39 protein-coding genes are annotated in these 43,936 nt (G+C 34.7%); 15 read left to right on the top strand and 24 right to left on the bottom strand.

Going from position 1 to position 43,936, the window contains the following annotated elements; translation table 11 throughout:
- The first annotated feature begins 290 nt into the window (after positions 1–290).
- From JO950_RS10560 to JO950_RS10510, 11 genes are all read left to right on the top strand, one after another.
- Positions 291–602, top strand: a complete 312-nt coding sequence (locus tag JO950_RS10560) for a rhodanese-like domain-containing protein (RefSeq protein WP_202702604.1) — start codon at positions 291–293, stop codon at positions 600–602.
- Positions 603–679: 77 nt separating this feature from the next.
- Positions 680–2,260 (top strand): NADP-dependent glyceraldehyde-3-phosphate dehydrogenase, encoded by a 1,581-nt coding sequence (locus tag JO950_RS10555; protein WP_202702603.1) that lies wholly within the window; start codon positions 680–682, stop codon positions 2,258–2,260.
- A gap of 214 nt (positions 2,261–2,474) precedes the next feature.
- Complete coding sequence (locus JO950_RS10550) at positions 2,475–4,346, top strand: M1 family metallopeptidase (protein ID WP_202702602.1); 1,872 nt, start codon at positions 2,475–2,477, stop codon at positions 4,344–4,346.
- A gap of 113 nt (positions 4,347–4,459) precedes the next feature.
- Positions 4,460–5,716: an alpha/beta hydrolase-fold protein gene (locus tag JO950_RS10545; protein ID WP_202702601.1), complete on the top strand. Its 1,257-nt coding sequence runs from the start codon at positions 4,460–4,462 to the stop codon at positions 5,714–5,716.
- A gap of 21 nt (positions 5,717–5,737) precedes the next feature.
- On the top strand, positions 5,738–6,130 hold the full coding sequence (locus JO950_RS10540; RefSeq protein WP_202702600.1) for an ACT domain-containing protein: 393 nt from the start codon (positions 5,738–5,740) through the stop codon (positions 6,128–6,130).
- A gap of 177 nt (positions 6,131–6,307) precedes the next feature.
- On the top strand, positions 6,308–6,919 hold the full coding sequence (locus JO950_RS10535) for a hypothetical protein (protein WP_202702599.1): 612 nt from the start codon (positions 6,308–6,310) through the stop codon (positions 6,917–6,919).
- Positions 6,920–7,012: 93 nt separating this feature from the next.
- Entirely contained in the window at positions 7,013–7,417 is a 405-nt protein-coding gene (locus JO950_RS10530; protein WP_202702598.1) for a GNAT family N-acetyltransferase, read from the top strand.
- A 260-nt stretch (positions 7,418–7,677) separates the two neighbouring features.
- A complete protein-coding gene (locus JO950_RS10525; RefSeq protein WP_237732335.1) occupies positions 7,678–8,064 on the top strand; it encodes a hypothetical protein in 387 nt (128 codons plus the stop codon).
- A gap of 176 nt (positions 8,065–8,240) precedes the next feature.
- Positions 8,241–9,323, top strand: a complete 1,083-nt coding sequence (locus JO950_RS10520; RefSeq protein WP_202702597.1) for an efflux RND transporter periplasmic adaptor subunit — start codon at positions 8,241–8,243, stop codon at positions 9,321–9,323.
- 24 nt (positions 9,324–9,347) lie between these two features.
- Complete coding sequence (locus JO950_RS10515; protein ID WP_202702596.1) at positions 9,348–12,515, top strand: efflux RND transporter permease subunit; 3,168 nt, start codon at positions 9,348–9,350, stop codon at positions 12,513–12,515.
- Complete coding sequence (locus tag JO950_RS10510; RefSeq protein ID WP_202702595.1) at positions 12,508–13,956, top strand: TolC family protein; 1,449 nt, start codon at positions 12,508–12,510, stop codon at positions 13,954–13,956. Before JO950_RS10515 ends, JO950_RS10510 begins: the two co-directional genes overlap by 8 nt.
- A 98-nt stretch (positions 13,957–14,054) precedes the next feature.
- Here the strand turns inward: JO950_RS10510 and JO950_RS10505 are convergent, their stop codons facing one another.
- From JO950_RS10505 to JO950_RS10495, 3 genes are all read right to left on the bottom strand, one after another.
- Complete coding sequence (locus JO950_RS10505) at positions 14,055–14,612, bottom strand: DUF4440 domain-containing protein (RefSeq protein WP_202702594.1); 558 nt, start codon at positions 14,610–14,612, stop codon at positions 14,055–14,057.
- Between the two features lie 148 nt (positions 14,613–14,760).
- Complete coding sequence (locus JO950_RS10500; RefSeq protein ID WP_202702593.1) at positions 14,761–15,570, bottom strand: helix-turn-helix domain-containing protein; 810 nt, start codon at positions 15,568–15,570, stop codon at positions 14,761–14,763.
- Between the two features lie 172 nt (positions 15,571–15,742).
- Positions 15,743–16,492, bottom strand: coding sequence for a DeoR/GlpR family DNA-binding transcription regulator (locus JO950_RS10495; protein WP_070907378.1), 750 nt, complete (start codon positions 16,490–16,492; stop codon positions 15,743–15,745).
- A gap of 84 nt (positions 16,493–16,576) precedes the next feature.
- On the opposite strand from JO950_RS10495, the gene JO950_RS10490 reads away from it, so the two are divergent.
- Positions 16,577–17,125: a 5'(3')-deoxyribonucleotidase gene (locus JO950_RS10490; RefSeq protein ID WP_202702592.1), complete on the top strand. Its 549-nt coding sequence runs from the start codon at positions 16,577–16,579 to the stop codon at positions 17,123–17,125.
- 148 nt (positions 17,126–17,273) lie between these two features.
- Here the strand turns inward: JO950_RS10490 and JO950_RS10485 are convergent, their stop codons facing one another.
- A complete protein-coding gene (locus JO950_RS10485) occupies positions 17,274–18,998 on the bottom strand; it encodes a tetratricopeptide repeat-containing sensor histidine kinase (RefSeq protein ID WP_202702591.1) in 1,725 nt (574 codons plus the stop codon).
- A gap of 54 nt (positions 18,999–19,052) precedes the next feature.
- A complete protein-coding gene (locus JO950_RS10480; RefSeq protein WP_202702607.1) occupies positions 19,053–19,235 on the bottom strand; it encodes a hypothetical protein in 183 nt (60 codons plus the stop codon).
- 331 nt (positions 19,236–19,566) lie between these two features.
- On the opposite strand from JO950_RS10480, the gene JO950_RS10475 reads away from it, so the two are divergent.
- Positions 19,567–20,184: a hypothetical protein gene (locus tag JO950_RS10475; protein ID WP_202702590.1), complete on the top strand. Its 618-nt coding sequence runs from the start codon at positions 19,567–19,569 to the stop codon at positions 20,182–20,184.
- 313 nt (positions 20,185–20,497) lie between these two features.
- On the opposite strand, the gene JO950_RS10470 is transcribed toward JO950_RS10475, so the two are convergent.
- The 12 genes from JO950_RS10470 to JO950_RS10415 form a co-directional block, all read right to left on the bottom strand.
- Positions 20,498–21,850 carry a GH1 family beta-glucosidase gene (locus JO950_RS10470; RefSeq protein WP_202702589.1) on the bottom strand — a complete coding sequence of 451 codons (1,353 nt, stop codon included), beginning with the start codon at positions 21,848–21,850 and terminating at the stop codon, positions 20,498–20,500.
- 215 nt (positions 21,851–22,065) lie between these two features.
- Positions 22,066–22,275: a hypothetical protein gene (locus JO950_RS10465; protein WP_202702588.1), complete on the bottom strand. Its 210-nt coding sequence runs from the start codon at positions 22,273–22,275 to the stop codon at positions 22,066–22,068.
- 11 nt (positions 22,276–22,286) lie between these two features.
- Positions 22,287–23,342, bottom strand: a complete 1,056-nt coding sequence (locus JO950_RS10460) for a type I restriction endonuclease (RefSeq protein WP_202702587.1) — start codon at positions 23,340–23,342, stop codon at positions 22,287–22,289.
- A 164-nt stretch (positions 23,343–23,506) separates the two neighbouring features.
- The gene (locus JO950_RS10455; RefSeq protein WP_202702586.1) at positions 23,507–24,406 is read right to left on the bottom strand and encodes a hypothetical protein; all 900 of its coding nucleotides are present in this window, start codon (positions 24,404–24,406) and stop codon (positions 23,507–23,509) included.
- A 5-nt stretch (positions 24,407–24,411) separates the two neighbouring features.
- Complete coding sequence (locus JO950_RS10450) at positions 24,412–25,680, bottom strand: ABC transporter permease (protein ID WP_202702585.1); 1,269 nt, start codon at positions 25,678–25,680, stop codon at positions 24,412–24,414.
- Between the two features lie 3 nt (positions 25,681–25,683).
- Complete coding sequence (locus tag JO950_RS10445) at positions 25,684–26,079, bottom strand: hypothetical protein (RefSeq protein WP_202702584.1); 396 nt, start codon at positions 26,077–26,079, stop codon at positions 25,684–25,686.
- A 13-nt stretch (positions 26,080–26,092) separates the two neighbouring features.
- Positions 26,093–26,398, bottom strand: a complete 306-nt coding sequence (locus JO950_RS10440) for an excalibur calcium-binding domain-containing protein (protein WP_237732334.1) — start codon at positions 26,396–26,398, stop codon at positions 26,093–26,095.
- 2 nt (positions 26,399–26,400) lie between these two features.
- The gene (locus JO950_RS22465) at positions 26,401–26,631 is read right to left on the bottom strand and encodes a DUF4236 domain-containing protein (RefSeq protein WP_370528118.1); all 231 of its coding nucleotides are present in this window, start codon (positions 26,629–26,631) and stop codon (positions 26,401–26,403) included.
- Between the two features lie 8 nt (positions 26,632–26,639).
- Positions 26,640–26,846: a hypothetical protein gene (locus tag JO950_RS10430; RefSeq protein ID WP_202702582.1), complete on the bottom strand. Its 207-nt coding sequence runs from the start codon at positions 26,844–26,846 to the stop codon at positions 26,640–26,642.
- Between the two features lie 149 nt (positions 26,847–26,995).
- Positions 26,996–27,664 (bottom strand): response regulator, encoded by a 669-nt coding sequence (locus JO950_RS10425; protein WP_202702581.1) that lies wholly within the window; start codon positions 27,662–27,664, stop codon positions 26,996–26,998.
- A gap of 7 nt (positions 27,665–27,671) precedes the next feature.
- Positions 27,672–29,375, bottom strand: a complete 1,704-nt coding sequence (locus tag JO950_RS10420; protein ID WP_202702580.1) for a tetratricopeptide repeat-containing sensor histidine kinase — start codon at positions 29,373–29,375, stop codon at positions 27,672–27,674.
- Between the two features lie 59 nt (positions 29,376–29,434).
- The gene (locus JO950_RS10415; RefSeq protein WP_202702579.1) at positions 29,435–29,611 is read right to left on the bottom strand and encodes a hypothetical protein; all 177 of its coding nucleotides are present in this window, start codon (positions 29,609–29,611) and stop codon (positions 29,435–29,437) included.
- A gap of 342 nt (positions 29,612–29,953) precedes the next feature.
- On the opposite strand from JO950_RS10415, the gene JO950_RS10410 reads away from it, so the two are divergent.
- Positions 29,954–30,946 carry a hypothetical protein gene (locus JO950_RS10410; protein ID WP_202702578.1) on the top strand — a complete coding sequence of 331 codons (993 nt, stop codon included), beginning with the start codon at positions 29,954–29,956 and terminating at the stop codon, positions 30,944–30,946.
- A gap of 131 nt (positions 30,947–31,077) precedes the next feature.
- Here the strand turns inward: JO950_RS10410 and JO950_RS10405 are convergent, their stop codons facing one another.
- The gene (locus tag JO950_RS10405; RefSeq protein ID WP_202702577.1) at positions 31,078–33,426 is read right to left on the bottom strand and encodes a mechanosensitive ion channel family protein; all 2,349 of its coding nucleotides are present in this window, start codon (positions 33,424–33,426) and stop codon (positions 31,078–31,080) included.
- A gap of 389 nt (positions 33,427–33,815) precedes the next feature.
- On the opposite strand from JO950_RS10405, the gene JO950_RS10400 reads away from it, so the two are divergent.
- On the top strand, positions 33,816–35,417 hold the full coding sequence (locus JO950_RS10400; protein ID WP_202702576.1) for a Na+/H+ antiporter: 1,602 nt from the start codon (positions 33,816–33,818) through the stop codon (positions 35,415–35,417).
- 3 nt (positions 35,418–35,420) lie between these two features.
- On the opposite strand, the gene JO950_RS10395 is transcribed toward JO950_RS10400, so the two are convergent.
- The 6 genes from JO950_RS10395 to JO950_RS10370 form a co-directional block, all read right to left on the bottom strand.
- A complete protein-coding gene (locus tag JO950_RS10395; protein WP_202702575.1) occupies positions 35,421–36,269 on the bottom strand; it encodes a thiopeptide-type bacteriocin biosynthesis protein in 849 nt (282 codons plus the stop codon).
- Positions 36,270–36,271: 2 nt separating this feature from the next.
- Complete coding sequence (locus tag JO950_RS10390; RefSeq protein ID WP_202702574.1) at positions 36,272–38,470, bottom strand: lantibiotic dehydratase family protein; 2,199 nt, start codon at positions 38,468–38,470, stop codon at positions 36,272–36,274.
- The gene (locus JO950_RS10385; protein ID WP_202702573.1) at positions 38,467–40,200 is read right to left on the bottom strand and encodes a S8 family serine peptidase; all 1,734 of its coding nucleotides are present in this window, start codon (positions 40,198–40,200) and stop codon (positions 38,467–38,469) included. The genes JO950_RS10390 and JO950_RS10385 overlap by 4 nt, the downstream gene beginning before the upstream one ends.
- Positions 40,197–41,873: a S8 family serine peptidase gene (locus tag JO950_RS10380; protein ID WP_202702572.1), complete on the bottom strand. Its 1,677-nt coding sequence runs from the start codon at positions 41,871–41,873 to the stop codon at positions 40,197–40,199. The genes JO950_RS10385 and JO950_RS10380 overlap by 4 nt, the downstream gene beginning before the upstream one ends.
- An 11-nt stretch (positions 41,874–41,884) precedes the next feature.
- Complete coding sequence (locus JO950_RS10375) at positions 41,885–42,046, bottom strand: hypothetical protein (RefSeq protein ID WP_202702571.1); 162 nt, start codon at positions 42,044–42,046, stop codon at positions 41,885–41,887.
- Positions 42,047–42,168: 122 nt separating this feature from the next.
- A partial coding sequence (locus tag JO950_RS10370; RefSeq protein ID WP_237732333.1) for a helix-turn-helix domain-containing protein occupies positions 42,169–43,936 on the bottom strand: 1,768 nt, incomplete at its 5' end.

The raw sequence follows: 43,936 nt of genomic DNA, 5'->3' as shown, positions 1-43,936 counted from the left end.
AAAGAACATTTTTATTAAATTAAAATTAAAATCTATAATTTATTACAAAGATAAGGGATTGCAATGGTATAAATTATCAGAAAATTATATTTAAGAGGTGTTTTGTGTAAATGAAAAAATCCTATTTTCTATCGAATTTATAGACTATATTTTTAAAAATAGTAAGTAAATTTGCTTTTCACTGATTATAGTACTTTCTCTAAAACGTTTTCTGAGAATAATAATCGAAATCGCATTTGGCACGTTTTTAATCAATAGAAACGTCGTAATTTTACAAAAACACATTTACTATGAATTTATCACAAGAAGATTGGGTTAATCAGCTGACTGCTGACGAGAATGCAGTTATACTGGACGTAAGAACTGAAGACGAATTTAATGACGGCTATATTGAAAATGCCGTAAACATCGACATTAATAAAGGACAAGGGTTTATTTATGAAATCGAAGAGCTTGATAAAAACAAAAATTATTATGTGTATTGCCGTTCTGGTGCCAGAAGTGCCAAAGCATGTCAGATTATGAATGAGTTAGGGATTAGTAATGCCTACAATTTGCTTGGTGGAATTCTGGATTGGGAAGGTGAAACCGTAAACCCATAAGAGAGAAGAAGAGGCCTATAAAGCCTCTTTTTTCTTTTTCAAATGCTATTAATAACCAAACTATAACAGACCAAATTATGAGTTTAATACCCGAAGAATTTCAAATTAAAAATTTGATCAATCAAGATACTTATCTTGTAAATGGAGAATTAAAACCATGGACGGGACAGACAACCCCGGTTTTTTCGACCATTTCCTCAACCGAAAAATACACACCAACTTTATTAGGATCGATTCCGTTTATGGAAGAGAAAGAGGCTGCTGAAGTAGTGGAAGCTGCCAATACCGCTTACAACAAAGGTCAGGGTTTATGGCCAACGATGAAGGTGGTTGACCGTATTAAATGCATGGAAAATTTCGTAAAACAGATGAAGGAAACCCGCGAAGAGGTGGTGAAACTTTTAATGTGGGAAATTGGAAAGAATCTGGGCGATTCGCAAAAAGAATTTGACAGAACCGTTGAATATATTCAGGATACCATTGATAGTTATAAAGAACTGAACGGACGTAGTTCTCATTTTGAAAAAGTACAGGGTGTAAATGCGATGATTCGTCGTGGGCCACTTGGGGTAGTTTTGTGCCTTGGACCTTATAACTATCCTTTGAATGAGACTTTTTCATTGTTGATTCCTGCTTTAATTATGGGAAACACTGTGATTTTTAAACCTGCAAAACATGGTGTTTTATGTATTTCGCCTTTGCTGGAAGCGTTCAGAAGCAGTTTTCCGAAAGGAGTCATTAATATTGTTTACGGCCGCGGCCGAGAAGTAGCTTCGCCTATTATGAAGTCGGGAAAAATTGACGTTTTGGCACTAATTGGAAACAGTAAATCGGCCATAGCATTACAGGATCAGCATCCAAATAAAAACAGACTGCGTTTGATTTTAGGTCTGGAAGCGAAGAATCCTGCTATTATTTTACCCGATGCCGATTTAGATCTGGCGATTCAGGAATGTATTGCAGGAACTTTATCTTTTAACGGACAACGTTGCACGGCATTAAAAGTTCTGTACGTACATGAATCTATTGCGGAAGAATTCAATAAACGTTTTGCTGAAAAGGTAGACGGTCTGGCATTTGGAAATCCTTGGGAAAAAGGAGTTTCTTTAACACCGCTTCCGGAAACGGACAAGCCAAAATACATTCAGGGCTTAATTGATGATGCCCTACATAAGGGCGCAAAAGTATTGAATGAAAAAGGTGGGAAGCATAGTGAAAATTATATTTTTCCGGCAGTTTTGTATCCCGTAAACAAAGAAATGCGCGTGTATCATGAAGAGCAGTTTGGACCGGTGGTTCCCATTATTTCTTTCAAAGATATCAACGAGCCGCTTGAAGATATGGCCGAATCGAATTACGGACAACAGGTGAGTCTTTTTGGAAAAGATATTAAAACTTTGGCACCGCTTATTGATGCCTTAGTAAATTTAGTATGCAGAGTAAACCTCAACAGTTCTTGTCAGCGTGGCCCTGATGCCTTCCCGTTTACGGGGCGTAAAGATTCTGCTGTAGGAACTTTAAGTATTCCGGATGCCTTGCGTTCTTTCTCTATTCGTACGTTTGTGGCTTCAAAAGATATCGCTTATAACAATGAAATTTTGCAGGAATTGCTAAACAGCAGGGAATCGAATTTTATTAATACCGATTATATTTTGTAGTTTCCAAGGTTATATATTAATTGTAGAGGCCGTCTTTTTCTTTTTGAATTGGACGGTTTTTATTTTCTTTTTAAGTCTTTGATTTTCTGCGTGATTGAGGTTTTAACTTTATTGTTTATTTTTAGAAATAAATTTTTTGAATAATGTAACTTAAAGCTAAAAATGTCATCTAACTACTATAATCAATCAAACCACCAAAATCTTAAAACAAGTTATGGAAAAAAAATCACTTCAATTGCTATTTATAGCGTTTTTGTTTTTAGCACAAAATAGTTTTGCACAGGAACTTTACATGCCAAGAAATATTAAAGAATCTTATACGAACGGTGTTCGTTCTATGGATGGAAAACCCGGGAAAAATTATTGGCAAAATCATGGTAAATATGACATGGCTTTGACTGTAGATGCCAATACAAAAGTAGTTAGCGGGACCGAAACGATCGTGTATGAAAACAACAGTAATGATACGTTAAGAAATTTGCGAATTAGATTTGTGAATAATATTCATAAAAAAACTTCGCCACGAGCGGTATTAAATAGCGAAGGTTTTTTTACAGAAGGATTGACAATTACAAATTTGAAAATCGAAGGCGAAGTTTACAAAGAAGATGCAAAAAGCTGGGGTACAGTTGGGAGCGTAAAAATGAAGAAACCTTTGCCGCCTCATAGTAAAATTACAATTGATATCGATTGGAATTATCCGCTATCAGAAGTGAGCGGGAGAGAGGGGCAAATCGACAACACGACTTTTTTTGTAGCCTATAGTTATCCTCGTGTTTCTGTTTTTGATGATTACAACAAATGGGATAACCTGCCTCATACTTCAGGTCAGGAGTTTTATAATGATTTTAATGATTATACGTATTCTGTAAAAGCACCTAAAAATTATGTGGTTTACGGAACAGGAGATTTATTGAATCCGGATGAGGTCTTACAGCCTGAATTTGCTGCACGTTTAAAAAAATCATACGTAACAGATGAAATTTTACACATTGCCAATGAGCAGGAAATGAAAAGCGGTTTGGTAACAAAACAAAGCGATTGGAACGTTTGGAAATTTGAAGCTAAAAACATTACAGATGTGTGTTTTGGCTTAAGTGATCATTATTTATGGGATGCCGGAAGTGTAATTGTGGATAAAAAAACAAAGCGACGTGCCAGTATCCAAGCAGCTTATGATGTAAAAGGAACCGATTTTGAAAATTCGATTAAGTACAACCAATATGCTTTGGATTTCTTTTCACACAATTGGCCGGGAGTTCCCTATCCGTATTCTAAAATGACGGCTTTTCAGGGCTTTGCAGATATGGAATATCCAATGATGTGCAATGATTCGCAAATGGGAGATCCTGTTTTTGCACAATTGGTTCAGGATCATGAAGTAGCTCATACCTATTTTCCTTTTTATATGGGAATCAACGAAACGCGTTATGCTTTTATGGACGAAGGCTGGGCGACAACTTTTGAATATTTGATAGGAATCGCGGAGCATGGAAAAGAAGCTGCCGATAAGTTTTATAAAGAATTTCGAGTAGAGCAATATATAAATGACCCGTCTACAGAAGAAGATCAGCCTATCATCACGATGTCGTCACAGTTATCAGATTCAGGTTACGGCAATAATTCATACGGAAAAGCTTCTTTGTCTTACCTGGCTTTAAAAGACTTGTTGGGTGATGATTTGTTTAAAAAAGCATTGCATGCCTATATGGACAATTGGAATGGTAAACACCCGGTTCCATGGGATTATTTTAATTCGATCAATACAGCTTCGGGTAAAAATTTGAATTGGTTTTTTGATAATTGGTTTTTCACGAATAATTACTTAGATCTTTCCGTTAAAAAGGTGGCTAAGAATGTTATTTCTGTTGCCAATGTTGGTGGTTTTGCCATTCCGTTTGATGCCATTGTGACCTACGCAGATAATACGACAGAAACAGTTCATAGCACACCAGCTGTTTGGCAGGCGAATCAAAAACTGGCCGCAGTTACAGTGAAGAGCAGCAAGCAAATTAAAAAAGTAGTTCTAGATGGTGGTATTTTTATGGATGCCACTCCTGCCGACAATACCTGGTCAGGAAGATAAAAGAATACCACAGAAGTCGTTTTTTTTTAACTAAAAAGACGACTTCTGTGTTTTATAAAAGCAGCACAATAAGTTTTGAATTTTTAGTAACGAATTGAAAAAGTCCATAAGAAATGAATAGTCTACAAATTGTTTTTGGAAAAAAGATACTCTTCTTCAGTTTATTTGTATTGTCAACGAGTTTGGCATTTGCTCAAAATAAAAATAGAATTGAAATAGGAACCATAGATAGTATTTCGTCTAAAATTTTGAATGAAAATAGAAAAATATGGATTCATCTTCCTAAAAGTGCCCGAAATACTGGTTTAGCAAAGCAAAAGTACCCGGTCGTTTATTTACTCGATGCAGAGGGACATTTTAGCTCCGTTGTTGGGATAATTGAAGAAATGAGCGAAGTGAACGGAAACACAAATTGTCCTGAAATGATTATAGTGGGTATAACAAACACCAATAGGAATCGGGATTTAACCCCAACCCATTCGGAGGTTGATCCCCCGTTTGTACCCCAAAGCCTGAGTGATCAGTCTGGGGGAGGAGAAAAATTTGTTGAATTTCTTCAGAAAGAATTGATTCCGTATATCGACGGTAAATACCCCACAGCACCTTTTAAAACTTTGATTGGACATTCTTTTGGAGGGTTGACAGCCTTGAATATTCTGGCTAATCATACGGATTTATTTCACTCTTATATTGCGATCGATCCAAGTTTGTGGTGGGATCGTCAGAAGTTTTTAGCAGATACGAAGAAAAAATTAGCCAATAAAAACCTGTCAAAAGTTTCCTTATTTATGGCGGCTGCAAATACTATGGATGAGGGGATGAATATTGAAAAAGTTAGAAAAGATACAACACTTCTTACCAAACATATCCGCTCCATTTTAGATTTCAATGATTTTTTGGAGAACAATAAAAAGAGTAATCTGAATTATGAGTACCAGTATTACAGCGATGATAATCACGGATCTGTACCATTGATCGCAATCTATGATGGTCTGCGTTTTCTATTTAAGTTCAATCAGTTAAAACTTTCCATTACGGAACAGTTTAACTTTAATAAAGCGGTGTTTACTAAGATTGAAAAGCACTTCCAAAATGTCTCAAAACACTTAGGTTATACCGTTAATGTTCCTGAAAATACCATTAATGCATATGGCTACCAGTCTTTGGGTAAAAAAGATATGGAGCTGGCAGGTTATCTGTTCAGGTTAAATGTTGCCAATTATCCTCAAAGTCCAAATGTGTATGATTCCCTTGGAGATTTTTATGAAGCTAATGGAGATAAGAAAAATGCAATTGCCAGTTATGAAAAGACGCTGCTGTTGGATAAAAATTTTTCGGAAGCAAAGGAAAAGCTGGAAAAACTAAAATAACCGATTTAACAAAAACTTAAAATGTCAGGAGAAAAAGATTTGGAAAAATTGCTTAAAAGCATGAAACCTCAGCATAATTTAGGAGATTATGTTTTCTGTAAAGTAGAAAAGATGGAGAACATAGCTATGGAAGATATTGTAATGTTGTTCAAAGAAAATGAAGCAATTACTCTGATTTTGAAAAAAGAAACGGCAGATACCTTAAAACTGGATTACTCAGTTGTAATGTCCTGGATCACACTCACGGTGCATTCATCATTAGAAGCAGTTGGTTTGACAGCAGCATTTTCAAAGGCACTTTCTGAGAATGGAATAAGCTGTAATGTTGTGGCTGCTTTTTACCACGATCATATCTTTGTGGCTAAAAAAGACACAGACAAGGCTATGGAGGTTTTAAATTTATTTTCAGTCTAAATTAGGGTAAAATGGTAAAAAGTGGCGGTAAATATAAGAGAGGCAGAGTTATTGAATTTTCACCCTGACTATCTGTAAGTTAAATCTTAATTTTTGCATTAAAAAAAGTTAAAAAGGATGTGGAAGTCTGCTATTAAAAAACTACGTTTGCAAAAAAAATGAAAACCTACATTATTAATGAAAAAGAAACTATTTTTTATTGTTTTATTAATCTCTTTTAAAAGCTTTGCCCAAAACAATCCTAAAATCGCATTTCAGAAAAGCAGATACGAATTAGCTTTAGACTACTACGAAAAAGCGGATTATAAGAAAGCGATTGATTTATTTTATATTGCCTTTAAAATTAAACCTGATAATGAAATAGGTCAGGAATCGATTAAAAAAGTAGATACCTTAAGAACAGTTTTGAGAGAACATCTTTTAAAGCAGGCCATTGGTACCTGGAAGATGGTTGGAGATAAGCCGGTTTGGGCTGCTAATCAAAACAATGCAGCTTCTCAGAAAGATTTTGAGGAATTAATTGAGATCAAGGATAATGAAATCTCTTCGTATGAGAAAAATAAGAAAACGCAGGAAAAAAAACTTATCAAGTCTGAAAAATTAGTGTATTACAACAAAGAGAAATCAGATGCATTGTTTTCGGACATTATTTTATCTGATGGTACAGTTTGGAATTGCACCATAAATGGAAACGAATTGCATGTTATTAATGTTGCTAAGAAGGGAGATGGAGGTATTGAAAAAATAACCGACAATAATACAGAGCGATTTTATATAAAAGTAGAATAGTAAAAAAGGGAATCAACTTAGATTCCCTTTTTTGTTTTTATGAAATATCTTTGTGTGTAAAAGAGTAATTAATCTGGAGTAATAAGCAAAACAATGAAAATCAAAACAATATTAGCTTCGGAGACCTGGCTGATCAGGCATGAAGTAATGTGGCCCGATCAGCCGTTTGAATTTGTACAGTTAGAAGAAGATGCTTTAGGATTACACTTTGGCGTGTTTGTGCAGGATAAGTTGGTTTCAATTGTTTCCTGTTTCATCAGTGATGACGAAATGCAGTTCAGAAAGCTGGCGACACTAGAAGAATGTCAGGGGAAAGGCATTGGTTCTGAGCTTATAAAATATATTTTGCAATTAGCAAAAGAAAAGAAATTGAAAAAAGTTTGGTGTAACGCCAGAGTTAACAAAAAAGCTTTTTATGAGAAATTGGGCATGCAGGATACAGGGCAGATTTTTACAAAAGCCGGACAGGAATTTACCATAATGGAAGTTTTAATTTAAAAATTAAAATGCACTTTTAATCGTAAAATCTATATCCTCATGTATTTGTGATTTTGATGTTTTTTTGCTGGTTTTTAAAATGTTATCCATTTGATTCTGAATCAGACTCAATTTTTTATGATTTTTTGATAAGAAAGCACAACTTTTAATCATAATTTGAGTGCAATAAAATCCTGAAAACGTTTTCGTATTTTAATAAATGTTAAAGCTTATAAAAAAATCTTTTTTTCTTTCGATACTTTCCTTACTTTCGCAACCAAATGAGAAAGTTAATAGTCTTTTTAGTATTTATGAATTTGCTTCTGCTTGGCGGAGGGCAATATCTTAATGCGGGTACTCCTAAAGACTCTCATTCTCATCATCTTGAGAAAAGACACCGTGTGAAATTCACCAATCAGGATCAGGGCAGTTCGATCATAGAAGATGCGGACTGTGATACTGAAGAAGAATGCGTGGGAAGTGATGATCTTAAAGGTGGTCTTTCCAATCATTTGTTCGCAACAAACTACAGCTTACTTGACAGTTGGTATCTTTCCTTTGCTACCAGTCAAACTGCTGCAAACGATTATAATCGTTTTAAAATCTTCCTGCCATTCTTTGGCAACTCAAATCCTATCTACATTACTCAACGAGTACTAAGAATTTGATTCAACAATATATACATCGGTTGCCTAAGTTGTGATCTGCATATTTTGTTGATGTATTTTTTTGCTACTTCATCTTATATGAAAGTTAAGTTCTGACTAAGGGCACCTGATGCATTTTTTCATCTAAAGGAATCACTGTATTCCAAGCACTCAATCGCTTAATTTCCATTAAAATCATGAAAAGAATTATCTTGTTCACAGGCTTAATTGCCCTGGTGTGCCTAACTAGTTGTACAACTAAAAAAGAAGAAAAAGAAGAAGTAGAAAAATTTGTTGTTACCAATCCGGTAAAAATAGACACTTCGTTTACGAAACAGTACGTTTCACAAATCAAATCAGTACGTAACATTGAGATCCGTGCTCAGGAAAAAGGTTTTTTACAAAACATCTTTGTGGATGAAGGACAATTTGTAAAAAAAGGACAGCTGTTGTTTAAAATTATGCCCAATATGTATCAGGCAGAATTACTAAAAGCACAAGCTGAACAAAAATCAGTAGAAATAGAACTTCAAAATGCCAAATTACTGGCAGATAAAAATATCGTTTCTAAGAACGAATTAAGTGTAGCACAGGCAAAATTGCAATCTGCAAAAGCCGAAGTAGCATTGGCAAAACTTCATTTGTCATTTACAGAAATCAGAGCGCCGTTTGACGGAACTATCGATCGTATTCCATTAAAATTAGGAAGCCTTATTGATGAAGGTGAATTGATGACAAGTCTTTCAGACAACAGTCAGATGTTTGCTTATTTCAATGTTTCAGAACCGGAATATCTGCAGTATCAAACCGATGTAAAAGACCGCGCTGATAACAGAGTAAGTTTGGTTTTGGCTAACGGTGAAACTTTTAAAGAAAAAGGAAATGTAGAAGTTATCGAAAGCGAATTTAATAATGAAACCGGAAATATTGCGTTCAGAGCACGTTTCCCTAATTCAGGAAAATTGCTTAGAAATGGAGAAACAGGACAGGTTCAGATGATTGTTCCGCTTAAAAATGCCATTGTAATCCCTCAAAAAGCGACTTACGAAATTCAGGATAAAAAATACGTTTTTGTAATCGATAAAAACAATAAAGTAAATTCAAGAGAAATCACAATAACAGGCGAAATCCCTGATTTGTACGTGATAAAAACCGGACTTGCCGATACCGATAAAATTTTACTTGAAGGAGTTCAAAAAGTAAAAGAAAACGACAAAATCAAATATGAATTCCAATCTCCTAAAGCGGTAATGAACAATTTACGCTTAAAAGCAGAATAGGTTTAATCATTAAAAAAATAAAAAATGTTTAATAAATTTATTCAAAGACCTGTACTGTCGATAGTAATATCGCTTATAATTGTCTTTTTAGGAGTATTGTCGGTATTAAATTTACCTATCACGCAATTCCCTACAATCTCACCGCCAATGGTGAATGTTACTGCAGATTATCCCGGATCTAACGGTGAATTGATGATCAAGGCCGTTATTATTCCTTTAGAAAGAGCTTTAAATGGAGTTCCGGGAATGAAATACATGTCTTCTGATGCCGGAAATGATGGTGAGGCGACTATAAAAGTAGTTTTTAACTTAGGAACAGATCCCAACCAAGCGGCGGTTAACGTTCAGAATCGTGTAGCTTCGGTTACCAATAAATTGCCTCCATTGGTAATTAGAGAGGGTATAAAAATTACCCGAGAAGTGCCAAGTATGTTGATGTACGTGAACCTTTACAGTACAGACAAAAATACCGATATGAAGTTCTTGTACAACTACGCTGATATCAACGTACTTTCAGAATTGAAAAGGGTAAATGGTATTGGTTCCGGAGATATCCTGGGAACTCGTGAATATGCTATGCGTATCTGGCTGAAACCGGATCGTATGCTGGCGTACAAAATTTCTGCCGATGAGGTAATGGAAGCATTGTCAAGTCAAAGTTTGGAGGCTTCTCCGGGTAAAACAGGAGAAAGTTCAGGTAAACGTTCTCAGGCATTTGAATATGTATTGAAATATTCCGGACGTTTTACCACAAAAGAGCAATATGGAAATATTGTGGTAAAATCCAATGCTAACGGAGAACTTTTACGTTTGAAAGATATTGCCAATATTGAATTCGGAAGTTCGATGTATGATATTTACTCGAACTTAAATGGTAAGCCTTCTGCGGCTATTGTATTGAAACAGTCTTTTGGAAGTAATGCCAATCAGGTTATTGAGGAGGTAAAAGCGAAATTGGAAAAAATTAAGCAAAAATTTCCAAAAGGAATGGATTATGAGATTTCATACGACGTTTCTAAATTTTTGGATGCCTCTATCGAAAAAGTAATCCACACGCTGGTAGAAGCTTTTATTTTGGTAGGTTTAGTGGTATTTCTTTTCTTGGGAGATTGGCGTTCGACTGTTATTCCGGCAATTGCGGTACCGGTATCGTTGATCGGAACCTTTGTATTCATGACTTTCTTAGATATTTCATTGAACTTAATTACTTTGTTTGCTTTAGTATTAGCAATTGGAGTCGTCGTCGATGATGCGATCGTTGTGATCGAGGCAGTTCACGCCAAAATGGAAGAAGAACATCTGTCGCCTTTTAAAGCAACTAAAAAAGCGATGCATGAGATTGCAGGGGCAATTATAGCGATTACATTCCTGATGGCGGCGGTATTTATTCCGGTGGCATTCATGTCAGGTCCTGTTGGGGTGTTTTACCGTCAGTTCTCAGTTACTATGGCAACGGCGATTATACTTTCGGGTATTGTGGCTTTAACCTTGACACCGGCACTTTGTGCTATGATGTTAAAAAATAATCATGCTCTGCCTAAAAAGAAAACACCTGTTAATGTTTTTATAGATGGTTTTAACAATAAGTTTAATCTGGCTCAGGGGAAATATCAAAATGTATTAGGTAAGATCGTAAACAGAAGAGCCGTTACTATAATTGCTTTGTTAGGATTTTGTGCCGGAACATGGTTAGTGAGCAGCACCGTTCCTTCCGGATTTATTCCGAATGAGGATCAGGGAATGTTCTATGCTGTAATTCAGACACCTCCGGGTTCTTCATTAGAAAGAACCAACAATATTGCAGAGCGAGTTCAGAAAATTGCTGAAGATATAGACGGAGTAAAATCAGTTTCTTCATTGGCAGGTTACGAAATTCTTTCTGAAGGTACAGGAGCAAACTCAGGAACTTGTTTGGTTAACCTTAAGGATTGGAGCGATCGAAAAGAATCTGTTTTGGAGATCATGCATGAAATGGAGGAAAAATGTAAAGATATTGCAGGAGCTAATATCGAGTTTTTCCAACCGCCTGCTGTACCGGGATATGGTGCTGCCGGAGGATTTGAACTTCGTTTATTGGATAAAACAGGTTCCGGAGATTACAAAAAAATGGAAAAGGTAAATAATGATTTTGTTGCTGAATTGAACAGACATCAGGAATTGTCTAACGTGTTTAGTTTTTATAGCTCGAGTTTTCCTCAATACATGATGAAAGTCGACAATGATCTGGCACAACAAAAAGGAGTTTCTATCGAAAATGCCATGAATACCTTGTCAACTCTTGTGGGAAGTAACTATGAAATCAGTTTTATTAAATTCGGAATTAACTATAAAGTAATTGTTCAGGCTTCTCCGGAATATCGTGCTCAGCCCGATGATATCTTAAAATTGTATGTGAAAAACAACCGTGATGAAATGGTACCTTATTCCGCTTTTATGAGATTGGAAAAAGTATACGGACTTTCTGAAATCACAAGACACAATATGTACACTTCTACACAAATTAGTGGATCTGCTGCAGCGGGATATAGTTCCGGTACGGCAATTAAAGTTGTTCAGGAAGTTGCCGCCAAAAAATTACCTAGAGGATACGACATCGACTGGGCAGGTATTTCTGCTGATGAGGTAGCACAGGGGAATCAGGCAATCTGGGTATTCCTGATCTGTTTAGGATTCGTATATCTGGTACTGGCTGCTCAATACGAGAGTTTTATTTTACCATTGTCTGTAATTCTTTCTTTACCGGCAGGTATTTTTGGAGCTTTCTTTTTACTGAAATTAACAGGATTAGAGAACAACATTTACGCACAGGTGGCCATGGTAATGCTTATTGGTTTATTGGGTAAAAATGCTGTGTTGATTGTAGAGTTTGCAATCCAGCGACATGCTGCAGGTAAATCAGTTCTGGAAGCAGCAATGGAAGGAGCCAAAGCAAGGTTCCGTCCAATCTTGATGACTTCCTTTGCTTTTATTGCGGGTTTATTGCCACTTGCATTTGCTACCGGTCCCGGAAAAATTGGTAACCGTACGATTGGTACTGCTGCGGCAGGAGGTATGCTTATCGGAACGATTTGTGGGGTGTTTTTGATTCCTGGATTGTATTACATCTTTGGAAAAATAGCAGAGAGATACAAATTAGTGAAACATGAAGAAGAAAATCCATTAACAGAAGAAATTGATAACAATCATGTATAAATTCAAATCATATCAATATAGTATTGCATTGAGTGCATGTCTCATGGTTGCAGGGTGTAAAGCCCCTGCTCCTGAGACTACAACAACAAGCACACCAGTTCCAGAGTCGTTTGGTACAACAACTCAGAGTCAGGATGCAAACAACAATACGGCAGTATTAGCGTGGAAAGATTATTTTAAAGATCAGAATCTGGTAGAGCTAATTGATGTCGCGCTTAAGAACAATCAGGAATTAAACATTACTTTGCAGGAAATCGAGATTGCAAGAAATGACATTCGTGTAAAAAAAGGACTTCTACTGCCTACTGTTGGTGTTCGTGCCGGAGCGGGAGTAGAGAAAGTGGGGCGCTACACCAGTCAGGGTGCGGGTGATGCCAATACAGATATCAAACCAGGCGTAAAGACCCCGGATCCATTGGGAGATTTTACTATTTCGGCCTATGCAAACTGGGAAGTTGACATCTGGAAAAAACTGCGCAATTCTAAAAAAGCAGCTTTAAACCGATATTTAGCAACGGTAGAAGGGAAGAACTTTGTAATTACGAATCTTATTGCCGAAGTAGCCGATTCGTATTATGAGTTACTGGCTTTAGATACCCAATTGGACATTGTAAAACAAACCATCAAATTACAGACGAATGCTTTGGAAATTGTAAAAATTCAGAAGCAGGCGGCAAGAGCAACCGAACTGGGCGTGAAGAAGTTTGAAGCAGAGGTTTTAACTTCAAAAAGTCTGGAATTTGGAATTCTTCAGCAAATAAAAGAAACGGAGAATAAAATCAACTTTTTATTGGGAAGATATCCACAGGAAATCAAAAGAACCAATACAAACAACTTCCTGAGCTTACTACCGGCTGCGGTGAGTTCCGGAATTCCGTCTCAATTACTGGCAAATCGTCCTGATGTGAAACAGGCCGAATTAGAATTAGTCGCTTCAAAATTAGATGTAAAAGTGGCACGTGCAGAATTCTATCCTTCATTAGACATTTCAGCTGCGATAGGAGTACAGGCGTTTAAACCTTCTTATCTGTTAACATTTCCGGAGTCACTTCTGTATTCATTAGCCGGAGATCTGGCTGCACCACTGATCAACAGAAATGCGATTAAAGCAGAATTCGCCAGCGCAAATGCCAGACAGCTTCAGGCTTTGTACAATTACGATCGTACCATTTTGAATGCTTATTTAGAAGTGTCTAATCAACTTTCGAAGATCGAAAACTTACAAAAAGGGTATGATCTTAAATCGCAACAGGTAGATGCTTTGAACACTTCAATAGATGTTTCTAATGATTTGTTTAAATCGGCCAGAGTAGATTATTTTGAGGTTTTAATGACACAACGAGATGCATTAGAAGCCAAACTGGAATTGGTAGATACTAAAAAAGAACAATTGAATGCTGCAGTCCATGTTTACAGAGACTTAGGCGGTGGTTGGAAATAATATTGCTTTTTAATTTGTAGACAAAAGCCTTTCAAGATTTTATACTTGAGAGGCTTTTTTAATTGCGGGCGAAACGAATGTAAAAGAGATTATTTCAATTATTTAGCTTCTCGATTACTGCTAAAAGAATCTCTGAACATTTTCCAGCCTTTTGAAGTTTTCTTCCAGAGAACCAAAAATTTTCCATCATCCATTAATTCACCTTTGGAGTTTAAGGATTGCCACAAACCTTCTTCGGTGACATACTCTACACCGTCACCGTATACTGCTGTGGTAATAAACTTTCCGCCTCTTAGACCATATTCATCATAAGCTTTTCTGAAAAATTTGGCAGCACCTTCTTTTCCATAAATTTGTGGTGCGTTCGGGAGTAAGATAGAAGCATCTTCAGCATATCGGTCTATGAATAGGGAGGGATCATTATTTTTAAAAGAATCAAAATAAATGGCATTGCTTTCCTGTATTGCTTTTTTTGCTTCGCTTAAATCTGCTGTTTTATTTTTTGAAGAAGAAGTACAGCCGGAAAGCAACAAGACAATTGCAATGAATTTGAATGTCGGATCAATGAGATTTCGATTAAAAAATAGGTTGTAAAAACGCACTAAGAAAAAGGTTGATTTTGGATTCAATTCTGATGTAGTGGTAAAAGAATTCATAGTATAAAGTTTTTTGATTGACTATTATTTTTGTCAAAGATAGTCAGGTTAAAAACGTCTGAATTGTACAAATCGGAACTGAATTTTAAATAAAGGGGCTTAGTTTCTAAGGTACTAAGAATTAATTCTGTAATGCAGCGTATTCTTTTTAAATAATTAATTGATTGATAGGGAACTGGTTCTCTAAATAGGAAGTTGGCGTAGTTCCCGTAAAGGATTTAAAATCCCTTATAAAATGGGATTGATCAAAATAGCCGGAATCATAAGCAATAGAAGTAAAGGGATATTCGGTAGTGTTAATGAGCTTAAGACTGTGTTGGAAACGTTTGATTTTATTGAATGCTTTTGGAGCGAGTCCCGTATGCTGAAAGACTAGTTTATGAAGATAACGGGGCGTTATACCATATTTTACCGAAATACTGTTGATATTACTTTCCGTCGGGTCGTTGAGTAAACTCGATAAGATGTGAGCTACTTTTTCAATCTTATCCGCTCTTTTATCGTTTGTTATAATTTTTTGTATCAGGAATGCTTCGATCAGTTCGATCCTTTTTTTTATATCAGAAGTTTCTAAAAGCTGTTCGTGTAATTTTTTTATCGGATTACCAACTATATCTTCTAGATCGAAAATCTGATTGTTGAATATTCCGATATCATCCTTAAAAAAATAAGCTGCAGTATGAGTATAAAACCGAATTCCTAACATCATATGTTTGCCTTGTGACTTTATGGAAAGAGGTTTAGTGATCTGCCCCCAAAATTCAATTTTTGGAGTTTTGTAGAAAGTCTGGTCAACCAATGATTCCCAAATGCCATCGCCAAGATTGAAAATAATTTCCATTTCGCCACTCGGAAATACCGTGTCTTCAAACTCCTTATCCGAATCTGATTCAAAAATATAGTAATGTTTGATATAAGGCTTCAGGATTTCTGATGGCAAAAAATATTGGAATTGCATTTTACGGATGTTTAATTTTCAAATAGTAAATGGATTTTTAGGATTAATTTATTGATAGATGTAAAGTTATGAAAAATAGTAAGGCGAATTTTATCGTGGGGAACAGAAATTAAAGACGCACTTTTAGGTTTATAATTCTGATGTTATAGTGTGTAATGAAATCCAAAAGTTTTTAAACAAGTGTCACTCCTGCATTTTGATAAGGTTTTAAAGTTTCATCCTCCGGATCAATATTGGTCACCAGTACGTCAATATCTTTAATCGGACAAACGAAATAAGATTCAGCAGTGCCTACTTTTTCGATAGAGCCCAGAGCGATCACAAAATCAGAGTGTTGAATCATGTTTCTTTTTATTTGAGAATCATCGTGTAAAACTCCCGTAACACCACGTTCGTGATGAATGCTGCAAAGACCGAGAATACAAATGTTGGCTCTAAAATTTCGGAAAAAATCTATAGTTTCTATACTTGCAGTCGCGAAAGAAGTTTTGCACATTCTTCCCCCTGCAAAAATCAATTCGATATTGGGTAAATCTTCGATTAGAGCCGCTACAGGGAAACTGTTGGTAATAACCGTTATTTTCAAATCATAAGGGAAACTGGCTACTAAAGCTAATGAAGTGGTTCCGCCATCGATAAAAACAACCTGTCCGTCTTTTAAATAAGAGATTGCTTTTTCGGCTATTATTTTTTTGTTTTCAAGGTCATGTTTCTCTCTGTTTCTAAAATGAAGCGGAATCGGAGACGGGGCAACCGCACCTCCGCGAACAGCCTTTAACAATCCCTGATCTGAAAGTTCTTTTACATCCCGTCTTATCGTGTCTTCAGAAACATTTAAATAGACGCTAAGTTCTTGTAAAGTAAGTCGATGTTCTTTTGACAGGTATTCTAAAATTACTTTTTGACGTTCCTCTTTTTTCATGTTGTGCAAATTTATATTGCAAAAATAAGTTAAAATTGCAATACTTTGCAATATTTGCGTAAATTTGTTGCAAAATTAATCGAAATGAAAAAGAAAACTATTGCCATCGATATGGACGGCGTACTTGCCGACATTGAAGCACAATTAATAAAAGATTATAACGAAGAGAGCGGAACCTCACTTTCAAAAGAAAGCATTCAGGGATTAAGCGAAGAAGAAGCTTTTAGTGACAGGGTACTTTTGCGTAAAGTTTTGAATGCAGATAATTTTTTCAGAAATCTGCCGGTAATACCCGATGCAGTCGAAAGTTTACGCCGATTACAGGAAAACTTTGAAATATTTATTGTTTCAGCTGCGACTGAGTTTCCGGTATCACTGGCTGAGAAAGTAGCCTGGCTGGCAGAGCATTTTCCTTTTATCACATGGGAAAACATCATTTTATGTGGCAGTAAACGAATTATCAATACCGATTATATGATTGACGATCACAGGAAAAACTTAGATCATTGCATGGGAAAACCAATTATGTTTACCGCGTTTCATAACGTTAATCTGACGCACCATTTAAGGGTAAACAACTGGAAAGAAGCTGTTGAAGTTTTGGAAAAAGATATTGTATCTAATTTAAACTAAGGTTTATTTGCCTTAGAATGACGAAATAGTATACAGGATTAGTTTTTTATTAGCCTGTTTTTTGAAGGGAAAGAGCCTTTTGAGAGTAATCTTGAAAGGCTTTTTTTGTATAGGAAAGTTATTAGATAGTCAAATTATAATATTGAATTTATTTAGGTATAGATAGCTTTGCTTTAAATCCTTTATCGGGTGCTGTATCAAAAGTAATAGTTCCTTTAACGGCCTGGATGCGTTGTTCCATGTTTTGCAGACCATTTTTTGCAATAGAGGCCTTTTCAAAACCTTTACCGTTGTCGGTATAGTTTATAGCGATTGATTTCTCGTTATTTTCAAATTTTATTCCAACAATACTGGCATTGCTGTGTTTCCTCATATTCACCATTAATTCCTGTAAGATTCGGCTAATGGTGATCTTTTTAGTATCGTTAATCGTTTCCCAGTTGATGCTTTCTAAATTGGTGACAATAATGTTTCTTTCGTTGGTTTTGTAAGTCGAAAGCATTTCTTTAATGCTGTAAGTGAAATCTGCACCGGTCTCAATCTTGTTATTTTCTCTGGAGATTCCTCTAACACGTCCGTAAATATCATCTAGTTTTTGGAGTAGGTTTTCTCGGGTGTTTTCTTTAGATAAAGGCTGTGACTCTGCAAAAGCAATTACGTTATAGACATCGTTTGCCAATTCATCGTGGATTTTTTTCGCGATTCGGGCTTCCGTCATGTACGAGGTTTTAAATTCAATCGCCTTGTTTTTATTTTTGTAGTAACGTACTACAATTACAATTAGAATGGCTAAAAAAACAAAAGCAATGGCAAATACAATTCGTAAATATTTAGCTTTTTGGAGAGACAATTGATTTTGGGCTTTTTCTAAACGAAGTTTGGCATTTTCATCTTTCTCTACTTTAGCATCGTATTTAATTTTAGCAAACTTATTTTTAAAGTTGTTGCGAACCTTAATGATACTGTCGTTTAGTTTGAAATATCTTTGTACATATTGATTGGTCTTGGGGCTGTGATCATTTGAGATTAAAATTTGCAACGCTTCTAATCTTTCGTCTACACTGTTTAGTTTTGTAGCAATGTTGTAAGCTGCAAGAGCATTTTCATCTGATTTTTGAAGATCTTTTTTAGCATAGTAATCGGCAAGATGCAGATAACTTTCAATACTGCCGTAGGTATCTTTAGCTTCATTTCTGATCCTGAGTGCTTCATTCATTAGTTGAAATCCTTTTTCGTCCACTCCATTCTTAAAATAGGCATAACCCAGGTTATCTATAAGAATAACATTGCCAATTTCTTGATACCTTTTATTCAATGAATTTTTTCCTAAAATAGATTCTAGTAAAGAGATTGCTTTGTTATATTTTTTTTGCTGGATGTAAACAGCTGCAATATTGCTTAAAGGATCTAGTTTTTCAATAGGACTTTTAATATCTTTTGCTGATTCTTTATAGTAAGAAATAGCATCATCATAAAGTGAAAGTTCTTTGTCGGCAATTCCTAATCGATTATTTATTTCAGCAGTATAAACACTATTCTTTTTTACGTAAGATAATGCTTCGGTAACGGTTTCCTTACTACCGTAGTAATCTCCATTAACTTGCTGAATTGTCGCCATCATAATAAGTATATAACCGATATTGGCACTATCTTTTTTTCCACTTTCTTTTAAAGTTTCATAAAGTTGTTTTGATTTATAGAATTGATCAAAAGCAGTATTAAAGTTTTGTTTATTGTGATTTTCAATCCCTTGGTTTCGTAAATTAAGTGCCTCCTTACGGATAGCTTCTGTGTTAATATTATTGGTAGTATTTTCTTTACAGGAAAAAAGAAAAAGAAGGATAATAAAATAAAAAAACGGGGATCGTAACATATAAATTTACTTTCCCCGAAAATAGTAATTAATTTAGATACTAAAAATATATATTTACTCCGCTGGAGGAGGAGGAGGTGTTGTACCCTTATCACCAGGACCATCAGCAAAAGTTGGTTTTGCTGGAATGATTGCTTTTTCTTTTTCCTGTTTGGTTGGAGTTTCGTATTCATCTGGTGTACAGGAGAACATAGTGAATAGTATCGTGAAAGCGATAAAAATTATTAGCTTTTTCATTTTATTTAGATTTAGAAATTAGACATGGGTATTGCTGACCGGAAATAGTCCGGAGGTTGGTTAGGGCAATACCAATTTGGTTTTTGGGAAGTACAATGTGTAGAACTGTAAGACGTTTTTTATACTTCCCGAATAAAATCGGTCTTACGGTTTTTTTTACACTGTTAATTTGAACTAGTTTTATATTTTTGTTTTAATCTGCAGATAAAACTTGAACTAATTTCTATGGCAAAGAAAAGACACTTTAAAGCCTTTAATGGTAAGGGATTCCCAGAATTCCCTCGTTTTCCTGAGATTCCCAACAATTCCCGAAAATTCCCAAAAAAATACCATGCATAGCCAGACATTAGAAGAATATAAAAAAGCGATTAAGAGCAAATACGAGATCGAAAAAGAAGGTGAATACTTTGATTATTTGTACAACCCTTCGCGCGCAAAGCTCCGTGACTTATGTTGGCTTATTTTTGAAAATAACCCGACTCAGGACGACTTAAATGTTTTCAGAAATTTATTGTGTTTGGATTTTGATCATACACGAAAAAATAAGTTTAATGAACAAAAAGACAAGTTCAGACCGATCGAAACTTTCTTTAAAGGAGAGACTGATCCATCAAATATTGATGCCATAAATCTGGCAGCAATTATGGTAGACTTTCAACCTCGTCCTTTTAAAAAGTACAATGAAAAGTGCCGAATTAATGAGGTCAAACACATGATAAGTGTGGTCGAAATTAATGCAGCTGCTGAGGTCGAGATCATAGAAGAAGGCAACCTCATAGAAAGTTATCCCGAAAAAGGAAATCGTTTCTATAATTTTAAGTATGTACTCTCAAAAAAAATAGTTAAGAAGATCTATCCCAGAAAAATAATTACAGCTACAGTTGGGGCGGTCGCTTTTGTGTCTTCTGCACGTTTATACTTTGTGCGGAAAAAAGATCAAACGGAATAGTTTTGAAATGAAGGTGAGAAGCATTTTGAAAAATAAAATGCAGGAAGAAGTAAAATGAATCATTTTTTGAAACAAAATTTAGGCGTGTAAAGAGCATTTTTTTCGGCATATATTGGCTGTTATTTATACTATAAAGATAAGAAAAAAACACCAGTAAACCTAATGAAATCAAGGGTTTTTGGTATTTTTTTTACTTTTTAACAGAGAAATTTTATAAGATTTCGTTGTCGTATTTTTTACTTTTTGAGCCAATAAAATTTGTTCTAATTTCGTCAATGAAAGTGTAGGGAAATTACTTTATACAGCGTTTATCTTAAGACAAGAAATCTTTGAACCACAATCCCGAATGCTTGATGGTTCTTTGTTGGGTATCGAAATCTACATGTATCAATCCAAAACGGGCGTTGTAACCTTCGGCCCATTCAAAATTGTCAGTAAGTGTCCAGACAAAATAACCATCAACATTTAGACCCTCTTTTTTAGCTTTCAGAATTTGCTCCAAATGGTCCTGAATGTAGTGCGTACGTTTAATATCATATACCTTTCCATTTTTTAAAGTATCCGGAAAAGCGGCGCCATTTTCGGTAATAATAATCTTTTTGATGCCATTGTAGGCATTAAATTTTTTAAGGACCTCGTAAAGGGCAGGAGGGTAAACTTCCCATCCCATATCGGTTGAAATGACCTTTCTTTTTTCGGCACTGATTAATTCGGCACCGATATACGGAATAAGTAAAGACGATTTTACAACTTCACGGGTGTAACATTGCAGACCAATAAAATCAAAATCAAAAGACAAATTATTGAGATCATCTTCTACAATATAAGCATTGAGTTTCTTTAATACCGGTAAATCACCTTGGGGATAACCCAATCCTAGAATGGGTTCGATAAAAGTTCTGTTTAATAAAGTGTCTACTCGTTTTGCTGCTTCAATGTCTTTAGAAGACTGAGTTGCGGGTTCAATATGCGTACAGGAAAAAGTTGTTCCAATGTGAGCGTCCGGGATACGATTTCGTATTATTTTGGCACCTGCTGCTGTAGCTAAAGTGACATGGTGCATGGCTTTCAGGTAATTGGTAATGCCTTTTTTTCCCGGAGCATGAATACCCAAAAAATACCCCGCACCTGTAAAAACGGAGGGTTCATTGATTACCATCCAGTTTTTAACGCGATCACCAAAATTTTGCACACAGATTTCAACGTAGGCCGAAAACCAGTTAACCGATTCGCGATTGGTCCAGCCCCCTTTTTGCTCTAAATCATGAGGCAAGTCCCAGTGGTATAGTGTAATCCAGGGTTCAATTCCGGCTAATAGCAGAGCGTCAATGATTTTGTTGTAATAGGCTATTCCGGCCTGATTAATTGGAGGAACCCCGGTAGGCATGATTCGGGGCCAGCTGATCGAAAATCGAAAGTTCGGAATATTCAGCTCGCGAATTAAATCGATATCGTTTTGGTACGAATTATAAAAATCGCAAGCAGTTGAAGCATGATGTCCGTTCTTTATTTTTCCTTTCTGAGAGGTAAAAACATCCCAAATAGAAGGACCTTTTCCGTCGGTATCGTGTGCGCCTTCAATTTGGAAAGCGGCGGTTGAAACACCCCACAAGAAATCATCTCCAAATTGGTTTTTGTGCAAAAATGAGGTCTCAACTTTATTCATTCAATGGTACTTTCCTTTTTAAAATTGTAATTTATTAATGCAGGAAAGAAGATTGCATCGCTCTTAAAAAAAGCCATTCTTTGAATGAAACCAGAAAATTTAGATTAAAGAATTTCATAACGTTTAGTTTTATTCAAATTAATAAAACTAATGTGAATTAAATGTAAAGTCATTATTATCAAATGTTTAAGATAATTTTTGTTGCTCTGTAAAGGTCAATCTTCCCAGCCGCAAAGGGTGAGTCCAAGACCTTGTGCACGTTTAATAGACACTTTGGAAATTTCATTACGACAGGAAGTCAGACCGCGACAGTTTTCGTTGTAATGGTATTTTTTAGCACCTGTCGCTCCACAGATGTATACTTTGGTTTCAAATGGATGAAAAGAAGTTAATAGTACAAGAAAGAACAGTAAAGTGTATTTCATAATAATAGTTTTTATTCGGTTTCATAAAGTCCAACAGTATCGAGTAATTCCTTCCCGAACTGGTAAATATCGTCGATTGATGCAATCACGGTTTTTGTTTCATTTTTGTTATCATTAAAAAGACTGATGTATTTTTTTCCTCCGTTAAGATGAAGACGGCAGAGCGGTTTACGATTGTTATCGTCTAATAAAATTCCGAAATACGACTGGGTGTCACGATATACGATTCGGCTTGTCGGAAGTTTTTGTCTTAATATGGCAACTATAATGCGATATCCTTCTAATTCTTCCTCACTGGTGTAGATTTTACTTTCTTCTTCAAGGGGAGCAGCCTGTTCTTCCTGTTGCTTGATTGTTTCTTTGGTCAGCGCAGCATTTAAGCGATCGTTAATTCTCTCGTTAATATATTGACTGATGGATTTCTGAACCAAATCTTTAAACTCATCCATTACTTTTTCGGTTAATCTTCCGGTATAGACTTTACTGGCGAAAAGTTTGGTAAAATCGTTAGAAGGATTTTCAAGTTCTGCATTAATTTGCTTTTTGATTTCCTTGATGTATTTTAACGAACTTGCATTGCTAATGATATTATCAACATTAAAACTGCTTTTGTGAAACTTTGAAATTTCGCTGATCGTGTTTTCTTTGAGGTTGGTAATGTCAAATTCCAGAAATGGTTTTTCATCCATTTTGTTCTGATCGTCCAAATCAGTAAAAAACTGATAATTGATACCATTAGTCAAGAGAGCGAACCGGGTTTTGGTGACATGAAAGTAGCGGAACAATTGTGAGTTGTGTACCGTTAAGTTTTCTTTCCAGCTTTTACATTCCACAATTATAATAGGCTCACCATTTTGAAAGATAGCATAATCTACTTTCTCTCCCTTTTTTAAGCCCAGGTCGGCGGTAAATTCCGGAACAACTTCCAAGGGATTAAATGCATCATATCCCAATGCATGAATGAAAGGCAGGACAAAAGCATGTTTGGTAGATTCCTCAGTTTCAATTTTGCTTTTAAGCTGTGTGATTTTGTCTGCTAATGATTTGAGTTGAAGGTTAATTTCCATGGGTTCTATAGTTTAAGTTAGAGATTCAAAAGTAGAACCATTCAGATTCTGTATTTTACGGAAAACCATAATGTGAGGTGAAATTTCGGTAGGATGTTACCGTTTTTATAAATAGAAAAAAGAGGACGATAAAATTCCTCTTTCAATGTTTTAGTTTTGTTGATTTACGATTTGTTCAGAATAAAGTTTTTAATGATCTGATCCATGTTGGAAGGCAAATCAGCATTCTTGATTTCAAAACGGTTTACTTTCATTTCAGTGAACCATTTTGTCCAGTAGGCTTTAAGCACTTTTTCTTCGTATGGATTATTTTTGCCCGGATTAATTCCTAGAACCAGTATTTCGAGATTGGGTAAACTTTCTCCTATTTTAATAAAACCATAATCTTGTTCGTGTAATTTTTTATCCCAGTCTTTCGTGTTTAATTTGTTTTTTCGGATGAATTCAGGTGTAATATAAGTGGTTCTGTTTCCTTCGGCTATTACAGTGTTTTCATGATACATATAGCCATCGGTCAATACAATTAATATGTTTCTATATTCGTTTTTGATACATTGATCTTTTACTTTGGTATCAAGAAAGTTCCAAATATCTGAACCAATAAAATGATTGTCTTTTATGGCGGAATTATAGATTTTAGATGTTTGTGCTGTATAATTTGTATTGATGGAATTCAATAAGTTTTTAGAAGCATTATTTTTATCCATAACAATTCTCAAATTTTTAGCAGTTGTATTGATTTCAGGATCCAGAGGTTCAGGATTGAAAAACAGTTGCATTTTATCGTCAATCTGCCTTATTCTCTTAGATTTTAAATGTTGTGTAAAAGCTTCAGATACAGATTTTATATACCCCAGATCTCTTTGAAAATATTCCATTGTTGGATTTGGATTTTTCTCCAGACTGATTCTGTCTGATAAATCAAGAAGGATACTGATATTATAGTTTTCTGATACGGTATTTTTGGATGAGGTATCCTTTTCGCCTTTATCAGATTCCTGTTTGCAGGAGATAATCGAAATAAGCAATAAAAAAATTGCCATTAAGTTGAGACTATTTTTCATCGTTATTAGTTTTTAGAATAGACTAATTGTTGAAAATCAGGGTCAACCAGGTTTAATCTGTTTAAGTGTTCTTCAGAGGAAAGTTCGCAGTTCTGTAATAATTCACTTTTTTCGTTGTAGGGAAGTGCTATTTCAGTACTAATAGCCTGAAACCATCCTTCTTTGTATTGATGATGATAATGAAGATATTCTTTTACAGGAAACACAAAACCATCTATTTTAGATTGTAATTCTGAAATTTTTCCGTTGATGGTAACATTCTGTTGTTTGAAATCATTGATTTTGTTGAGGTATTCTGCTTTTAGTTTGTCTAAATCGAGAAGGTTCTCCTTTTTACCTCTGATGAAAGCTCTGATTTTGTCAATGTTTTCAAATTCTTTCATGACAAAATCAAAAACAAGTCCCCAGATGATATAGACTACAAATCCGGCAAAGATGATCATCCAAAATTCAGCTTCACCTAATGCAATGTTCAGGTTGTAAGGAGCGGAATCTGTAGTTTTATTAAATTCATATATTTTTTTCTCAATCTGATAGGCCAGTAAGGCATCAAATAAAAAGGTGGTGACAAATAAAGCAATCATTCTTAAAATGTTTTTTATACCTTTTCCTTTTTGTACCATATGAATTACATATCCTAATCCCATAAAAACAAAGGGAATGGTAATGACCAAAACACCTTCGAGCCAGCTTGCTTCAAAAGAATTGGTTAAAGCGTTTGCATCAAAAATAGCAGCCGTGAGACTATCATTGGCAAACTCTTTGAAAAAAGCAGAGTAGGATGCCGAAATATAAAACACCAGTACATAAAGTGTAATTGGAAGTAATAGAAACAAACCAATATAGAATTGGGCTTTAAGGCCTTTTCCATCTTCAATTCCGTATTTATCAGGATTGCGTTTTACTTCGATTATTTCCTCTTTTATCTGATCGATTTCGTCATTGATATCCTGCTCTTTTTTTTCATAAATACCAATGGCCGCTTCTGACTTTTTGAGTTCGGTTCGGTTTTTTTCCTGTTCTTCTTTGTAAGGCTGCTTTAATCGGTCTTGCTCCAGCTTTTGTTTTCGGCACTGGTCTTCAAAACTCATATACAAATTTTGTAAACAGGCTTTTAGAACAATTGGTTTTCCCGTCGCTTTTATAGAGGCCGCAAACCCACTTTGATAGTAGGTTATTCTAATTTGCTCGCGATCATTTTCATTTTCCTCAAGAGTATTTGCCTGAGTATCGTCTGCTTTTTTTAAACTAAATAGTTGTGTAAGTGATTTCATTAGTTATGAATTTAGCTGATTAATAATTTCTTGTTTTCCGATGTTTTTTTGAACACAATCAATGAGATAATCGGAGAGTTCATTAATGTTTTCGTCCCGAAAATTAAATTTCCTACAGTATTTTTTGAGCATATTAAGTTCGTCTTCAGTGACTTTTCCATCGGCCCAAATGATTCTTGTAAAATCATACAGATACTCTATTCTGGTACTTACTTCTTCAGGAATAATTAATTCTGTGTTAATTGGATTTAGAAAAAGTTTGTCTAATTCCTCTCTGGGAATTCCGCGTTCGTCTGCAAAGTGATATAACATTTGCAGTTCTAATACGTCAAACTGATCGTCGGATAATGCCATTTGATACAATCTCAAAAAGTGGCTTTTAAGTTCTAGTGTTATCATCGTTTATCATGGTTTATTTTAAAGATTCGCAAGCTTTACCGTTACCGTCCCGATCGAGGTTTTTGTAGCAGTTTCTGTTACTGTCATAAGTAGCCTGAGCCTGAGCCTGAGTGGTAAAATCACCACAAGTTTTGGTTGGACAGTTTGAGTTTGAATCCGATGATTCTGAACAAGAAACAGCCAATCCGAATGTCATTGTGATAAGTAATAGTAACATACAGCCGCTATTCTTTTTTGAATAAGATCTTGATCTTGTATTGGTAAAATGCGCTTGGACATATGTCCCGTCTTTTTTAAAGTAACCTTTTCTGTATCCCATAATTATAAATGTTTTATTGTAAAAATTAAAAATGATATAATTCCCGTAAATGCAATTAGTGTAATGCATCCGCTATTTTGATATCGTAGTCCTGATATTCCGGTCTTCACAGAATAACCACTTTTGCTGAATGTTCCCATTTTAGTTCTTAAACTGGGAGAAATTCCGGATCTGCTTAAGTTTAAGCCAAAACCTCCTCCTAGTTTTATTCTTTTTTGAAATCGAAAGCCCATGATGAAAATTATCTTTTGTGACATTCACGACAGCAATAGGCACAACCGTCAGAGTTGGGATAAATTTTTTTGGATTGGCCAACGGCATCTTTGCAGTTTGAAAAAATGCCTAGGAATGTTTTGCTTGCAATTGATTTAAAATAAGGACATTCATCAGTATGAACTTCGTGATCTCCGCTCTTTTGTTCTGTGTCATTTACGTAATAAGTTTTCATTGTTTTTGAGTTTAAATGGATTTATAATTCAAACTTAAATCTATTTGAAACCAGTATTTTACGGAAATCCATAATCCATTAAATTTATATTCAGGCCATAAAAAAAGCCCCTGAAGGAGCTTTGATAGTATAGTGAGTAGAAGAAACTTTTAGATAATTCCCATGTCTTTGGTAATGGTAACCAAATGAATCGTATTATTTGCCTTAAAAAAGTCTTTAAGTTTTGACAATCTTTTTTCTACGGCACTTTTACTATTGGGTTTAATATCGGTGCTTTTAAAAATTTCTATGATTTCATCCTGTGAAGTTCCGGCTGATAAGTATTTCAGAATTTTAATATCGACATCATCAATTTCGAAGTTGCTTTTTTCCTGAAGTGCAGAAGCGACTTCGGGTGAAATAAACTTTTGATCTGTGGTCGAGATGATGTGAATCGCTTTTTTTAGTTCTTCGATGCTATTCAGACCTTTTGCTACAAAAGCATCTATTTTTGCATTTTCAAAAAGGGATTTAATGCGGTAGCTTTTATCTTCGACCGAATACGCAATGATCTTAATGTTGGGCTGTAATTCTCGTACTTTTTGAACCAGTTCATCTCCGTTAGCAATTTTTACTTCGCGATGATCTGTCTTGAAGGAAAGATCACTAATAAGCAAATCATAAGGCTCATCATCCTGAATGGCTTTGCGCATTTTTAGAAAGGCTTCATCACAATATTTTGATTGTTGAAAATGGTTGATATTTAAATCCTTCAGGACTTGTTCAATTCCTAAATTCATAGTATCAAGATCTTCGGCAACTAGTACTTTTTTAAACATAAGTTATTTATTTAGGCAGTGTTATTTTTACTTTAAAACCTTTGTGGGGTTCAGTGTCAAAAGTAATAGTTCCTTTTGTGGCCAGAATACGGTTTTCCATATTTTGAAGGCCATTTTTGATTATTTTATCTTTTTCACAACCTTTGCCATTGTCAGAGTATTCAATAAGTATTTTGTTGGCAGTATTTTCAAATTTCAAAACGACTACTAATGCCTCGCTGTGCTTTTTCATATTGACCATTAATTCTTGTAGAACCCTATGTACAGCAACTTTTTTGATATCATCAACTAAATCCCAGTTTACTTTTTCAATATTATTAATAATGACATTGGTACTGGGGCTGTTATATGTCGAAAGCATTTCTTTTAAGTTAACCGCATAATTGGCTTTCGTATCAATTTCATTATTTTCTCTTGAAATTCCACGAACCCGATTGTAGATCTGATCCAGTTTCTGAATTAAATTGTCTTTTATATGGGTACTTTCCAGGGACTGTGTTTGCGTAAAGGTGATGGTATTAAAAACATCATTTGCCAATTCGTCATGAATGTCTTTGGCAATCCGGGTTTCGGTATCGTATGCCGCTGTTAATTTTTCGATTCGGTTTCGGTTTTGATAAAATTTTCTCAAATACAATAATAAAAGACACAAAGCAGCGATTCCTATTATAAAAAACGCTCTTTGGTATTTGGCTTCCTGAATTGAAAGTAAGTTCTCGGCTCTTTCTAAACGAAGTTTCTGATTTTCATCTTTCTCTTTTTTAGAATCGTACTTAATTTTGGCAAACTTATTTTTAAAATTGTTTCGGATCTTAATAATACTGTCGTTTAAGAAAATGAACTTTTGGGCATACTGTACGTTTTTAATTCCGGAATCATTAGACATTAACAAGGACAAAGCCTTTAAGCGTTCATCAACACTATTGAAATGTGTTGCAAGCTGATAGGCTGCCTGAGCATATTGGTTAGATTTTTGGGAATTTGATTTGGAATAAAATTCGGCTAAATGTAGATTACTTTCGATACTTCCGTAGAAATCTTCGCTCTGAGTTCTCATTTTATGCCCTTCGTTCATCAGGGAGTATCCCTTTTCCGTCTCACCCATTTTAAAATAGGCATAACCCAGATTGTCTAAAACCCTTGCTTTTTTAGGAGGTTCCTTATCTAAGAGTTTTTTATCCAATATGGTGTTTAAGATATTGATTGCTTCAGTATATTTTTTCTGCTGAATGTAAACAACGGCAATATTATTTAAAGGAGATTGTCTGGACGAATCATCGGTACAGTCTTTTAAAGCTTCTTTATAGAAGAAAATAGCGTCATTATAGATAGAGAGTTCTTTGTCAGCAATGCCAAATAAATTATTAATGGCAGCACTATACACATCTTTCTTTTTGAGATAAGGCAGTGCTTCGGTTAAGGTTTCTTTGCTGCCGTAATAATCTCCGTTGATCTGCTGTATATTAGCCATCTGAATCAGGCTGTACACAATATTGGCACTGTCTTTTAAGGTTTCGCAGGCTATTTTTGCTTTATTGTATTGGTAGAATGCAGTATTAAATTTTTTATTCTGAAAATTCTCCATCCCTTTACTGAGATACCCTCTGGCCTCTTTTTTAGTTGAGGTAGTATCAACAGTATCGACGGTTTTTTCTTTGCAGGAAAGAAGCAGCAGGAAAAATAAAAAATAAAAAAAAGGGGATCGTACCATAAAAGTTACTTTCCCCTAAAAATACTAATTAATTGTAAATGTAATAATCTAATTTACTATTATTTTGTTGGTGGCGGCGGTGGCGGAACCGTTATGGGTTGATCTCCGGGACCGTCAGCATATGCAGGTACTGCAGGTTTGTCATTTGTTTTTGCTGTATCGTATTCGTCAGCGGTGCAAGAGTATAACATAGTTGTCAATAGGGTACAAGCTCCCCAAAATAATATCTTTTTCATGTCGAAATTTTTTAGATTGGTTATAGGCGTGCCTGTTCAGAACTATTCTGAATCATGTTTGGGCAATGCCAATTTTGGTGGGAAGTGAAGTGCGTAGGCCGTAAAATTTTCATTTATACTTCCCGGGATAAACTCCGTTTTACGGTTTTCCGCACTTTTTAATTGAACTAGTTTAGTACTTTTGTTTTTGACCTGCAGATCAAAACGTTAACTGATTCTGAAGGCAAAGTAACGACGCTTGTAAGCCTGTATTGATACGGAATTCCGGGAACTCTTAATAAGTTTTTTCAAATCCTAAAAAATCCTAAAAAGTCATAGAAAATTCCAAAAAAACAAAAGCCTATGCCAAACAATACACCAAATGATTATAAAGAAGCAATTAGAATTAAATTTGAAAGAGAGAAAGATGATGGGATTTACTCCGATTATTTGAGTAACCCTTCACAAGCTAGTTTGAGAGATTTATGTTGGAGGATTTTTAAATCTGATATTATCAACTCAGATGATTTAGCGATATATTATAATTTTTTCAAATTTAACTTTGACCCAAATAATGAGAATACTTCCACTAGTTATACTGATAAGTTTAAAAAGGTTGGAGATTTTTTAAAAAGAGAAAAAGAACCAGCAAAAATAGATACTGTAAATCTAGCAGGGATCTTGGTAGGGTTCGAATTAAGACCTTATCAAAAATTTAATAGAAGTTTAAGGAATGAGGGTAAAGAACCTGTTAATGATTCTAATAATGGAGAGCCATCAAGTGATGTAGAAGAAATAATGAGAGGTTGTAATCTGCCTCAGTCAGATCCTGATGAAAAAGGAGAAAAGAATGAAAGTGGTGTAGATAAAAACACTGAATTGGTATTAGTACAAAAGAAATCAGAGGGAGCAATAGCAATCTATTTGTTTAAGAGTTTTATAGAAAAGATTTGTTATAAGTTTTCCAAAAGAGTCTTGAGGACGATTTCTATTACTGTCATTATTTTTTTGTGCGGATTTTTGATCAGTCATTATGCTTTTCCTGATAAAGAATGTATGCAGTGGTCAGGGGATCATTATGAAATGGTAGATTGTGATCTAAAAATACAAGGCCTGGTTAAGTCTGCAAATATTGAAATATTAGACCCAACGCTTGTCCATCTTAAAAAGATTAAGGTTTGTGATACGACCACTTATTTTGATAAAAATGGAGTAGCGATTATATGGTATGCTAAGACGGCAAATGGAGTTGATTTTTTTGATGCGCACGGCAGACATCCGGAGAATAATAGTCCGTTGAGACCGGTAACACGTTATATTTTGAATAAGTATGTAAGAAGTGACACCGGAAAGTAATTTTAAAGCCGGATCTAAAATAGTTCAGACTGATTTTTTATTTTTTTAAGGAGAAAAGCAAAAACGGAAATAACTTTAAAAAGTCATTTCCGTTTTTTTTATGCATTTGAATTTGAAAAGTTGGAGTATATTTAGGTAGACAATGTTAACCCTTTTTCTTTAAAATTACTGAAAAGAACCTGTCTTGCATTGCTGATCGTTTCTTCTGTACGGTAAATGCTGCACCAGAATTTTATCTGCAATTTGAATTTTCCATCTGAGATAGAACTGTAATAAATCTGAGGAACTTTTGTAGTATTGACCAATGCCATGCTTTCAAGAGACTCCAGAATAATAGCATTGATTGCTTCGGGAAGAACATCACCGGTAACTTCGGCTGTAATTTCAACGAGTTTAAAATTATCAGTATACGTCCAGTTGGTAATATTTTGTGACAATAAGTTACCATTTGGGATAATGATTTCGGCACCGTTTGAGGAATTGATTTTAGTGGTACGCAATCCCATGGATTTTACCCGGCCGGATTCGGAACTAATGTCGATGACGTCTCCAATCTGGATTGGTTTGTCAAAAATTAAAATAATACCCGAAACAAAGTTGTTAACCACATTCTGAAGTCCAAGACCCACACCGACACCCAAGGCTCCCAGTAAGATGCTTAGTTTGTCCAGTGGCATTCCTGAAGCAGCTACAGCTAAAAGATAACCACTTATTAAAACGACAAGTCTTGTGATGAGTAATTTAGAATGCTGTCTTTTATTGATGGTTTCTTCGTTTTCATCGTCAACTTCTCCAAAGAAATAAGCCACATAGTTTTGTAGTAAATGAGCAACCCAAATAATGATAAAGAACAACACTATATTCCCGAGAGTAAAAGTGATACTTCCAATCGTATTTGGATGACTTAGTAGTGAACCCAAACCGGTACGCAAAGATTCCCAAATGTTTAAATTGGCTGCGATGACCACAATCCACATATAACTGATTACAATAATGAATGGTCTTTTTAGCGTATCGGACAGACTTTCATGATCAAAAATCTTTTCGATACCACGCTTAATTCGGGTGGTATAAATTTGCAAAAGAATGATTTCTAATACGATTTTTAAGAGTACGCTGAGTGCTACAATTTGCGTGAGTGATATAAAGGCGGTTAGGCTTAACATATTCGCAAGAGAGACTCTTCCCAAAAGATTATCGATAAGGGATAAAACATTTAAACCGATAAAAATGATGGTGGCCCATTTAAAAAAACCTTTGATGTAAAGCTGTTCTTTTAACGTTTTAATTTGTACTAAACCGTATCGTATTCCTAAAATATTAATCACAATAAAGGCGCTGCGCTGTAGAAAGCCAACCGGGATAAACAAATCCAGAAAGCATAACATAAAAAATAAGACTAACAGAAACAACCAGTTTCGCATCGCGACACCCGACCATTTGTTTTTGAAAAGCACGGTTAAAAGCCCCAGAAGAACCAATTGAATTGACTCAATAAACAGGGCAGGAGCGTATAGATTGCTTACCACGGCAATGTTAAGACCAATGACAGCCACTGGAACCACCACTCCTCGATTTAAGTATTTAAAATTAAACTGAGTCAGATTTTCAGCATGTGCATTATTGTTGAGGTATTTTAAATTACGGGAAATGTACCAGCCCAGTAATCCCATCAGTAAAACCAGTGTAATTAAACCGCCGGCTCGGTAACTTAAATAATACTCTGCGACGTTTTCTTCAATTATTATTTTGGCTTTGATGTTTTTGCCTACGATCTTTTTTGCAACAGAATCGTTTGTACTCCATAAAACTGGGTACTCTTTTTTAAGCATACTGATTCCGGATTTTTCCAGTTTGCTTTCTACAGTAATTAAGGCATTTGATACGGCAATTTTTCGTTCAACGGTTAATCGTTTATTATGGTTTAAAATCCCCTGATTTTTGGTCATCAGACTGTCGGTACTCAGGTATCTTCTTTTTAGATTCACAAATTCACTTTTAAATTGCTTGCGTCGAAGAGTATCTTTCAAAAGTCCCATCAAAGTTTTGTCCTTGCGCAAATCAATTACCCTGTTTTTGATTTTTTCAAGTGCCAGATTGCGCGAGTTTATGGCTGTATTTTGTTCGTTGAGTTCCTGCTCAATTTCTTTGAGTACGATACGATACATTTGTTGGTTGCGTACGTTTGGATTTGCACCTTTTAAGCTGGCCAGGATTAGATCAAGTTTACTTTGTGTTCCTTTGATTTCACTAAACAAACGATGGCTGTTTCCATCAAATTCAGTATCGTTATGGGCAGATTCCAAAACCTCTCCGGCTTTTTCGATTGCTATTAGATAGTCACTGTCCGTAGTCGTTTCTTCAAATAGTTTTGATTTCGTTTCTGCTTTTGGAGGAGTAGTTTGAGAATAGGCAATCGGTGTATTAATAAAGACAGCCAGTAAGGCGATTACACTGATGAAATTTCTTTTCAGGATCATAATTTGGGATATGAATTAAGGTTCAAATGTAATTTTTTTTAAAGTATTTATAATGTCGGATGCAATAAAATTTGGTTAAAGGAGATCTAACAGTTTTACATAAAGTTTTATGGTGTTTATTTATTAAACACATAGAAACATAGATTAAGAATGCTAAAAAAGTCGTTTACTTAACATAAATTCTCATAGGCAGGTTATATCAGGGATTTTTAGTTTCGTTATAGAGTATAAACTATGTGTGAAAATCATGATTTTTTTGAATAGTCTTCACGAATAATAATTAAATCTCTGTTTCTATGTGTTTCATAAAATGTATGCTGAATAATTTCCAAAGATCTAAAAATAGTATATTCGTAGTAGTATAACCGAAATACCAAAACAATTCGAAAATGGAAAATATTACTGTAATCATCATGTTGCTATTTGGAGTCGCTTTTTTGAGTCTCGTTAGTAAAAAGTACAACTTTCCAATTCCGATTGTACTGGTGCTTTGTGGTGTGGTGATTAGTATTATACCCGGGCTTCCGGTAATTGCTTTGAGCCCTGAGGTGGTTTTTATTATCTTCTTGCCACCGCTTTTATACCACGCCGCCTGGTACACAAGCTGGTCCGATTTTAAACAAACAATTCGTCCCATCACTCTGGCAGCTGTTGGTTTAGTACTTTTTACTACAGTAGCGGTAGCCTTTGCAGCTCATATGCTCATTGATGATATTTCCTGGCCTTTAGCCTTTCTTTTGGGGGCGATAGTTTCACCGCCGGATGCCGTTTCTGCGACTTCCATTACTAAAGGATTGGGTTTACATCCCAGGTTTATTGCAATTCTAGAAGGGGAAAGTCTGGTGAATGATGCCAGCGGTTTGGTAGCGTACAAATACGCATTAACCGCCATTACAGCCGGTAATTTTGTGCTATGGCAGGCTGGATTAAACTTTGTTGTGATGTCGGTAGCGGGAATCGCAATCGGTTTGGCTGTGGGGTATATCATGTGTTATATTCACAAAAGATTTGTCTGTGATGAGGTGATCGAAGCTACTTTGACTTTGCTAACGCCTTTTGCCTCTTATTTAATAGCAGAGCATTTTGAATGTTCGGGAGTTTTGGCCGTAGTCGCTACCGGACTTTATTTGTCAGCCCGATCCGGAACTATTTTTACGCATGAAAGCCGAATTATGGCCGGAACGATTTGGAGTGTTTTGACCAATATTTTAAATGGTTTGATCTTTATCCTAATCGGACTTCAGCTGAGACAAATTATTACCGGAATTGGAGATTACTCCGGTTGGTCCTTGTTTGTTTGGGGGGCTTCGATAAGTGTAGTGGTGATTTTGGTTCGGTTTTTATGGGTGGTTCCGGCAACTTTGCTTCCGAGAATGCTCAGTAAAAGAATCCGTCTGAAAGAAGAATTTGATTATCGCAACATGATTATTTTCGGCTGGTCCGGAATGCGAGGGGTAGTATCCATGGCGGCCGCGCTGGCTTTACCGTTAATGATGAATAAAACAACCGAATTCCCCTTGCGAAACCTCATCATTTATTTGGTATTTTGTGTGATACTTTCCACTTTGGTCATTCAGGGACTTACTTTACCGTGGCTGATTAAAAAGTTAAAAGTGCAGCCCTATTCGATTCTTGCCGAAGAATATGAAATCCGAAATACCATCGTTTCGCAAACCATAACGCATATCGAGGATAATTTTTCGTTACTCAACGATGATTTATTGCACAACATAAAAAGTAAATATGAAGTCAAATTCAATCGTCTTCAAAAAACGGAGCTCCCAGCCAATTTCTTCGGAAAAGGAAAAGTTTTGGGAGGGGAGATTTTCAATGATTTTACTAAACTGCAGATCGATCTTTTAAACATAGAACGTGATAAACTCGAATTGATGCACAAAACAGGCTCTGTTCACGAAGAGATTTTCAGGAAAATTGAAAAGGAACTGGATTTGGAAGAGACCCGTTTGTGGATGGAGATGTATGAAGAGTGATTTTTACTTTTTGTAACATAAAGTTTTATAATAGCGATACAAATGGTCGTAGACAACAAGCTCATAGGTTCTTTGTTTAGAAGTATATTGCCTGTTAATCATCATATGAATATGGCTCGATAAAAAATCATCTATGGGAATTTGAATTTTATCGATTATTTCAAAAACCTTTTTCTCGATAAGATTTGATTTTCTATTGACAATAGAAAAGATTTCAGGAAAATTATCCTGATTTTCAGCTTCCAGAAAAAGTTTGATTTGCGGATACAGTGATCGGTAATGGATATCCATTTCCTTTTTCTGAATTTTACCTATTTCAAATTCTTCTTTAAAAGCAATTTGAAGTTTATCCATTAAAGTTAATTTTTCCGAATTTGACAGCCTGAACGAATTAAGGAAAGAATCAACCATCAAAAGGCTAAAACAAATAGACGTTTCTTTTGCCAGGAAAGAAGTTTTCAGACTCAGATAGCTTAAAATCATTTTACTGTCTTTCCAGAATAGAAATTCAGAATCATAGATGGTCTTTTTACCATACCGTTCAATTTCTCTTTGATAGGTATCGGTTTGGATTTTCCAAATTATATTTTCATCCAGAAGTTCTTTAAAAATAGGATAAAATGAATTGATGAGTGCGGTCATATTTTCAGCGTCGTCTATTAAAAAACGAATTCGCAGATGTTCCTCAGGATCCCGATATCGAATAAAAAACCACTTTTGGATTTTTTTCTTTTTTTCTAAGTAGGTTATAACAGGGGCTAATTTTTCAATTAAAATATAATCAGCTGTTTTTACACCGGTATAAATTTTATAATACAACCACTGACTGCCTAAACAAGAATTTCTCTGCATTTTTATTCTTTGTAAAATGATAGTATAAATTGATTGCAATAACCAGCTGTGTTTTGATTTTGTACGACAGATTTTTTCGTAAACAGGAATTCTTCCAAAGTGATTTTGTCTTTATTTTTGACTGAATTTAAAAATAGTTCAACTCCTATTTGGGTTTCAAAATCAAACAAAAGTGTATGGTCATGATTAGCCCAATTGACATAACGGGGAATATTTCTTTGGGAACGCCATTTTAAAAAATCTTCCAAAAGCTGTTTATCGTTCATTTTAGAAAAAGGCATAATTTCTTCTTTTACTACAATCCACTTGGCTTTTGATAAAATGATATCGCGATACAGTACTCTTGGAAAATAGGTGTAATGATTTCTTAAGACTCCCCAATCAAAAGAATAAATCGGTTTGGTATGCTGAGACTGTAAATCACATAAAAAATGATAAAGTGGCAGCGAATTTTTAGCAAAATTATGAGCGTTTGACAAACAGGGAATGATCTTTTTCTGGTGCTTTTTAGAAAACAGAATTATGGTATCATTTTCTATAGAAATCCACAGATCATTTAAAGGAATGGTATCATTTTCGGGCACTCCGGATTTTGCTAAATAGCTGATTTCATGTTTTCGTAAAACAGGCCTGCGTAAAATATTTCCCGTTCTGGATTCAGGAACATGTACCACCTCTGCCATTATCCGATTGGCATGAAAAACCTCTTCTTTTTCTATGATTTCCCTGGTTAGTTTATGGATGGATGCATTACCGTTGCAGAATCGTCCTAATAGTTTGGCTGCGCTTACATTTCCGGAAGATTCAATTACAATTTTTTCCTCATTTAAAACTTCAAATAGTACAGAAAATGTGGCCGGAGCGTTACTAAAATCAGTATTGAAGTTGGGAAAATCTTTCTCCGTTAACGAAATTTCTGTCCCTCCTTTTATCAGGCACTCTTGTATCTTTTTCTGAAGAATATAATCATAAGATGTCCAAAGTTCGTTTTGGTTCTCCGTTTCTTTAGACTTAAGAGAAAGAAACTCTAAAACCTCATGATTGTCATTCATTTCTTGATTCTGCAGATAACCAATTCCAATTTCGGTATCCAGAACGGTTGTCAATGGCATTACTCTGCTTTCGTATCTTTGTGTAAATGCTTTTTTGAAACTTTCCTGATTCTGAAACTTCTCTTTCATTTGAATACCATTCAAAAACTCAACGGCCCTTAATACTTTTTGGGAAACATTTTTGTTTAAAGTATTTACTGAGGTACTTGAATTTAGATCGGTTTGAAAAAGATACTTTTCATCAAAGTCAATTTCAAGACGTTTTATGTTGTTTTTAATTTTCTGATAGGTCTTTTCAGTAGGAACAAGTTTTTTATCTAAGGAAAGAAGCTCTTCCAGAATTTTTTCTAACATTTGATATTCGTTCTCCAGAGCCGGAATTTTTTTCAAAACATCTAAAATCCTTTCCCCGTTGTCAATTCCTGTAACAACAGCATCCAATTCACTTACCAAAAACTGAAAATCAATAAGTTTTAAAACATATTCATGAGCTTCTTGTTTTTCATCTTCGTCATCCGACAAAAACGTGACCATTTCTTCAACAGTCATCCCTTGTTGTATGGAGTCAAGCAGTTCTGTTAGTAGGGTAGCTACTCGTAAGGCCGAAATACTGTGTTCCCGCTTTGTCTCTATACTTTTGTATTCGATGTAACGATAAAAATCTCCAATTTTGTAAATACTATTGTTAGGGTAATATTTCAAATGTGGAATTACTTCCTTTTTTTTGGAAATTTCCTGAAGCAGCATTACCCAGAATTGCATATCAAATTGAGTAAAACGTTCAAACCTGTCTGTATCTTCCAGAATAATTTTCGTTTCAGCAGCTGTTCTCCCCACGGAACAGCCCGAAAAAAGTCCAAAAGGAGTACACCTGGAGGACATTCTGGCCAAATATTTTAAGAATGTTAGTTCTAACTTTTTTGCCTTTTCAACAGACAGGTTTGAATCGGTTTTCACCCATTTATCCAATTCTTTTGTCAAATCCGGAGAAGCTAAATGAATAGCTTCCCGAATGAGTGGATTTTGATATTGTAGTTTTGCTTTTTCAGCCGAATAATTTTCCACTGTGCTGAGGTATAAAGACAATGGAAATAAGGGAGTTCTTAATACATAAGCATCAAAGGATGCTATCTTGAAATTCGATGTCATTTTTTCTTTTTGCTGACTTTTTCAGCAAGTTTCATAGCATTGTAAACATTTAAAACCTTACCTGATTTAGACAATTCTGAAAAAGGAACTTTTTTGTCTTCTGTACCTGGAACAATAACTTCGATATCATAAGCCGTTCCCGAATCTAGTATAATTTGTTTTACCTCAGCAGCAGTAAGTTTAGGATAATAGGACCATATTAATGCAGCTGTTCCGGAAACCATTGGGGCTGCCAATGAAGTTCCTGAATCAGATTCGTAGGCATTATTCTTGGCTGTAGTGTAAATTTCTTCTCCAGGGGCGAACAAATCCACATTTACTTTACCATAATTTGAAAAACTAGATACGAAAGTGCTGTCTAATCGTGAAGATATTGAACCAACATTTATAAAATTATTGCAAATTTCAGAAGTTTCTTCAAAATTACTGTCACTTGGGTAATATGGATTTTTATCTGTATCAAAAGAATTATTCCCTGAACTATGGACCAGTAACACATTACGTTTTTCAGCGTATTTAAAAGCATCTGAAACCCAGTTTTGATGGATAGAGAATTCTTTTCCGAATGACATATTGATTACTTTTGCTCCATTATCGACTGCATAATAAATAGCCATAGCAATGTCTTTGTCATGTTCATCTCCTGAAAAAGAAATAGCAAGAGGCATAATTTTAATATTTTGAGAAAAACCTTTTACGCCTTTATGATTATCTCTATTGGCAGCTATGATTCCTGATATTTTAGTAGAATGCCCTTGGATATTCTTAAAGCCATTTTTAAGAATACTAATACGACCGGAGCCATATCCTTTTTCAAGTACATTAGGATTATCTCCTATTAATAATCTTTCATTATAGTCTAAGTTTAAATTTTTATTTGTAACTGAATCAACTTCCCTTTCCGTTTCCTTCATCTTTTCAAGGGTTTCTTCACCATATTCAAATCTAGTTTTCATAAAACCGATCATTGCACCTATATCCCGATCATCGTCCACTCTTCTTTGTCTAAAGGTTTTGTCATTTATTTTATGTATCTTATATAAACTATCTAGTTGCTTGTAGCTATAATCTTCATTTGGGAAATAGTGTTTTAAGCTATCTTTTACAATCGGAAACATGTTTACGCTATACTTTGAAGCTTGTAACCAATTTTGATAGTCAGATTTTTCTCCTTCATAGATTTTTAAAGCTCTAAGATATTCTCTGTATTTTGGCAAATCATCAGATTTAATTTGATCCAAGGTTTTATTTTTGAATAAATTTCCCCATTCTCTAATCAGTCTGACATATTCAAAATTTCCCCAAACAATATAATCCCCATTTTTATTTGAGGTAAAATTCCAACCGTTTACATCATCAACGTATCCATTATGGTCGTCATCTATTCCATTGTCTGGAATTTCTTTTGTATTAAACCAAATTTTATCTTTTAAATCCTCATGATTTTTATCAATCTGTGTATCAATTACAGCAACGATAATTGTATTTTTAGGATTCTTCTTATTTTGATTGTACCATTTATCTAGTGAAATTCCGGGAACTCCATCTAAAGCATAATCTTTTTGATACCAGTTTTTAAGTTCTGAAGATGTTAATTCTGTTCTAATAGAATTAATTGTAGAAGCACTTAAATTTTGTTTGCTTTTACAGCCAATTAAAAATAATAGTAAACCCAAAAAAAGGTATACTTTTACTAATGTTCCCTCACTAGCAATTTGCTTTTTCTTCATTTTTTGTTTTTACTGATTTTTTCAGCAAGTTTCATAGCATTGTAAACATTTAAAACCTTACCTGATTTAGACAATTGTGAAAAAGGAAGTTTTTTGTCTTCTGTACCAGGAACAATAACTTCGATATCATAAGCCGTTCCCGAATCTAGTATAATTTGTTTTACCTCAGCAGCAGTAAGTTTAGGATAATAGGACCACATAAGTGCTGCTGTTCCTGAAACCATTGGAGCTGCTAATGAAGTCCCTGAATCAAATTTATAGGTATTGCCAGCTGCAGTGGTGTAAATTTCGTTTCCGGGAGCAAAGAGATCAACATTATACTTACCGTAATTAGAAAAAACAGAAACAAAATTCTCATTTAACTTATTTGTTGTGGAGCCTACATTAATGAAGTTATGACAAATTTCAGGCGTGCCATCAAAATTAACATCACTAGGATAAGCAGGATTTTTATCAACATCAGAAGCGTCATTTCCGGCAATATGTACCAGTAAAACATTATGTTTTTCAGCATATTTAAAAGCTTCAGTGACCCATTTTTGCCTTAACGAAAATTCTTTTATAAAAGACATATTTATCACTTTTGCACCATTGTCAACAGCATAATAGATAGCCATTGCAATATCTTTATCGTGTTCATCTCCCGAATAAGAAATAGTAAGTGGCATAATTTTTACATTTTCTGCAATCCCTTTAATTCCCAGATTGTTGTTTCTGTCAGCGGCAATAATCCCTGAAACTTTTGTATTATGATCCTGAAAAGATCTGTGTCCTGCTTTAGAAATGCTTATATACTTGCTACCATAGCCTTTATCTAATATGTTTGGATTGTCTCCAATAAACTTTCTTTCATCAAAATTGATATTCAGATTTTTATTAACAATGGAATCGGTTTGTATTTTACTCTCGATAACCTCGGATAATGTAGTTTCATATGACTCCAGTCTAAACATCAGAAAACCAATCATTGCTCCCAGATCTCGGTCATCATTTTCTCTTCGCTGGCGAAAGGTTTTATCATTTATTTTATAAATCTTGTACAAACTGTCCAGTTGTTCAAAAGTATAATCCTCTTTTGGAAAATAGTGTTTCAAGCTGTCTTTCGCAACGGGAAAAATTTTAGTACTATATTCTAAAGATTTTAATCTATTTTGATAATAACTCAATTCTTCTTCCAACTTTTTTTTCGCCCGAAAATATTCTTTATAATCAGATAAGTCACTTTTTGAAATGCTGTTTTCTGTCTTATTTTCGAACTTGTTTTTAAATTCTCTTATTAACCTGATATATTCAAAATTTCCCCAAACAACATAACTGTCTTTTTTTGCAGCAAAATTCCACCCCTGCGTATCGTCTACGAATCCATTATGGTCGTCGTCAAGGTTATTGTCGGGTATTTCTTTTGTATTTGTCCAAATTTTTTCTTTCAAATCCTCATGATTCTTGTCAATCTGTGTATCAATTACAGCAACGATAACTGTATTTTTAGGTTTCTTTTTATTTTGAATGTACCATTTATCTAGCGAAATTCCAGGTACAGTATCTATTTTATAATCTTTGGTGTACCAAGTTTCTTTCGAATCTTTTGGTTTTTTCGAATTGATCGTAATTTTTGAAGGTTTACATCCAGATAATATAAGAAAAAGAGAACAGATGATATATATATATTTCATTATGAGTTTGGTTAATCTTGCTTTTTTTTAGGATCGCAACGACGACTAGTTCCTGTACCTGTATCTGGATCGTCACCCCCGCCAATAATCAAATACATATTCTTTAATTTTGCAAATTCCATTTTTTCTAAATCGAATTTTTTACTATCTTTTTTAGTTGTCTCAATTTTCATTTTTGCTCTTTTTAATAGTTGTACTGCAAATATAAATTTTGTCAGAAAAGATAATGTCTAATACAAAAAACTATTTATCGAAATTCAGGAATTTCGATATTAAATCTACTGATTAATATTGATTAATAAGTAGTTGTGTTTTTTCTTAATTCTTCTAATTGTTTGATAAAGTAAACCGGTTTGATGCCGGTTTTTTTATAAAACGCAGTTGAAAATGATTCCGCATTATTAAAACCGAACTCAATAGCTAATGCCTGAATGGTGTATTTCTGTAATTTAGGATCTTCTTTTAAAGATTCTAAAGCATGTTCGATTCTTAGATCATTAATATATTGTATAAAAGTTTTTTCCTTATAGGTATTGACTACTTTAGATACGTATTTACTATTCGTTTCAAAAGTATCAGATAAGGACTGAACGGTAATGTTTGATAATAAGTATCCTTTGGTTAGTTCAAAGTGAGTTAGCTTTTTTAATATCTGTTCAACTAGTTCTTCATTGATGCCAATATTTTCGACTCCGGATTTAGCTGTATTGATTTCTTTTTTATTCATTTCAACGGTTTGTATCTCATTATCAGTTGATTTGGCCATTATTTTTTCAAATTGAGAGGACTGTCTCTTTTTGATACGATACTGATAGGCTCCAAAACTTATTGCGATAATTACCAATAGAAATAATAAACCAATACTCCAATACGATTTGGTCTGATCGTTGGTAAGTGATCGTATCAGGTTCTCTTTTTCTAAAATTAAATTGGGAGTATCGTATTCTTTTTGCAGTTTTTTAGTGAGTTCTTTATAATTGGTTTGTAGAACACTGTCAATATGCATGTATTGTGTAAGGTACTTTAATTGATTTTCTTTATCTTTTTTGTTTTTAAAGTAAGAAATCAAATAAAGATACCCACTTGTAAACTCTGGCGTAATTTTTTTTGTTTTGTCATAAATGGAATCTACTTTTACAAAATTTTCAACGGCCAGCTCCTTTTTTCCTAACCCATCATAGGCCTTACCTAAATAATAATAAGCCGCTAAAGTGTTTCCTGTGTCTTTATCGTAAATTACTTGTGGTAAAGCTTTATTGATACTGTCTATAGCTGTTTTGTATATTTTCTTTTCTACAAAATTAGCCCCTTCATTTAACACAAAAAGGGCATTATACCCATAATCTTTGGTGAGTTTTGATTCCCGATATCCTAATTTATTATAGTAAGTTGCTGAATCTGATTGTTTCAAGGCTTTGAATGCATCAGCTAATGCAAATAAAACATCCTGATAGGAGTAGGAGTATTTTGGATCTCGTACCTCTTTTTCTTTATAATAATTAAAACATTCTTTGTATAGTTTTAGAGCTTCGGTTATTTCACCTAATTCTTCAGATCTCAAAACCGCTATCGAAAACTTTACTTTATAATAAAAATCAGGATTATTTCTTTTGGCAATACGTTCAGCAATCAAAAAATTATCGATAGCTTCTTTATATTTTGACTGAGACTTTAATACATAGGCTTTGCTGGAATAAGCATAAGCAGGATACTTTGAATCGTTTAAATTTTTGCTGTATGAAATGGAGCTGTCTAAATATTTTATTGCTACTTCGTTAGTTGATATTAATGAAATCAAATAAGCACCTCTTGCTTTTTCAATGGGATTATTTTCGCTTTTTGCTTTGTTATAAAAAGCATTAGCATACTCGAACTGCTTTTTTTTATTTCCTTCGTTATTCCAAAATGTGTCTTTAAGTTCTTTGTAAGAAAGTCCTACTGTGGCTTTTTTAGGATTTTGTGCACATAAGAGAGCAGTAAAGAGTAATAAAAAATTAAGATTGTAGCGCATATAAGGAATCATAACTATTTGATTTCTTACAAAAGTATAGTTTATTGCTAAA

Origin of the sequence: Flavobacterium sp. UGB4466 (assembly GCF_903469665.1) — a bacterium.
Taxonomy (GTDB): Bacteria; Bacteroidota; Bacteroidia; order Flavobacteriales; family Flavobacteriaceae; genus Flavobacterium; species Flavobacterium lipolyticum.
Note: the sequence above shows the minus strand (reverse complement) of the source record. Positions and strands in the feature narration are given on the sequence as shown.

Excerpts from the sequence above, each read along its gene's own strand:
- JO950_RS10410 (WP_202702578.1), top strand. The coding sequence starts at position 29,954 with ATGCCAAACAATACACCAAATGATTATAAAGAAGCAATTAGAATTAAA.
- JO950_RS10475 (WP_202702590.1), top strand. The coding sequence starts at position 19,567 with ATGCATAGCCAGACATTAGAAGAATATAAAAAAGCGATTAAGAGCAAA.
- JO950_RS10440 (WP_237732334.1), bottom strand. The coding sequence starts at position 26,398 with ATGGGATACAGAAAAGGTTACTTTAAAAAAGACGGGACATATGTCCAA.
- JO950_RS10530 (WP_202702598.1), top strand. The coding sequence starts at position 7,013 with ATGAAAATCAAAACAATATTAGCTTCGGAGACCTGGCTGATCAGGCAT.
- JO950_RS10450 (WP_202702585.1), bottom strand. The coding sequence starts at position 25,680 with ATGAAATCACTTACACAACTATTTAGTTTAAAAAAAGCAGACGATACT.
- JO950_RS10455 (WP_202702586.1), bottom strand. The coding sequence starts at position 24,406 with ATGAAAAATAGTCTCAACTTAATGGCAATTTTTTTATTGCTTATTTCG.
- JO950_RS10545 (WP_202702601.1), top strand. The coding sequence starts at position 4,460 with ATGAATAGTCTACAAATTGTTTTTGGAAAAAAGATACTCTTCTTCAGT.
- JO950_RS10465 (WP_202702588.1), bottom strand. The coding sequence starts at position 22,275 with ATGAAATACACTTTACTGTTCTTTCTTGTACTATTAACTTCTTTTCAT.
- JO950_RS10425 (WP_202702581.1), bottom strand. The coding sequence starts at position 27,664 with ATGTTTAAAAAAGTACTAGTTGCCGAAGATCTTGATACTATGAATTTA.
- JO950_RS10390 (WP_202702574.1), bottom strand. The coding sequence starts at position 38,470 with ATGACATCGAATTTCAAGATAGCATCCTTTGATGCTTATGTATTAAGA.
- JO950_RS10550 (WP_202702602.1), top strand. The coding sequence starts at position 2,475 with ATGGAAAAAAAATCACTTCAATTGCTATTTATAGCGTTTTTGTTTTTA.
- JO950_RS10515 (WP_202702596.1), top strand. The coding sequence starts at position 9,348 with ATGTTTAATAAATTTATTCAAAGACCTGTACTGTCGATAGTAATATCG.
- JO950_RS10415 (WP_202702579.1), bottom strand. The coding sequence starts at position 29,611 with ATGAAAAAGATATTATTTTGGGGAGCTTGTACCCTATTGACAACTATG.
- JO950_RS10540 (WP_202702600.1), top strand. The coding sequence starts at position 5,738 with ATGTCAGGAGAAAAAGATTTGGAAAAATTGCTTAAAAGCATGAAACCT.
- JO950_RS10480 (WP_202702607.1), bottom strand. The coding sequence starts at position 19,235 with ATGAAAAAGCTAATAATTTTTATCGCTTTCACGATACTATTCACTATG.
- JO950_RS10405 (WP_202702577.1), bottom strand. The coding sequence starts at position 33,426 with ATGATCCTGAAAAGAAATTTCATCAGTGTAATCGCCTTACTGGCTGTC.
- JO950_RS10485 (WP_202702591.1), bottom strand. The coding sequence starts at position 18,998 with ATGTTACGATCCCCGTTTTTTTATTTTATTATCCTTCTTTTTCTTTTT.
- JO950_RS10500 (WP_202702593.1), bottom strand. The coding sequence starts at position 15,570 with ATGCAATTCCAATATTTTTTGCCATCAGAAATCCTGAAGCCTTATATC.
- JO950_RS10375 (WP_202702571.1), bottom strand. The coding sequence starts at position 42,046 with ATGAAAATTGAGACAACTAAAAAAGATAGTAAAAAATTCGATTTAGAA.
- JO950_RS10395 (WP_202702575.1), bottom strand. The coding sequence starts at position 36,269 with ATGCAGAGAAATTCTTGTTTAGGCAGTCAGTGGTTGTATTATAAAATT.
- JO950_RS10430 (WP_202702582.1), bottom strand. The coding sequence starts at position 26,846 with ATGAAAACTTATTACGTAAATGACACAGAACAAAAGAGCGGAGATCAC.
- JO950_RS10460 (WP_202702587.1), bottom strand. The coding sequence starts at position 23,342 with ATGGAAATTAACCTTCAACTCAAATCATTAGCAGACAAAATCACACAG.
- JO950_RS10555 (WP_202702603.1), top strand. The coding sequence starts at position 680 with ATGAGTTTAATACCCGAAGAATTTCAAATTAAAAATTTGATCAATCAA.
- JO950_RS10560 (WP_202702604.1), top strand. The coding sequence starts at position 291 with ATGAATTTATCACAAGAAGATTGGGTTAATCAGCTGACTGCTGACGAG.
- JO950_RS10380 (WP_202702572.1), bottom strand. The coding sequence starts at position 41,873 with ATGAAATATATATATATCATCTGTTCTCTTTTTCTTATATTATCTGGA.
- JO950_RS10400 (WP_202702576.1), top strand. The coding sequence starts at position 33,816 with ATGGAAAATATTACTGTAATCATCATGTTGCTATTTGGAGTCGCTTTT.
- JO950_RS10445 (WP_202702584.1), bottom strand. The coding sequence starts at position 26,079 with ATGATAACACTAGAACTTAAAAGCCACTTTTTGAGATTGTATCAAATG.
- JO950_RS10520 (WP_202702597.1), top strand. The coding sequence starts at position 8,241 with ATGAAAAGAATTATCTTGTTCACAGGCTTAATTGCCCTGGTGTGCCTA.
- JO950_RS10535 (WP_202702599.1), top strand. The coding sequence starts at position 6,308 with ATGAAAAAGAAACTATTTTTTATTGTTTTATTAATCTCTTTTAAAAGC.
- JO950_RS10510 (WP_202702595.1), top strand. The coding sequence starts at position 12,508 with ATGTATAAATTCAAATCATATCAATATAGTATTGCATTGAGTGCATGT.
- JO950_RS10495 (WP_070907378.1), bottom strand. The coding sequence starts at position 16,492 with ATGAAAAAAGAGGAACGTCAAAAAGTAATTTTAGAATACCTGTCAAAA.
- JO950_RS10505 (WP_202702594.1), bottom strand. The coding sequence starts at position 14,612 with ATGAATTCTTTTACCACTACATCAGAATTGAATCCAAAATCAACCTTT.
- JO950_RS22465 (WP_370528118.1), bottom strand. The coding sequence starts at position 26,631 with ATGGGCTTTCGATTTCAAAAAAGAATAAAACTAGGAGGAGGTTTTGGC.
- JO950_RS10525 (WP_237732335.1), top strand. The coding sequence starts at position 7,678 with ATGAGAAAGTTAATAGTCTTTTTAGTATTTATGAATTTGCTTCTGCTT.
- JO950_RS10490 (WP_202702592.1), top strand. The coding sequence starts at position 16,577 with ATGAAAAAGAAAACTATTGCCATCGATATGGACGGCGTACTTGCCGAC.
- JO950_RS10470 (WP_202702589.1), bottom strand. The coding sequence starts at position 21,850 with ATGAATAAAGTTGAGACCTCATTTTTGCACAAAAACCAATTTGGAGAT.
- JO950_RS10420 (WP_202702580.1), bottom strand. The coding sequence starts at position 29,375 with ATGGTACGATCCCCTTTTTTTTATTTTTTATTTTTCCTGCTGCTTCTT.
- JO950_RS10385 (WP_202702573.1), bottom strand. The coding sequence starts at position 40,200 with ATGAAGAAAAAGCAAATTGCTAGTGAGGGAACATTAGTAAAAGTATAC.